Raw genomic sequence first — 57,671 nt, 5'->3', positions numbered from 1 at the left:
AATACGAAAAGCAGTTTTACACCTATGACAAAATAATGAGTTCTGCTAATTTTAAAAAAGATTTCTGGTTAAGATCTATTCGTAACAAAACATCAGATGTAAAAAGAGAACTTGGCGAAAAAGGCAATAAACAAATTATAAATGATGCTTTAGAACTTTTAAGAAATGAGCTTTCATTAGAAATTAAATTGAATAAAAAAGTTCTTCTTCCTGTTAAAGTCTCGAATTTAGTAAATGGTAAAGTCACAAATAATGTGATAGATAAATTAAATTTTTACTACGACGAATTAAATAAATACTATATTCAAAAATACAAAAAAGCAAGTGAAGCAAAAGACAGACTTTTTGCAAAACTTACAAGTACAGATAAACTGAATAAAAATTTCATACAACTAAAAAAAGATTACCATAACGAAAACCTAAAGGAATTTGTTAGAAACGAAAATGAAATGGTAAAGATTATTGAATATGATCATCGTTTATACCAAAAAGCTGACCCTATATTTTTTGATCCTCAGGGCGGAATACTTGATGCTCATTTTTATGCACCCCGCAAAAAAGTATTTGGGACATATTTTGACACTTACTGGGTAAATATTGTAATTATTTGGTTAATGTCAATCACACTTTTCATTTGCCTGTACTTTAATCTTCTTAGAAAATTATTAGAATTAGGCGAATGGACATCAGAAAGGTATAAAAAGAATAAACAGATAAGAAAACAAAAAAGCCGGATAAAATAATTACCCGGCTTTTTTTATTATTGTGAAATAAATTATTCTTCTATTTCAATCATTTTAAATGGAACTTTAATAATAGACTGATAATCTTCACCAGCTTCTAACATATCTTCATCATCTTCTTCGTAGTACCAATTAATTATAACTGCACTACCTGCTTTTGATATATTTTCTAATTTTTTAAAAATATCCAAAATACATTTTGATGAACTTGTATTAAAATATTCAAGCTGAATATTAACAACAGTATTAGCAAGAGGTGCTCCACCATAAGTCTCTAACCAATCAACAAGTGGTTTATAAAATTCAATAGAATTTTCGGGAATGGATCTTCCTTTTATTTCTATCTTTCCTGTGGTTGCATCAAAATTCACAGTTGGTGTTTTTGGTGTTCCTTCAATTATTATTGGATCCATAAGCCTTTATTTATTTTTAGAGTTTAAAGATATGCTAAATTATATTAATTTTCAAAACGTAGAATAAAACTTTTTCATTAACTGGTATAAATTCATACTCCATTTTAGTACCTGTCTTGCGAGCAATGTCAATCATACCAAGACCTCCGCCACCTTTTTCAGAAAATTCATCGTTGTTAAGAATTAATTTATAAAGTGCTTTTAATTCATCTTTCGACAAAGAATTAATCTGATTTATTCTATCACTTATCATTTGTAACTTCTCTTTCAGAATAAAATTACCTGTAATAATTTTAATAGAATTTTCGAAATAAACTAAATAACAAGCCCCAAACTTAGATTTTCCTTCTTCGGCAGGTAAAGCATGATGAAATAAATTCTGAACACATTCAACAAAAACATGTATTGTTACTTTCCTTAACGATTCATAAGAAATATTTTCAGTAAATACAGTTTCTATTTTCTCTACTAATCCTGTAATTATATCAGAAGTGATCTCACCACTAAATGACAGAAGTACATTACCTTGCTGCCCTACTTTAAGCCACTGCTCTAAATTAAAATTAGTGTTTGAAGAAATAATCACAAAATATTAAAATTTATTATTTCAAAACTATTAAAATATAATGTAAATAAAAGCATTATTACATTAAATTTTTATAAATATTCAAACTTTCTTCCAGTCATTTTATCAACCTGTATCTTAATTACGTTAATGTTATTTATTGAAGGAACTGAAAAATCAAAATTTAAATCTGAATAATTCTTCATAAAAATCTTTAGTCCTTCTACTTTTTCATTATAATCTGTTATTATCTCAGCTTTTCCCCATGCAACAACACTTCTGTAACGCATTCTCCAACTACATGCAACTTCTTTATGCCTTGCAAAAACATCGTGATCAGTATCAAACTCAACACAAACCTGATTGTTTTTTGCTAAAATATCCAATTTATAACCCTCTTTTGCACAATGCAAATAAATTGATTTCCCATCAAAACCGAAATTAAAACCCAAAACATATGGCTTATTACCATCTACAAAACCAACATGACATACATTACATTTACTAATTACTTCAAATAATTCTGTTTGCAAAGTAATATCTTTAATTGCCTTATCTCTTATATGCATATTTGTTATTTTTTGCTTAAAGATAAAAAAAGGTTGGCTATTAAATAACCAACCCTACCTAAATTAATAAAAACATATTACACTAAATCAATTTCTTTTTACTAAACCAAAGCAAATCAGATTAAATAAATTTTCAATGTTTTTTTCAAAATCAGCATTTCCATTTTGCACAAAAAATGGAATTTCAAGCCCTTTTAATGCTGTAACAATAGTATTTGCAGTTATTTCCAAATTTTCAATATCAAAATAATTCTGTTTAACTCCATCTAATAAAATTTGTTTTACTAATTGCAATTCTGCTTTATCATACATTAATCTTGTTTGATTAATAAATTGCAGATTGTCTAATAATTCATTTTTCATAGCATCATAAAATATAGACACTTTTAATAAAGTATTCATTCTTGTAAAAAAATATGCTTTTAATTTTTCTGATGGAGTTAAACTATTATTAACTGCATTATTAATTGCTAAGGCAAGTTCGTTAGCTTCCTTCTCAATAACAGCTTTAAAAACATCTTCTTTATTTTTAAAATAATAATACAATCCTGTTTTACCCTTCCCTACTACATTCCCGATATCATCTAATGTAGCTTTTTTATAACCATATTTACCAAAAACAACTATCGCAGCCTTAATTATATTATCTCTAGCCTTATCTTTATTATTTACTTCCATATTAATAAAATATTTTACCTTTTAATTAAAATTCTAGTAACATTATCTATATGAACCAGGTAAGTTCCAGATTCTAATACCAACAAATTTACAATTTCATGTGTGTAATTAATTAAATCTGATAAAATTTTTCTACCTGTCATATCAGTAATAATTAATTGTATGGGCAATTTAATATTAAGCATTTCAAATTTTACAAAATTTTCTACCGGATTTGGATTAAAAGTAAAATTTTGGTTATCTATATTTTTAATATTATTTGTAGAAGTTAAGCAATTTCTTAAATATGTAATACCTGTATTAGTTGATAATCTATTTATAAAAAGTGCTTCAGCAGATGAATTATTTTTTAGCATAAAATCTAAATATGGTAAAAGCAACGAAAAAACTTCTGCATATTGTTCGTCTCTTGTAATAGTAGGGCTTGGAGAACAGGTAGATTCACCAAAATTACAATTGAAATTTGATTCAGCAAACTGGCAATGGCTTCCGCCTGTAACACTAATAAAAGTTTTACATTGTGAGCCAAGTGCATTATATAATGGCACCTGATTATCTGCAGGAACAGCAACACAATCGTTTGCTCCTGAAAAAACAATTGCAGGAACAGTTACAGATGGAGCATAATTTAAGATAGCATCCGGAGAATTACTATTTGACATTCCAAAAGAAACAGTAGTAGTTATATTTGTATTATTTGATGAAGCAATAACTGAACATTTACCCCCCATTGAGTGACCAAGTATTGCGGATGTAGTAGCTATTTTCTGATAAAAAAATGATGAACTTAAATTACCTTCTGTTTGCATTTTTGTTACTGCAAATGCTAAATCTAGTCCAAATGTTAAGTGATTTGGAGTTGGAAAGATAGAACCTTCAGTAGTTGGAAAAACCATAATATAACCTTTAGGAACTATTGAATCCCAGTATATTTGATACGCATCAAAGCCCATTACAAATCCGTGTCCGAAAACAACTAATGGAAACTGTCCATTTGCAATTGGCGTGTTTTCACCAGCGGTATTCGAAGGATAATAAATTTCGCAGGGAACACTTCTGTTACTTCTTGCAGGATCGGTATATGTAATAGATTTATGACCTATAGAATAAACTTGTGATTTACCGACAATTGTTTGCAACAATAATAAAATAGTTGAAATGCTGAAAATAATCATGCTAGTGTTTTTCATATTAAGCGATTTATGTTTTTGAATATTTTAACATATCGGTTCAAAGTTAAAATATTTTTAATCAAAAACAATAAATATTTAAAATGTTTTTTTCACTAAATAAACTAAGTAGTTGGGGTCATTCTAGAGTTGGCAGGCACATCCTGTGTAATCCACATATTTCCGCTAATAATTGCATTTTTACCAATACAAATTCTACCTAAAATTGTAGCTTCTGCATAAATTACAACATTATCCTCTACAATAGGATGGCGAGGAATTCCCTTAATAGGATTACCATTTTCATCAAGCGGAAAACTTTTTGCCCCTAAGGTTACACCCTGATAAATTTTTACATTATTACCAATAACACAGGTTTCACCAATTACAACACCCGTTCCATGGTCGATTGCAAAATATCCTCCAATTGTTGCACCCGGATGAATATCAATTCCAGTTTCTGAATGCGCAAGTTCGGAGATTATTCTAGGTATCAAAGGAACTTCAAGTTTTAAAAGTTCGTGTGCTAACCTATAATTGGTAATAGCTCTAATAGCAGGATAACAATAAATAATTTCGCCAAAGCTCTTAGCTGCAGGATCTCCATCATACATTGCCTTAACATCAGTAGAAAGTTTTTCTCTTATTTTTGGTAATAGAGAAATAAATTTTGCCGATAATCTTTCAGCTTTATCTTCACAATCCTTACAACTATTTTTATTCTCCTGACCACAATCAAAGCATAACCCTCTTAATATTTGCTGGGAAAGTAATTTATGAACCTTATCGATATTTACACCTGTATAAAAGCTAATATTTCCAGCATTTACATTAGAGGTTCCAAAATATCCAGGAAAAATAATCTGACGAAGAGTATTTACAATTTCGACTAAGACTTCAGAATCTGGCATTGGCATGCCATGTAATGGAATTTTATAAACAGTTTCATACGACTCTGGCTGCGCTAATTTTGATGTAGTATCAAGTAAAATATCACTCACACTTGCATTTACTTCCTTCTTTTCCACAACAAACTTTAATTTAAATTTTTTTCCTTTAAAATTTTCATTGCAACTTCTAATATTGTAGTATCATCCAGAATCACTATTCCGCCATCTGGACCTTTTTCGGTATGAATACCTACAATTTCTCCTTTTTCGTAATCGGTACCACCAAAATAGTTACGAACAGTTTCCAGACTAATATCAAGAGTGTCTGCTATTATTTGCATACTTCCGTTTGGCAAACGATCTTTTATACGCCTTAATTCATTAAATGAAATAGTTTTCACTTTTGTAAGTTTAAGTTTTTAAAAGTAGTTATTTTTTTAATTCGCAATTAATCTCTCATTTATTTTAACAGACGTATTAATTTAGTAAAAGGATGTTTAAAAAGTTCCCCAACACATTAATTAATTATTTTTATCTTTATGCTCGCAGAACTAAATAACAAATGAAATATATAGAAGTATCATTTATCATAAAACCTTATTCAACAGAAAATGAGGAATTATTAATTGCTGTTTTAAATGAAAATAATTTTGACTCGTATTGGCAAACTGAAAACGAATTAAAAGCATATATTCCTGAAAGTTTATTTTCAATCGAGAACTTACAAAGTATTTGCAATTCATTTCAGAACAACCTTACTGTTGAAACAAAATTATGTTCACTTCCAGAAAAAAACTGGAACGAAGAATGGGAAAAATCATATCCCTTTACAATTATTTCAGATAAATGTCTGATAAGAGCACCATTTCATACAAATACTCCAAAAACAGATTTCGATATTGTTATTGAGCCAAAAATGTCATTTGGTACAGGTCATCATTCAACTACTTCGTTAATGGTTGAACTTATTCTTGAAATGGAAATAACAAATAAGATTATTCTTGATATGGGCTGCGGAACGGGCATTCTAGCAATTCTTTCTTCATTGAAAAATGCCAAAAAGATTACTGCAATAGATTTTGATGAATGGGCATATGAAAACTCAATTGAAAACTCTAAAAAAAATAATTGTATAAATATTGATGTAATAAAAGGTACAGCTGCTAATATTCCTTATGAAACATATGATATCATTTTTGCAAATATTAACAGGAATGTATTATTAGAAGATATTGGCACATATAATAAACATCTAAAACAAAATAGTAATTTGGTTATAAGTGGGTTTTTAGAATCAGATATAGATATTCTTTGGAAAAAAGCCGAAAAATTTCAATTATTTCCAATTAAAACAGTTAATAAAAACAATTGGGTTGCAGCAATTTTCGAAAAAAAATAAAATGAAAAATAATAATATGCAGAAACTATTATTTCTTTTTTTGTGTGCAGGTTTAGTTTTTAGTTTTAATAATACTTGTGCTCAGCAATTAAAAAATTTCAGAAGCGATTTTCCAGGCTATCTTGCAGACATGAAAGATTTTTTAGAAGCAAAAGATAAAAAAGAAGGCAAAGAATTAATTGAAATATTTACTTTAACATTTAATGGTTCTTATTTTAATGAAAACGAAAAGAAAAACATAATTCAAACTTCTAATGAATTATTAAAAAAACGTGCATTAGCATTCCCTCACTTTCAAGAATACTTACAGAGTTTGATGGCATTTAGTACTGCCAACCATAATAAATCCAGTTATGAAAACTGGGATAAAGGATTAGTATATATGTGTCAGAAAAAAAATATTACTCTAAATTCAATTGATATTTTTTTAGAAAATTCTGCAGGATTAATTAGCAAAGGCAATATTTACAAATCCTTAACAACAAAATGGAAAACAAATACAAAAGACATTAAATATTATTTCGATGGAGAAAATATTATTATTACAATAGGCCCCTCAAATTTAACTTGTTATGCAAAAAAAGATAGCTCAAATATATACAACACTCAAGGGATTTACAATGCATTAACACGTAATTGGAAAGGACAAGGTGGAAAACTAAACTGGGTAAGAACAGGTTTCAAAGAAAATGAAGTCTATGCTAATTTTCAAAATTATAGTATAGATATGACAAAATCTTCTTTTGAAGCAGACTCTGTTATTTTTATAAATACACGTTATTTTAAAGATCCACTTTTAGGAAAGCTACGTGAAAAAGTAATGGCAGATGCAGATTCAACCAATGCGAATTACCCACAGTTTATTTCATATTCTAAAAGATATAAAATAAATAATATTTATCCGGGGATGAACTATGATGGAGGTTTTACAATGAAAGGTTCTAAATTTATTGGTGAGGGTACAGATGATGATCTTGCAATGATAAAAATATTAAGAAATGATACATTATTTTTTATAGCAGCCACCAAAACATTTGTATTTAATAACGATGGTATTATTGGTCAGAATGCAGCTATAACATTTAGATTAGATACCGATTCTATTTATCATCCTGGTCTTTTATTTAAGTATAGCGAAGAACGAAAAGAAGTATCACTGATTAGAAACGATGAAGGAATGTCAAGAAGTCCTTACTTTGACACATATCATAATTTAGAACTAGACTTCCCATATTTAACATGGAAACTTGGTGACCCAAAAATAAATTTTAAACCAATTCCAAAAACAACTAACAAAATTGCAAAATTTGAATCAGTCGATTTTTTTAGCAGAAACAGATACCTTGAATTACAAGGAATGGATATAGTAAACCCACTTCAAAATTTAAGAAATCTAAGTAAAAAAATTAATTCCAGAAAATTTACAGACTCTCAATTTGCAGATTTCATAAAAGCATCGATACCTGCAACAAAACAATATCTGTTAAACCTTGCATTTAAGGGATTTATCTCATACTCAATTGTAACTGGTCAGGTTACAGTGATGGAAAAAACTTTTAACTATCTTAAATGCAGTGTTGGGCAAAGAGATTATGATGCAATAAGTTTTATGTCTACAGTTGAAGAAAATGACAATAATGCAATGTTAAGTCTTTTGGATTTTAATTTAAAAATGAAAGGAGTGCAGGAAATATATCTTTCTGATTCTCAAAATGTTGCTATTTTTCCTAAAGATCAGGAAATTACAATAAAAAGAAACAGAGATTTTGTTTTTGACGGTAAAGTAAGAGCTGGATTATTTTTATTTATAGGTTCTAATTTTTCATTTAGTTATAACAAATTTAAACTTAATCTGACAGATATTAAAACAATTAAGATGCGAGTCAGAACCGACGAATTAGATCAATATGGTGCTGTTGTTCAAAAGGATTTAATTTCTGTAATTGAAAATGCAACAGGCGAATTATTAATTGATGACATGACAAATAAATCAGGAGTTAAAAAATACCCACAATTCCCTGTTTTTAACAGTAAAAAAGATTCTTATGTTTTTTATGATGATAACTCTATTCAAACTGGTGTATATAAAAGGGATAATTTTTATTTCCAGATTTATCCTTATACAATTGACAGTATAGGTATACTTACTAAGAAAAATTTACTGTTTAAGGGGCACTTTGTTTCAGCAGGTATATTTCCACCATTTGATGAAACCATAAGTGTGCAACCTGACTATTCTCTTGGTTTTAAACGTCAAACTCCAATAGAAGGGTTTCAAACATATGGAGGAAAAGGAAATTACAAAAAAGAAATTTTCCTTAGTAACAAAGGCTTAAGAGGTGATGGTGAATTAAAATTCTTAACAGCTAAAGCTACATCAGACAATTTTCTTTTCTTCCCCGATTCAATGAACACTACAGCAAAAATATTTGAAATTGAAAAGCAGGCAAAAGGAGTTGAATATGCTTCAGTAAAAGGTGAAAATATATATGTTCATTGGATGCCAAATAACGATAGAATGTTTATTACAAATACTACTAAACCATTCAAAATGTATGATGATCAAGCAACATTTACAGGTACTATACAAATTGAACCAACTGGTCTCTCGGGTTGGGGAAAACTTGATTTTTCTACTGCAGAACTTACTTCAAAAATGTTCAATTTCAAGGAACATATAGTAGATGCTGACACATCTAATTTTAATCTTAAAACTGCAGATATGACTGATTTTGCATTTAAAACTAACAATGTAAACTCACATATTGATTTTAAAGAAAGAAAAGGAGAATTTCAATCTAATGGAGAAGCTTCATTCGTAGAATTTCCAAAAAATCAATACATCTGTTATATGGATCAATTTACATGGTTTATGGATAAAGATGAGATTGAAATGAGTGCAAGTAAAAAAGCATTAGCTACTTTACCTGAAAACAGTGCAAACATGAGCCCTACAGAACTTGAGGATGTTCAGTTAAAAGGATCACAGTTTATATCTACCCATCCAAATCAGGATTCTCTAACTTTTGTTGCACCTTCGGCTAAATATAATCTGAAAAAATATATTATAGCTGCAAACGAAGTAAAATTTATTAGAGTAGCAGATGCTACTATTTATCCTGGAGATGGTAAGGTTGTTATAGAAAAACAAGCTGCAATGCAAACTTTAAAAGAATCAAAAATTATTGCAAATAACACAAATCGTTATCATACTATTTATGGAGCTACAACAAATATATATGGACGAAAGAATTATTCTTCATCAGGATCATATGATTATGTTGATGAAACAAAGAACAAACAGGTAATTAAATTGGATGTTGTTAGCGTTGATTCTACTTATCAAACTTACGCCAAAGGTAAAATTGGAATTACAGAGGGCTTTACACTGAGTCCAAATTTTGGTTATACCGGTGATGTTATACTTCATGCAAATGAGCAATTTTTAATGTTCGAAGGATCAGTAAAAATCTCTCACGAATGTCAAAACTTATCCAGATACTGGATTAACTTTAAATCAACAATTAACCCGACTGAGATTTACATCCCTATGGGAGACTCGCTTAAAGAAATTAACAATAACAAAGTATGTAATGGCTTTTATATAACAAATGACTCAACACACATTTATCCAGCATTCTTAACAAAGCGTAAAAATTATAGTGATATAGCAGTATTTAATGCAAAAGGATTCCTAACATTTGACAAGACAGACAGTAAATATAAAATCTCAAATAAAGAAAAATTAGTTGAGTTTAATCTTCCAGGAGATTACCTGAGTATTCATCGTTCAGCTTGTAATATGTATGGCGAAGGTAAATTAAACCTTGGGGTTGATTTTGGTCAATGCACAATAAATACTGTTGGAAATGTAAACGAAGATTTGGTAAAATCTTCTATTTTTATTGACCTGTTATTAGGCATTGACTTTTTTATTGACGGAAAATGCATGGAAATATTTGCAAAAGATTTAAACACATACAGCGGTCTTGAACCAATTGATTTATCAAGAAAAGTTTTTGAGAAAGGTATTGCAGAAATTCTTGGTCGCGAAAAAGCTAACGATCTTATTTCTGAATACAGTCTGGGAAAATTCAAAAAAATGCCAAAAGAACTTGAACATACAATAATGTTTACTGATTTAAAATTAAACTGGAATACCACAACAAAATCTTATGTTGCCGACACACTTTTAGGAGTTGGAAGCATTGGTAAAGAATATGTTAACAAAATAATTCCGGGTTATATGGAAATTATAAAAAAACGAAGTGGCGATATTTTCTCTGTTTATTTTGAACTTAACGAAACCGTATGGTATTATTTCTCATATGCTCGTGGAGTAATGCAGGTTGTTTCAAGCAACGAAGAATTCAATACAGTTATTAAAACACTTAAGCCAGATCAAAGAAAAGTTGATACGGACAAGGGACAAAAACCTTATTCTTATTATCCGGCAGCCCCTACTGTTAAAAATAAATTCTTAAAAAGAATGCGTGCTTTAAAAGAAAATGAGGTGCTAAATGAACCTGATGAAACAGAAAATGATAAAGAGAACGAAAATAAAAATAAGGAAGAAGGACAATAAATTTAAATTTGATTTTTACTTTTGTAAAAAAAATTGATACATTCATTATGAGAAACTTTATTTTATTTATCATTGCTTCCGTATTAATATTTGGATGCGGAAAAAAAGAAGAAAAAGGAAACGAAATATTTAGTACATCAAATAATTTAGATGCGAATAATCTTTGGTTAAATACCAATACTATATTTAAAGGAAATGCACATTCAGGTTTGTATTCCAGTAAACTTGATACTGCTGCTGAATATGGAATAGGAATTAATCCAATACTTAAAAATATTTCAGATAAGTTACCTAAAAAAATCACAATAAAATGTTGGGTGTATTCAACTGTTCCAAACCTTGACGCATCAATAGTTTGTAATCCTTTACTAAATTCTCAGGTTGTTGATTGGAAAAACTACGATTTTAAAACCATAGTAACTAAAGCAAATGAATGGACAGAAATAACTGCTTCATTTGACTTACCTAAGAATATTACACTTGATACTGAATTAAGGGCTTTCGTATGGAATCCTAATAAATTAACCTTTTTTGTTGACGACTTTGAATTTTCAATTGAGTAAACCAAATTTCTCTTGATAACAATTTTCTAAATATTCAGCAATTTCATTTGCTGTAATACTTCTTATACATTCACAGTTAAATGACTTGCGACACTTTTCACAAGTTTTATTTAACACAAAATATTTTGCCTTTTTACCAATTGGTGCCCATCTCTGAGGAAAAATGGGTTTCATTGGTGCATATAATCCTATAGCAAATTTTCCTGCTGCAGAAGCAATATGTAAAGGACCTGTACTGCATGCTACTAATCCATCAGCATGGTTAATCAAACTAATATATTGGCTTAATGTTAACTTTCCAGTAATATCTATAATATTATTTCTATAAACTTTTAACAATTGCTCCATCTGGTTGGCTTCATCATCAGTACCGGCAACTATTATATTAAATTTTTCAGGAGATAATAATCTTATCAATTCTGAATATCTGTCTAATCCCCACTCTCTCGCACTTCCTTTTGATTTAGGATGAAGAATGATATTAAATTTCTTATTGTTAATTACAAAATGTAAATCATTCTCTAACATTTCAAAATTAGAGAAACCATAGAGTCCAATAATTTCCTTTAAATCTGGAACTACAAAATTACCAAACAATGGTTCTGTTAAAATCAAATTTAATTGAGCCTCATGTAAATCAGATTTTTTTCTACTGAGTTTTACTTGTTTATTGGCATAAAACCAATGAAAAATTCTTCTGTTTGTGCCTATTCTAATTGGGATTTTCGCTAAAAATGCAAGCCTTGCAACTTTGGCATTTGGATATACATGAATTATAATATCTGCTTTAAACTTACAAAAAATCCTTTTTTGATTAGAAAATGACATGTCACAAATATTATCCCAATCGGCAAACTCATCAATATTTGTACATGCATTTATAATTGGTTTAGTGTATTTTCTTCCAAGAAAAATAATATAACAATCAGGAAAAATCGATTTTAAATATCCAGCTAAAGGTAAAGTAAGAACAACATCTCCGATTTTATCAATACGGCTTATTAGAATACGTTTCAAAACTAGAATTATTTAACAAGAAGTAAAACTCCGGATTTTTTATATCCACTTGCTTCAGATGAGGTAATATTATAAAAATATGTTCCACATGGTAATTGAACTCCTGCAGATGAACGCCCATCCCACTGTAATCTTTTTGCAGTTTGAGAATATACTATGGCACCCCATCTATTAAAAACATCTAATACGAAATTATTAACACCATTTGATTTCACTATAAAAACATCATTTATTCCATCACCATTTGGTGAAAAAATATTTGGCGCTTCAAGTAAATCATTTACCATAACTGTATCTGTAATTGTATCAGTACATCCTAAGCCTGCTTCTACAATAAAATTTACAACGTAACTTCCAGCAGCTGGAAATGTGTATATAGCAATACTATCACCTAAATCAAAAGAAGTCTGATTAAAATTCCAGTAATAATTATATGGTAATGTGTCTCTATTTAATACTGTTCCTTGAAAATAAAAAATATATGAAGGAAGATACATTGTATCTGTAAAACTAAAATTTGCCTCAGGAAATTTTCTTACAAAAATAAAATTTGTTTTTGTTTTTGTTTGAGTTGCATTTGAGCTTGAAGCTGTTAAAGAGACAGAATAAACTCCTGAATTTAAGTATGTATGTATTGGGTTTTGTATTGAATCAATACCTCCATCACCAAAACTCCAATGCCAGTTTTTAACTGTATCTCCTACAGATAAATCGGTAAATACAATTGAGCCACCTTCACATATAACCGTAGTGTCAGATTTAAAATTTACCTCAATTTGTGCAAATAGAGAATTTGAAATCGTAAAAAATGAAAACACTAATATGATTATATACTTATTCATTTTACTTATAATATGCAAAAATATAAATTATGCACTTGCTAATTTCTTTTATTTTAAATGTTTTTAGTTAATTTTTTAACAATTTTAAAGTTATAAAAAAACTCTTTAGCAATAACTCTAAGTACTGTATATGACGGTATTGCCAATATCATCCCAGGTATACCTGCTAATGTTCCTGCTGATAATATCACAAGAAAAACCTCAAGTGGATGTGCTTTTACGCTGTTAGAAAAGATAAATGGCTGCACTAAAGTTGCATCAAGAATATTAATAATAACATATACAATAAACATCCATTGTAGCAAAGGAAGTGTTTCAGTATAAAAATTAGCATCAACATTTGTTAATATTCCAATTAACATTCCAAAAATTATTGAAATAATTGGACCCACATATGGGATAATGTTAAATAATCCTCCTACTAAACCTAAAACTAAGGCATGTTCAAACCCTAATCCTAGAATAGTCATTCCAATAGTAGTAAGTACAAAAACAACAAACATATCGAAAATAATTCCTAAGAAATACCGTAATAAAAGTTTCTTAATAGATAAAATTGCGTGCTTTACTTCTGATTCATATTCAACAGTAGCAAATGCAAGAAAAAGTTTAATAAATAACCTGTCGTCCAATAAAAAAAAGAAAGTAATAAAAGTAATTGCAAAAAAAGCTACCAAAATGCTTCCCAAAGTATTTGCTATAGAACTAAAGAAAACAGAAAAATCAGAGAAGTTCACAATTCCCATTATCTTATTTACTACCTCATCTGTTAAACTTTTCTCTGTATTAGTATATATATTTAAATCCGATAACACTTTGGTTACCTGCTGAATTGGCTGATCGAGATTTGCAACAATTTTATTCGGATCTATAGAGGAAATTTGTTGAGCTTCTGAAGCAATAAGCGGAACCATTAATCTGAAAAACAGAATTACAACAGCCCAGAAAAGAATCAATGTAATTATGGCACTAACAAATTTTGGTAAAACAAATTTCTTTATTCTAATCTTATTCAGCAATCTTGTTATAGGCTGTAAAATTAATGACAATACAAGGCCAACTAATATATAAGCTATAATGTTACCAAGAAACCACACGCATAATCCAACAATTAAAACAATTGCTGCTATTAAAATATATTTAGTTTTCTTATTCATTGCAAGGTAAAAGTAGCCATTTTACTAAAATAAAAAAAAGTTTAAATACTAAAATGTAATTCCAGCAACCAAATGAATGTTCTCTTTTTGAGGGTTAAATATTATTTTACAATATACAGGAAGCGAATAATCATCTGAGATTTTACATTCTTTTTTCATTGAAAATCCAAGATTTACAAAACCAGGTCCATTACCATACCAACCCTCAGAAGGTGTAAATCCAGCAAGAATTTCAAGAGGAATTTTCTTTTTTAATGAATAAGACAATTCGAAATATGAAGTATGTAATGTATCTGCACCATAGAAATTATATGACAACAAAAGCTTTAATGGAATTTTTTCAGATAATTTAAATTCTGTATCAAAACTAAAATCATGTCCCGTTTCCTTTTCTGAATATTTAAAGTAACTATTGCCTACAGTATCCATATTCATATAAAAATAGTCCCAACACGAAAATTTAAATTTCCAAAACTCAAAACTTACAAATAAATCGGTTTCCTGTAAACTAAAAGAAGAAAAAGTTGCAGATCCCCATGTTCCTAATGTAAAATTCCCATACGATATTTCTAAATCAGGTTGTATTGCAGGCGAATTACCAAAATCACTCCCACGCCAAACATAACGACTAACAATATCAGCAGAAACATTAAAACTCCATTTTGATTTTGACGAATCTGCCTCCTGTGTAAAAGCAGGAATAACAGAACATAAGCAAATAAATAAAATAAGTATTCTACTAACCATAAATTTTCATTTAACTTAGATTTATACTTGTAAAATGGGGTTTTCGTTACGTTTACAATAAAAAATTAGCAACAATATACTATAATAAAATAAAAACTAGTTTCAGAAAAAAGGATTTGTTCTTTTCTCTTTTCCAATAGTTGTAGTATAACCATGACCAGAATAAACCTTTGTTTCATCATCAAGACAAAAAAGTTTCTTTTGAATACCTCCTACTAAAAGACCTGTATCACCCATATACAAATCTGTCCTCCCTATACTACCTTCAAATAGTATATCACCAACAATAACAAACTTATCGGCTTCTGAATACAATGCAATACCACAAGGACTATGACCAGGTACATGAATAATTTTAATAACATTATTACCTAATAATATTTCATCATCATGTTTTAATTCATTTTTCGGCAAAGGAGGCATTTCAAAATCAAAATTAAATAACTGTGCTTGCATCTTAACATCCATATGCTTAAACAATAACTTATAATCAGCATGACCTGATATTGAAAGGCTATATTTCCTAACAACTCCAGCACAGCCCATTACATGATCAAAATGAAAATGTGTAATAATTATTCCTTTAGGTTTAAGTTCATTTTCATCAATAAAGCTAAATAATTTTTGAAATTCTGACTCAGAATTACATCCCGGATCAACAATTAAACAATCTTTATTTTCAGCGTAAATCACGTAAGAATTTACTTGTATTGGGTTAAATACAAAATCTTTAACTTTTATCATTTGTTTTGCGATTTTCCTTGAAGTAACGGCACAAATTGAAAAACACCATGTTCTGTTACCTCAAAATTATTTTCATCTTTCTTAATTAGTAATATCATCTTTTGAGCTTTATCGCCAACAGGAACAACCATTCTTCCGCCAATTTTTAACTGTTGTTTTAATGGTTCGGGAATATAAGGTGCACCTGCAGTAATAATAATTTTATCAAAAGGACTATATGTTGGCTGTCCTAAGTAACCATCACCATAAAATAACTGAGGACGGTAATTTAATTTTGCTAATAGAACCTGAGTTACATCAAATAATTCTTTTTGCCTTTCAATTGAAAAAACCTTTGCACCCATTTCAAGCAAAATAGCAGTCTGATATCCGCTTCCAGTGCCAATTTCAAGTATCTTATCACCTTGCTTTATTTCTAATAAATGAGTTTGAAATGCTACTGTAAAAGGTTGAGAAATTGTTTGACCTGAAGCAATAGGCAAAGCTTGATCTTTATATGCCATTTTTTCGAGCCCCTTTGCCATAAATAAATGTCGTGGTACACGCATAAAAGCATCCATTAATTCACTAGAAAACAGATTTCGAGCTGTTAATTCCTGAACTAATTTTCTTCTTAAACCTTTATGTACGTATGAATCTTCCATCAATAAAAATATGTAATTGCAAAAATAGCTTTATCAAACTTAAAATGTTAATAAAATGAAAACAAAAATAAAATGACAGCTCTAAATTGCTATAATTTTGCACAAACACAAGTAAATGCGAAGAATTGGTATAGTTGGGGTTGGGCATTTTGGCAAATTTCATGTAAAAGAATTAATAAAAATACATGAGTTTGATCTTATTGGTTTTTATGATATTAATCCCGAAACATCTAAAACAATACAGACAGAATTTGGCATTAAACCTTTCACATCATACGAAGCACTTTTAGACGAAATAGATATAATAGATATTGCCGTACCCACAAACATGCATTTTAATTGTGCAACCGAAGCAATAAAAAAACAAAAACATGTTTTTATTGAAAAACCAGTAACAATTACTGTTGAAGATGCACAAAATCTTATAAAACTTGCTGAAGAAGCTTCAGTAAAGGTTCAAGTTGGACATATCGAAAGGTTTAACCCCGCTTTTAAAGCTGCTCTCCCATTAATTTTTAATCCCAGCTATATTGAAATTCATAGATTACAAACTATGAATGATCATGCTTATGATGAGTCTATTATTTTAAAGCTGATGATTCACGACATAGATATTGTAATTAGTACCATTAATTCTAACATAAAAAAAATTAATGCTACTGGAGTTAAATTGATTAATGGAATTACCAGTATTGCAAATGCCAGATTAGAATTTGATAATGGATGTGTTGCAAATATTACATCAAGTATAGTCTCTCCTAAAAATATTATTGAATATAAAATTTTTCAAAAAGAAAAATATATTTTTATTGATTTCCTTAACAGAAAAGCCGAAGTTTCTATTTTTAAAGAAGATAAAACCAATAAAGAACAAGTATTAAAAGATATTCATATTGAAAGCTCAGAGAAATTAAACTCAAATTCTTTAAAAGAAGAATTTATTTCATTTTTTAATTGCATAAATAATAATTTCAAACCATCTGTTACACTTGACGATGGCTTTAAAGCATTAAAAGTTGCAAATGAAATTATTGAAAAAATTAAACTTTCTAACGATTTTTAACTTTTGATACAATAAATTTGCGTCCTTTTCGTTTAACGAACGTTTATTGTATCATGACAAAAATTAAAATTCTAATATACTTACTATCAGCGACTTCAATTTTATGTTCAAGTTGCAAGAAATTTAATGAAGAAGAGCCAATTCCTTCTTATATTAGAATCCCTAAATGTACGCTCTCTTGTGACAGTATATTACAGGGAAGTACTAGAAGTAATATTTCAGACGTTTGGGTTAATATTAACGAAAACAGACAGGGTACTTATGAAGTTCCTGTAAATTTTCCAGTTGTTGAAAACGGAAATAAAAGAATAACTTTAAGAGCTGGAATTAAAGCAAATGGAATAGCATCGAGTAGAATTATTTACCCTTTTTACAATGCTATAAATATTGACACCGTTTTAACCCCTGAAAATCAACTTGTATTTAATCCTGTATTCACATACCTCTCCTCATCAGTTTTTGCTTGGCTTGAAAATTTTCAGGGAAATGGATTTTCACTTGACAGAGGTACTTTAAGTGACACATTGTTAAACTTAGAGAGTGACAGCATTAACACTAATCAAAAGTATGGTGTTTTTTACATTGACGCAATAAGACAGAAATTTGAATATAAATCAACAGAAAAATTTGTTTTACCTTCAAACGGATCAAATATTTTCCTTGAACTTGATTACCAATGTACCCATCCTTTTCTGGTTGGTGTATATATTAACAAATTACAACAAAGTGTTAAAACTCCAATAATATATATTAACCCACATGCAAATTCATTTAACCACATATATATTGATCTGACTTATATTGTCTCACAAAACTCTGACGCAATTAACTATAATATATTTTTCGGCTCATCCCTTTACACAGATGAATATACTAAAGGCGAGATTAAAATTGATAATATTAAGCTAATTCACTTTTAATGAATAAACGTTTACAAACTACAACATATATTATTTCCGATTTTATTGCAGGCAGCATAAGTTGGGCTCTATTCTATATTCTTAGAAAGGTATTTATAGAATCGGCATTCTTTGGCTACCAGATTGAGATAGTATACGACAAACAATTTTATTTAGGGTTAATTTTTATACCATTTTTCTGGGTTTTACTAAATTATCTTTCAGGTTATTATAAAGATATATACAGAAGATCACGATTAAAAGAATTGGGACAGACTATTACCATTTCTATTGTTGGAGTCGTAATAATTTTCTTTGTTGTAATACTAGACGATTATATTTTTTCATATAAAAATTATTACCGATCAATATTAATGTTGTTTGGTCTTCAATTCACAATTACATATTTGCCCCGCCTTTTTTTAACAACAAGAATAGTTCATAGAATTCAAAACAGAAAATTTGGTTTTAATACCTTATTAATTGGAAGTAATAGAAAAGCATTGGATTTGTATGAAGAAATGGAAGCCGAGAAAAAGTCAGCAGGAAATAGATTTATAGGCTTCGTTAGCGTTACAGAAAAATCAAAATATTTACTCGATAAAAATTTAAAATGCCTTGGTAATATTAATAATCTTCCGAAAATAATTGATGAATATAAAATTGAAGAAGTAATAATTGCAATTGAAACATCTGAACACGATCAGATTAATTTCATCATTAATAAAATTGACAATAAAAATTTGGTAGTTAAAGTAATTCCTACTCTTTATGATATTCTTACTGGAAGTGTAAGGATGACTTCACTTTACTCGGCACCATTAATACAAATTTCACGAGATCTAATGCCCGAGTGGCAGCTTAATATCAAAAGATTATTAGATATTTTATTTTCAATTATTGCTATTATTATTTTAATTCCGGTTTATATTTTTCTTGTTATAGGAGTAAAATTATCTTCATCAGGACCAATTTTATATACTCACGAAAGAATAGGTCGTTACGGCAAGCCCTTTAAGATTTACAAATTCAGGTCAATGTATGTAAATGCCGAAAAAAACGGGCCTGCATTATCAAGTGATAATGATAGCCGAATTACAAAATTCGGTAAATTCATGAGAAAAATTCGATTAGACGAAGTGCCACAATTCTTTAATGTTATTTTTGGTGATATGTCATTAGTCGGACCACGACCAGAAAGACAGTATTTTATTGACCAGATAATTAAAGAAGCTCCTCACTATTCACATTTACAAAAAGTAAGACCGGGTATTACATCATGGGGACAAGTAAAATTTGGTTATGCAGAAAATGTTGAAGAAATGATTGAGAGATTAAAATACGATTTAATTTACATAGAAAATATGTCTCTTTATATTGACTTCAAAATTATGATTTATACTGTAAAAATTATTTTACAGCGCAGCGGAAAATAAAATTCTAATCAAACCCAACTTCTTTTTATTTTCAGATATTTACAGCTCAAAAAATTGATTTGTATATTATATAAGATTTTTTTTATACTTTCGTATACTTAACTATACAATTTAATTACATGACTCATCCAAAGAAAATTGCCGTAATTCTGTCCGGATGCGGAGTTTATGATGGTGCTGAAATACATGAAGCCACACTTACTTTATTAGCAATAAAAAAACAAGGTGCAGAATATGAGATTTTCGCCCCGGACATCGATCAGCATCATGTAATTAATCATCTTACCGGCAAAGAGATGAACGAAACAAGAAATGTATTGGTTGAGTCTGCACGCATTGCACGTGGTAAAATAAAACCACTTCAGAATTTTAAAGCCTCAGATTTTGATGGACTTGTTTTCCCTGGTGGATTTGGCGCTGCAAAAAATTTATCTGACTATGCTTTTAAGGGATCAGACACAAAAGTAAATGTCGAAGTAAAAAAAGCGATTACCGATATGGCTTCAGCAAACAAACCAATTGGCGCATTATGCATTGCTCCTACCCTTCTGGCAAAAGTTCTTGGTGATATTTCGCTTACTATCGGAAATGACGAAAGTTCTGTGGCTAACATAAAAAAAATGGGTGCTACACATATTCAAACAAAACAATGCGAAGTTGTTGTTGACAGCAAAAATAAAATTGTCACAAATCCTTGTTACATGTTAGATTCAAGCATAGTACAAATTGCAGAAGGTGCCGAGAATGTTATAAAAGAAATGATAAGAATAATGTAATTCTTTTACCCATAAAGCACACATATACAAAATCTCACGAAAACATCATTTTATTTAACTTTAAGTACTTTAAACTTTAAGTACTTTAGGCACTTTTTTATATATTTACAACTCCAAAAAAGAAAATATTTATAATGGCAGCCAACGAGAATACTCCTTTAATGAAGCAATATAATAGCATCAAAGCAAAATATCCGGATGCTATTCTTCTTTTCAGAGTTGGCGATTTTTACGAAACATTTGGTGACGATGCTATTAAAGCCTCAGGCATTTTAGGAATAACCCTAACAAGTCGCAATAGTGGTTACGCTTCAGAATCGCCATTGGCTGGTTTTCCTTATCATGCATTAGATACATACTTACCTAAATTAGTAAGAGCAGGACAAAGAGTTGCAATTTGCGACCAACTCGAAGATCCAAAACTTACAAAAAATATTGTAAAGAGAGGCGTTACAGAACTCGTAACACCAGGTGTAACAACACACGATAATGTTTTAACACATCGTGAGAATAATTTTCTTGCCTGCATACATATTGAAAAAAAGATAGCAGGAGTTGCCTTTCTTGATATCTCTACAGGTGAGTTTATGGCTTCTGAAGGAACAATAGAACAAGCTGAAAAACTTTTACAAAGCATACAACCAAAAGAAGTTCTATACGAACGATCTAAACATCAAGAGATAAATGAGCTTTTTGGTAATAAATTTTACATTTACAAACTTGACGAATGGATGTTTCATAAAGAAACAGCTAGCGAACGTTTAATGAAACATTTTGGAACCGCTTCCTTAAAAGGCTTTGGGGTTCACGATTTAAATGCAGGAATTGTTGCAGCAGGTGCTATAATGCAATATCTTGACGTAACACAACACGATAAACTACAGCACATAACAAGCCTTTCACGAATAGATCATGAAGAATTTGTATGGCTTGATAAATTTACTGTTCGAAACCTAGAGCTTTTCCGCTCTGCCAACGAGAATGCAAAAACTCTGATGGATGTTATTGATCATACACTAACACCCATGGGAACACGTATGCTTCGCAGATGGATCGCCTTTCCGTTAAAAGATCTTGATGCTATTCATCACCGCCAGAATTCTGTTGAACATTTAACAAATTTCCCTGATACAACTTCAGAATTAATTACCCTTGTAAAGCAGGTTGGAGATCTTGAGAGACTAGTATCAAAGGTTGCTGTAGCTAAAGTAACACCAAGAGAAGTTGTTCAGCTTAAAGTTGCTCTTGATGTAATAATACCAATTAAAGAAATTTGTAACAAAAGCAATGAAACTAACCTAAAACATATTGCAGAACAATTAAACCCATGTTTATCAATCCTTGAAAGAATCTCAAATGAGATAAAACCTGACCCTCCGGTACAGGTATCAAAAGGTGGTGTTATTTCAAGCGGTATTTCAAAAGAACTTGACGACTTAAGAAATATTGCTCATTCAGGGAAAGATTACCTACTCCAATTACAACAACGTGAAGCAGAAAGAACACAAATTCCTTCATTGAAGATAAGTTTTAACAACGTGTTCGGATATTATATTGAAGTAAGAAATACTCACAAAGATAAAGTTCCTACTGACTGGATTAGAAAACAAACACTTGTCAGCGCAGAAAGATATATTACAGCTGAATTAAAAGAGTACGAAGAAAAAATATTTGGTGCCGAAGATAAAATTCTACTTTTAGAAACTACTCTTTTTAATAATCTGGTTGCTGCAATTGCTGAATTTATTCAAACACTTCAATTAAATGCCGCATTAATTGCACGATTGGATTGTTTTCTTTCGTTTACGAAGCTTGCTACCGAAAACAGTTATTGCAAACCCGAACTTAACAACTCAAATATTATTGACATAAAAGCAGGAAGACATCCTGTAATTGAAAAACAATTACCACCTGATCAGCCTTATATTGCAAATGATGTTTTATTAGATTCCGACAACCAGCAAATAATGATAATTACCGGACCAAATATGTCTGGTAAATCAGCATTGCTAAGACAAACTGCACTTATTGTTTTACTTGCACAAATTGGAAGTTATGTTCCTGCATCTAATGCTAAAATAGGATTAGTTGACAAAATATTTACACGTGTTGGTGCATCTGATAACATTTCGCAGGGAGAATCTACCTTTATGGTTGAAATGATTGAAACTGCAAGTATTTTAAATAATATTTCAGCAAAAAGTTTAATCCTTCTCGATGAAATTGGTCGCGGAACAAGTACCTACGATGGAATTTCCATTGCATGGGCAATCTCAGAATACATACATGAACATTCGCTAACAAAAGCTAAAACACTTTTCGCAACACATTACCATGAACTTAACGAAATGGCAAATTCTTTTAAAAGAATTAAAAATTTTCATGTAAGTGTAAAAGAAGTTGGCAATAAAGTAATTTTTATGCGCACACTTCAACCAGGTGGTACCGAGCATAGCTTTGGTATTCATGTGGCTGAAATGGCAGGTATGCCAAAATCTGTAGTAAAAAGAAGTGCTGAAATATTAAAAGATTTAGAAAAATCACATAAGAAAAATTCACTTTCAAAACCCATTAACGAAATTGCCGATCATAGAGAAGGATTACAGCTTTCATTTTTCCAACTAGATGATCCTGTATTAAAACAAATTCGTGACGAAATAAAAAATCTTGACATAAATAACTTAACTCCGGTTGATGCACTTAACAAATTAAATGAGATTAAAAGGATAACAGGGATATGAAAAAATTAATGTTTTCAATATCATTATTTCTTGGATTTATTTTATTCTCCTGTGAAGGCCCGAAATATTTTGCTGTAACTGTTGTTGACAAACAAACAAAAAAACCAATAGATAGCGTATTAGTAAAGGTTATTGTTAAAGCCGGGAAAAAAGAAAAATCTGCTTATAACTTGCAAGGTTATACAGATTCTGCAGGAAAGTTTATTAGAGATGAAATGATTGGATATGGCTTAAGTATGAGAAAATGGGATTTTTATATGGAATACGATAAAAGCGGATATCAACACAAATCAGAAGTTAACAAAACTGAAGGAACTGTTGAATTAGAGCATTAAAATATTAAATTTTATCAAGTTCAGAAACTATACTTTCGCTACGCCGCGGCGTAGGACGCTAAAGGTAACAGATTAATTTAGTTTCATTTATACATAAACAATCTTTGCTGCATCTAACTGCATTTCTCCATCCCACTTATAAGCCGACAAATACCCACCTTTAGCTGCACCAAAGTCCAAACAACATGCATTATTTTTCAATAAATATGGTAATGACTGAAACCAGTAATGTCCGAAAAATATAGGTTTTTCTGTTTCCTCATAAGGCTTAAAGTCAGGAAATAATTCAGGAGTTACAGTCACACTGGGGTATTTCACAGGCTTATTTGTCATTATACTTTGTGGCAAAGGCTTATTATAAATATTTTGCCACCATTTTACTCTTAGCTTAACTGGCTTTTCAGTTTTACCATTAATATATAATGACAACTTTCTTCCTTCAACAATTTCATTTATAGCTCTTTTTATTTTCTTTTCCTTTTTAGGTTTTTCGCCATTAAATGAAGCAAATATTTCGTTCAGGTTTTTATATTTTGCAAGTTGTTCAATTAATTCTTCTGACCAGTAAGCATGCACAGCTCTAAATTTAGTATTTTTGATATATAGCGGCAAACACATTAACCATTCAGCGTATACACATAATTCATCAATATTTTTTGAAAACTCCACAAGTAAAGTTTCATAATCGGGCAATAATGGAGATTTTGGAGAAGTAAATGCACTACTTCCATGTTTAAAAAAGTACCACGCTAAAAAATATTCATGATTACCCAAAATAATAAATGCAGATTTGTTCATCCACATTTTATATAAAATTTCTAAAGTCTGGCGATTATCTGACCCAACATTAATAAAATCACCAAGCACTACAAGCTGCCTGTTATCAGGATGTTTCCAGCCTGTTTCAGTATTTTCGTACCCAAGTTTTTCTAATAAAATCAGCAACTTTCTACTATTGGCGTGAATATCACCCACAAAATCCAGTTTTTCTCTTCCGCTTAACTCCATCTCAAATTTTAATATTTTAAACTATTTCTTTATTGTCATTCTGAGTATAACGAAGAATCTGGTCTCAACATAATTAGATACTTCACTCTGTTCAGTATGACAAAACTGTCTATAATTCACAAAAATAATTTACTCAGTAGCAAATATAAAAAACATCATTTTAATTAATCGTACCAAAACAAAAAGGTTATAAACCGTTATGTAAACAACTGCATATTGATAGAAATCATATTGTTTGATCAAGGCAAAAAGTTATATTTGTAAAAAAATAAATACTTACAAAAATGAACATTCAAGATTTAAAAGCTTCGCATAAACTACTGAAAGAGTTCAAGTATACTATTACTCCTGTACAAAAAGGTTATGCCGACAAAATCTTATATTTAAATTTATCCAATAACGACATAAAAATAAAAGACGTTCCTCAGGAAATGAAAGAAAAATTTACCGGCGGAAGAGGTTACGGTCTTAAATTATTATGGGATGCTACAAAGCCAGACACAAAATGGAATGATCCTGAAAACGAAATAATTATTAACACTGGTCCAATTTGCGGAGTTACTCAATATTCAGGAACTGGAAAATCATTGGTTGTAAGCCTTTCTCCTCAAACCGATATTCCTATAGACAGTAATGTTGGAGGATATTTTGGTCCGTTTCTTAAAATCGCAGGTTTCGATTCTTTTGAAATTCAAGGGAAGGCTGAAAAAGACGTAATTATTTTCATTGATGCAGTAAATGGAAAAGTTGAAGTTTTAGATGCACCACTAGAAGCAATTGACAGTCATGTTTTAGGTGAACAACTTCACGAAATGTACGCCAATGATGAAAGAGACATGAAAAACGTTGCAGTTGTTTCAGCAGGTACTGCAGCCGATCATTCACTTATAGGTATGCTAAACTTTACGTTTTTTGACATGAAACGTAAAAAAGTAAGATTGAAACAAGCGGGTCGTGGTGGTATTGGTACTGTTTTCAGAGATAAAAGAATTAAAGCTATAGTGTGTAAAGTTGCTGGTGTTACTGGAAATCTGAATAATGTTGTTGACCTTGCTCCTATTATGGAACGTGGTAAACGTTTCAATAAAGAGATGCGCGAACTCGACGATTCACAATGCCAGATGCGTAAAATAGGAACTGCACATCTTACTCATATTATGAATGACTATGATTTGTTCCCAACAAATAACTTTAAATACGGAAGTCATAAAGATGCTATAAATGTTCATGCTGATGTTTATAAAGCCCGTTTTACACAAAATGTTCCTGACGGTTGTTGGATAGGTTGTAATATGTCATGTGCAAAAGGTGTAGATAACTATAAACTACGCACCGGACCATACAAAGATGATTTGGTAATTGTTGACGGACCAGAATATGAAACAGCTGCATCACTAGGTTCATGTGCTGGAATATTTGATCCTGATTTTACTATTGAAGCTAACTTCTATTGCGACACATACGGTATTTGTACTATCAGTTGGGGAACAATTTTGGGATTTGTTATGGAATGCTACGAAAATGGAATTCTTAACGACGAACGTACCGGTGGATTAAAATTAAACTTCGGAAACTCAGATGGAGCAATGGAACTATTACACCAATGTTCAAGAGGCGAAGGTTTTGGTAAGATAGCTGGAATGGGTGTTCGCTGGATGAAAAATTATTTTATCGAAAAAGGCTGGGGCGATCCTCAGTTCATTTTTGATATTGCAATGGAAAATAAAGGTCTTGAATATTCACAATATGTTTCTAAAGAATCTTTGGCTCAACAAGGTGGATATGCAATGACTAACAAAGGACCACAACATGATGAAGCATGGCTTATTTTTATGGATATGGTAAATAACCAGATTCCTACATTCGAAAAGAAAGCCGAAGCTTTGTATTATTTCCCTATGTTCCGTACATGGTTTGGATTAAACGGATTATGTAAACTTCCATGGAACGATGTTGAGCCTGCAGATAACCACGAACAAAAAGAACCTGCAAAAGTTCCTGAGCATGTTGATAATTATGTAACAATATTCAAAGCTGTTACAGGAATTGAAGTTGATAAAGATTCTATCATAGTTCAATCTGAAAGAGTATATCAATTCCAGAGAATTTTTAATATTCGTAGAGGATATGGTTTACGTAAACATGATGCACAACCATACCGTGCTGCTGGTCCGGTTACCGAAGAAGAATACGAATCACGTGCAGAGCGTTATGACAAACAGATGAAAGAAAAAATTGGTATTGATCCAACCGGAAAATCTACAAAAGAAAAAGTAGCTATCACCAGAAAATTCCGTGAAGAACAATATGAAAAACTTTTAGATGCTGTTTATTTCCGCCGTGGATGGACACCAAACGGAATTCCAACAATTGAACGTTTAAAATCTATTGGAATGGATTTACCGGAACTTTTGGAAATTGTTACACCATTGCAGTAACCTAAATTAATCAATATAACAAATAGCCATACAAATTTTGTATGGCTATTTTATTTTAACACTTTCATATTGTTTCGTTTCCCCATAAAACAACATGAAATAAAAAAGGTTCGTGAGACACGAACCTTGGAAGAGGTGTTATTCAGCATTTTACTATTATTTTTTTGTTAATAATAATAATAATAATCAACAAATATAATTTCATTTGCATTGTTTATTATGAAATTAAAGCTTTTAGAATGCATAGATTCTTCATCAGGATGAAGAGTCAACGCAATACCATTAAATTTATTCATATTTTTGCATTCTTTAAGCAACTCCTCCGCAAAATTTTTGAAAAATACAGTATCTTCTTCCGATATTGAATCAAATGCAAGTCTACCTTCACACTCATAAATCTCAATTGGAATATCTGGTTTATTAGATGAATTATTATCAATAACAGTAGCAAAATTAACCCTCCAACAATGATACTTTTCTTCGAATTTTTCCATTACTTTCATGCCAGTTTCAGTAAAATCAGGGCTTGTACAAGCATTTAATATAATTATTATTAAAGAAAATATAACAAAGTATTTCATGTTTTTGTAATTATTAAATAATATTTCATAGTATAAAAATAACTATTAATATTTCATTACAAAATTTAATTTAATAAATAATGTTTGTAAGACACTAACTATGAAATAGGGATTTGTCATACTTTTAAGGAGATGTTGAATCAATTCGCCACGGCGAACAGCATGACAAAATGCTAATGCGCATCCATCCAGTTAACCCCTGTGCCAACCTCAACAAGTAAAGGAACTGAGAGGTTAATTGCATTCTCCATTTCGTATTTTACAATCGTTGTTACGGCTTCAATTTCATTTGGGGCAACTTCAAAATCCAACTCATCATGAACCTGTAACAACATTCTTGAACAAAGTTGTTTTTCCTGAAATGCTTTATAAACCTTAATCATAGCAATTTTGATAATATCAGCAGCAGAGCCTTGTATTGGTGCATTTATAGCATTACGTTCTGCCATTCCACGCTCCATTCCGTTTTTAGAATTTATATCTGTCAACATTCTGCGTCGACCATACAATGTTTCAACATAACCATTATTTCTGGCAAGTAAAATACATTCTTCCATATATGCTTTTACGCGCGGATAGGTCTCAAAATACTGATCAATTAATTGCTTTGCATCAGTGCGGGAAATATTTAATCGTTGCGAAAGTCCGAATGCAGAAATACCATAAATAATTCCAAAGTTTGCAGTCTTTGCACGTGAACGTTGTTCGCGGGTTACCTCAGCATTTGATATTTTATAAATTTTCGCAGCAGTTGCGGTGTGGATATCCTCATTCTGCACAAAAGCTTCCATCATTGCAGCATCCTGACTAAGATGTGCCATTAACCTCAATTCAATCTGCGAATAATCGGCAGATAGAAAAACAAAATCTTTTTGTCCCGGAATAAATGCTTTGCGAATTTCTCTACCTCTAATTTCTTTAATTGGAATATTTTGCAAATTTGGGTTATTAGAACTTAGTCTCCCTGTTGCAGTCACAGCCTGATTAAAAGAAGTATGCAAACGACGCGTTTTGTGATTAATTAATAATGGCAAAGCATCAACATAAGTACTTAATAATTTCTGCACAGAACGATATTCGAGTATTTTGTTAATTATTTCATGTTTGCCTGCATATTTAACTAACTCCTCCTCGCCTGTTGAATATTGTTTTGTCTTTGTTAGCTTGGCATCATCTGAAATTTTCATTTTATCGAAAAGTATTTCGCCAAGTTGCTTAGGAGAATTAATATTAAACTGCGAACCAGCCATTGCATATATCTCACTTTCGAACTTCTGCAATTCACCTTTTAATATTACCGAATAATCTTTAAGAACTTTTTCATCAACTTTAACACCGGTTTTTTCAATAGCAGCAAGCACATGAATTAACGGCATTTCCATATCTGTAAACAAAGTATACAAACCAAGTTCTTTTAATTTAGGTTCAAATATTTCTTTTAGTTGCAATGTTATATCTGCATCTTCGCCTGAATATTCTTTAATTTTTTCGACATCAACCAAACGCATATTTAACTGATTTACTCCTTTTTTCCCAATCAAATCTTCAATCGGAACCGGTAAATAATTTAAATATGTTCTGGCTAAAAAATCCATATTGTGACGTAAATCTGGCTGCATAAGGTAATGCGCAATCATTGTATCAAACAGTTTACCTTTTACAACAATATTATAAGTACTTAAAACAAGAATATCGTACTTAATGTTCTGACCAATTTTCTCTTTATTTGAATTCTCTAAAATATTTCTAAATTTTTCTAATCGTAAAATTGCCTCATCACGATTATGTGAAAAAGGGACGTAAAATGCTTCATGAGGTTTTATAGAAATTGCCAGACCAACTATATCGCTCTGCAAAGGATCTAAACCGGTTGTTTCAGTATCAAAACAAAACGATTCAGATTTTTCGAGCATTGAAATTAGTTCATCAATCTTTTCATTAGTGTTTACCAATTGATAATTATGCTCAATATCTTTAATTGTTTTATAATCTTTCTGAGGAATCTGATCTGGCACTGGCAAATCCCAAAGCGAAGGCTGCATTTTGTTATGAACTTTTGCAGGTTCTACATTTACAACATCACCAGAGGCTGGTCTCATTCTCAAAATTCGCGGTGCGATTGTTTTAAATTCAAGCTCATCAAGCAAAGCAGTAAGTTTAGGGATATCTGGATCGCTCAATTTCATTTCCTCATCATGAACTTTAATTGGTACTTCAGTACATATTGTTGCTAGTTCTTTTGATAATAAAACCTGTTCAGTATTATTCTGAAGTGTTTCCTTTACCTTTCCCTGAAGTTTACTAACATTATGCAGTATTGCCTCAATGCTTCCGTATTCTTTAATAAGTTTTTTTGCAGTTTTTTCACCAATACCAGGTGCTCCGGGTATATTATCTGATGCATCTCCCCACAATCCAAGAATATCAATAACCTGACTAGGATAATCAACTTCGAAATTCTTTTTAACTTCGGGTATTCCCCATATTTCAACACCATTACCGGAACGGCTTGGTTTGTACATAAAAACATTTTGAGAAACTAACTGACAAAAATCCTTATCAGGAGTCATCATATAAGTTATAAAATCTTGCTCTGATGCTTGCTTTGCAAGAGTACCAATCACATCATCAGCCTCAAAACCCGGCACCTCATAAATTGGAATATTAAATGCATCTAATAAACTTTTAATATACGGAACTGATAATTTAATATCCTCAGGAGTGGCATCACGATTAGCTTTATATGCAGGGAATTTATCATGTCGAAAAGTTTTTGCTCCTGAATCAAAAGCAACAGCAAGGTGCGTAGGTTTTTCTTTTTGTAAAATATCCACTAAAGCATTTAGAAAACCAAATATTGCGGAAGTATTTAAGCCTTTCGAAGTTATTCTTGGATTTTTAATAAAAGCATAATGTGCTCTAAAAATAAGGGCATAAGCATCGAGAAGAAAAAGTTTTTTCGACATAAAAGGATTTTTTGTAAATATAGAAAATAAAAAAGTGCCTAAAGTACTTAAAGTTTAAAGTGCCTAAAATTTATTAATTATATAGCCTACAAAGTAATTTAATTAAAAATTTAAAATGGTTTAAACAAACGCCTTCTCGTCATTTTGTTCGCCACAGCAAATTGTTTCAAAATATGCTTTAAAATTAAACAGTTCCTGTTTTGTGTTTTTTGCAAAAGAATTTACAAACTATTGCATTTATTATACTTAATATAACATAAAGTACAATTATTAATGGCATTGCAACTATCTTGAATGCAATAATTAATACAATAACAAGTATTATGAAAATATAACGTACAAGATTTTCTTTTAATGCAAAATTTTTAAATTTAAGTGCAAACATTGGAATTGGACTAACCAAAAGAAAACATTGAATAAAAATTAGTGGTATTAAGAATTTTAAATTTAAAAAAATGAAAAAATATTTCATACTTCCTGTATAAGCCATTACCATCGGCAAAGATGCTATTAATATTGCATTTGCAGGAGTTGGCAATCCAATAAACGACGAAGTCTGACGAGTATCAACATTAAATTTTGCAAGTCGCAATGCTGAAAAAATCACTAATAAAAATGGAGAAATAAGCAAAAGACCATCTTCAATTGAAACTGTTTCAAATGATATCTCATTAATAATTAATACCGACTTAAGTAAATTATAAATAATAAATGCAGGTGCAACACCAAAACTTATTACATCTGCTAACGAATCAAGTTCTTTACCAATATCAGAATATGCTTTTAAAAGCCGTGCAAAAAAGCCATCAAAAAAATCAAGAACTGCAGCTGCTAAAATAAAAAAAGCAGCAAGTACCGGAAAGCCTTCAACAGATGCCACAATAGAAAGGCAACCAGCTAACACATTAAGTGAAGTGATAAAATTTGGTATATGCTTAAGAGGATTCATTATTTTAAAATTTTATAAAAAATAGTAATTCAGAATTTTAACTTAGTTTCAATTTTTATTTTATTTATGCAATAATCCGAACAAAAATAAGTTAATTTACAATGCTTTTACAATAGCTTAAAAATTATTATTTTTACAATTATAGGAAAAATCAAATTATGCCAAAGAATATTCTGATAGTTATTGCATTACTTGTTTTTGTATCCGGCAGTTTTGCTCAGGCTCCAAAATATAGTAACGAATTTTTATCTGTAGGCGTTGGAGCACGTTCATTAGCAATGGCTAATTCATCTGTTGCTTCAGTTAATGATGTAACAGCAGGTTACTGGAATCCTTCTGGTCTTTTAAATTTAGAACACAACCTTAATATGGGTGTTATGCATGCTGAATATTTTGCAGGTATTGCAAAACTTGATTATGGTGCTGTTGCATTTAAAAACTCAGATTCATCAGCAATAGGCTTTACATTAGTTCGTTTTGGTGTTGATGATATCCCAAACACTTTGGATTTAGTTGACAATAATGGAAATATAAACTACGATAAAATTTCAAGTTTTTCTATTGCCGATTATGCATTTATGTTTAGCTATGCACGTAAATCTACTATTCCGGGATTACGCTATGGAGCAAATGCAAAAGTAATAAGAAGAATTGCTGGAAAATTTGCATCAGCATGGGGGTTTGGGCTAGATGCTAGTGCACAATACGATAAAGGCAAATGGTCTTTTGGCGCAATGGCAAGGGATATTACCACAACATTTAATGCTTGGAAATTTAATACTTCAACATTTGAAGAGGCATTTAATAAAACCGGAAACGAAATTCCAAAAAACGGTTTGGAGATTACTATGCCTAAATTAATATTAGGTACTGCATATCATTTCAATATTTATAAAAAATTTGATGGATTAGCTGAACTTAATGCTGACATGACATTTGACGGTAAACGTGATGTGCTGGTTAAATCAGATCCAATAAGTATCGATCCACATATTGGTTTTGAATTTTCTTATAATAAAATTGTTTATCTCAGAATGGGTTTGGGAAATATTCAAAAGGTTCCCAGCATTGATGGCAAAGATGAAACTACTTTCCAACCAAATATCGGTATTGGTATTCGTTATAAACGATTTGGCTTAGATTACGCATTAACAGATATTGGTGATCAATCTATTGCACTTTACTCAAATGTATTCTCGGTTTATTATAGTCTGGATAAGAAATAACAATAATTTTCAGATTACTTTATCAGTTTCTTTTTTCGAATTTAATCGTTACTAATATTATTCCGGTTACAGTAAGCACACCTCCTACAACCTGTATCCATAATGGCCATAATCCTAAAAGCATAAAAGCCATAAACAAAATCAAAAAACTTTTTGATGATTGAATTATCATTGCTTTTGAAGCAGGTATATATTTTAAAGCAAAATATTGTGCATAGGCACCTAAAAACGGACCTACAAGTGCGCCATACATAGCAAACAAAACAGCTTCTTTAGGAAAACTGAAACTGTCGTTTGAAAAAGATAATGCGACTAATGAAAACAACAGTAAACCTATAACCCTTGTTATTGCTAATAATTCAGGCTTCAATTGACTTATATATCTTTTTGCTATAATAACATTCAATGACAAACATAGTACAGATATTAAAACAAGTTCACTTCCATCAACAAAAAGAGAATTTAACTTAAGACTCCATTTAAAACTTATTAAGAATGCTCCTGTAATTGCCAATATTATTCCTAACCCTTCTTTTAAACTAAATCGTTCTTTAAGTAATAACATTCCTAACAACGTGACCAAAGCAGGCGATAAATTCACAAGAAATGAAACTATAGCGGGATTATCGACTAGTTTAATAGCCGAAAAAAAGCAAGTAGTTGAAATAACTTCTAAAACAGCAAAAACCAGTAGCATTAAAAATGCATTAAAAGAAAACGTAAATGTTTCCCTAACTTTTCCGGTAACAGTTAAATATACAGAGTTGTAAAAAAGTCCGAAACCATACCATAAAATGCCAAACTGAAAAACTGTAACAAAGCTTAAAATATGCTTACTTGAAAAATAAGTATTTGTAGCAGTAAATGCCGCAATCATTGCAAATAAATAACCTTTGGTTTGCGGACTTTTAATCATACACCATTTTCCTAGGTTTGTGTCTCACAAACCTTTCTAAATCAAATAATATTTTGTTTCGTGATGTCACGAAACAAGGAGAAAAAAATGTTGCAAAAAAACTATTTAAACATTTTATTAATTCTGTTCCTTATTTTTTCCGATTCTTCTTCGCAACCAGGTTTGCCTAGCAATGCAAACATATTACGTTTGTATTCCTCAACTCCGGGCTGATCAAAAGGATTAACATCGAGCAAATAACCACTTATTCCACATGCCATTTCAAACATATAAATAAGCTGTCCGATGTAATTCTCATTTAATTTTGGAATTTCGATAAGTATATTTGGAACACCACCATCAACATGTGCTAACAAAGTACCCAATTGAGCCATTTTATTAACATAACTTAAAGGCTTATAGCTAATAAAATTCAGGCCATCAGAATCGTCATTTTCATGAGGAATTGCTAAACTGTTTCTGGGTTCGGAAACTGATAATACTGTTTCAAAAAGGTTTCTTTGACCATCCTGAATATATTGTCCCATTGAATGTAAATCGGTAGTAAAATCAACACTTGCAGGAAAAATACCTTTACCTTGTTTTCCTTCACTTTCGCCATAAAGTTGTTTCCACCATTCAGAAAAGTTATGCATTCGTGGTGTAAAATTTACCATTATCTCTACATTCTTTCCTTTGTTAGACAAGCAATAACGGGCGGCAGCATATAAAGCTGCGGGATTTTCTTCAAATGGCACCTTCGAGTTAGTAAGCTCCATCATATGTTTTGCACCCTTTATAATTGCAAAAATATCGCCACCGGCAACAGCTATCGGAAACAAACCTACAGGAGTTAAAACTGAATATCTTCCACCAACATCATCAGGAATTACAAATGTCTTATAACCCTCTTTTCTTGCTAAATCTAGTAATGCGCCTTTTCTCTCATCTGTAATTGCTACAATACGTGTTTTAGCTTCTTCTTTTCCGTATTTTGTTTCAAGATGATGACGTAACAACCTGAAAGCAATTGCCGGTTCTGTAGTTGTACCAGATTTTGAAATTACAGTAATACCGTATTCATAATTTCCAAGAACTTCAAGAAGTTCATACAAATAATCTTCGCCAATATTCTGACCAGCATATAAAACTATTGGTCTTTTTCTATCAGGTAACAAAGCATTAAAATTATGAGACAAAATATCTATAACTGATTTTGCACCCAGATACGAACCACCAATACCAACAACAACTAGCACTTCAATTTTTTCGCGTAAAGCATTCGCAGCTTCCTGAATTTCTTTTAACAAATGATCAGAAGTTCTTGTAGGTAAATCTACCCATCCAAGAAAGTCATTCCCCTTTCCGGTTTTCTGATAAAGTGCATTAATGTGTTTTTTTACATCTTCTTTTAAGCTTAAAATTTCGCTTTCTGGAGCTGTTTCAAAAACCTGATCGATACTAAGAATTATTGGTTCCATTTATTTTAGTTTGTCGGTTAAAAGTTTCATTTCTACTGAAGGTGAATATTTTTCATATAATATTCTGTATAAAGCCTGCACTATTGGCATTTCAATTTTTTTCTCGATACAAATTTCATTAATACTGTTTGCTGCATAATACCCTTCGGCAACCATACTCATTTCCAACTGAGCAGATTTAACAGTATATCCTTTCCCTAACATTGCACCAAATGTTCTGTTTCTACTAAATTGCGAGTAACTTGTTACCATTAGGTCACCTAAATAAACATAATTCAGAAGATTTCGGTTTGACGGAGCAACTATTGATAAGAAATGCTCAATTTCCCGAATCGCATTTGAAACCAGAACAGAAATATAATTATCACCATAGCCCAGTCCATGGCATACACCGGTTGCAATTGCCATAACATTTTTCAGAACAGTTACATATTCTGCACCCAGTACATCATCAGAAACAATTGTTTTAATAAAGCGACAGTTAAACATATCGCCAATATATTTTGCCATTTCAGCATTTGAAGAAAGTACTGTTAAGAATGTCAATCTCTCTAATGCTACTTCTTCTGCATGAGACGGACCTGAAATAAAACCTAAACGACTAAAAGGAATGTTAAAATTTTCATGAAAATAATTACATACTGTTTTATGGCATGAAGGTATCATACCCTTTGTTGCAGAAAAGATATACTTGTTTTTTAAATCACTTTCCGAAATACCTTCAAGACTTGATTCAATAAAAGCGGCAGGAAGAACCATAAATAATATATCCGACTTTTGAATTGCTTCCTTTACTGTTGGCACAATGCTAATAACCTTATTGTCTATTTCTACATCAGATAAATATAAAGGATTATGACCAGTTTCTTTTATCTGAGATGCCATCTCCTCTTCGCGAATAACCCAAAATAAACCATTAATGTTATGCTGAAGTATTTTAACAATTGCAGTAGCCCAACTACCCTCTCCTATAACTCCAATTTTAAGATTTTCAAACATATAAAAATTATTTAAACAAACGTTAAACCTACATATTTTTAATTTATTGAATAAAATAAGTTTTAAAAAGAAATTAACCTTGCTAATATTTTTATAAGCAGAAAAAAAAATCAACTATATAGCCTTATATATTAAGTGATTTAAATAATTACCAATACGCTATTTATATTTAGAATTTGTATAAATAGAAAATTTTAATTAATTTAGCAGTAATAAATCAAGTATTAAAATGACCAATACAAAAAATATTAAATCTACAGTTGTACAGCTATTTACCAGCTACCTTGAAAAAAAGGGTCACCGCAAAACACCTGAACGTTACGCTATTTTAGAAGAGATTTATTCACAAAGCGGACATTTCGATATTGAAACACTTTATATTTTTATGAAAAATAAAAATTATCGTGTTAGTCGTGCAACTTTATATAATACTATCGAACTTTTATTAGACTCTAACTTAGTAATTAAACACCAATTTGGAAAAAACATTGCACAATTCGAAAAGGCTTATGCATGCCGGCAACATGACCATTTAATTTGTATTAAATGTTCAAAAGTTACTGAATTCTGCGACCCAAGATTACACGAAATTATTAAGTCAGTTCAGGAAAACACTAATTTTGAACCAGTGTTTCACTCACTTTATATATACGGAACTTGTGTTGATTGTAAAAAAGAAATTAAGTAAACTTTTCAAAAATTCCTTTTAAAAACTTTTCTTCATTTTCCCAATTTAATTCAGTTGCTGCTTTTTTCAGATTTTCTTTCCAAACAGCTATTGCCTTATCGTCAAAAAGCATAGTATTAATTATTAATGCAAGCATTTTAGGATCTTTTTCTAAAGTGCATTTTCCCACATTATAATTCTCAACTATTCTTTTCATTTCTGGAAAATCGGAGGCAAGAACAGGAATACCCGCCTGTATATAATCAAATATTTTATTAGGCAATGAATAATAATAATTTAGTCCCATATTTTCTTCTAACGAAATACCAAGGTTTGCAGACATAGTATATTCACGTAGTTCTTCAAGAGGAATTTTTCCTGTAAAAAAAACTTTCTCACTTACATCTTCACTTAAAACTAATTCCTTTAAATGTTCGCGAATATCACCATCTCCGATTATAACAAAATAAACATTTTCTATAAATTTTACTGCTTTAATAACCGTTTCTATTCCCCGCCCAATATTTAATGCGCCTTGGTAAATAATTATTTTTTTTCCTTCAGGAAATATTTTTTTATTTAATTTTATACTATTAGTATATTTTGTTGGAACATTTCTTACAACAGAGAATCTGACTTTATATCTGTTAAAATATTCGTCAGACAATGACTGACAAACAGTATAACAATACTTTAATTTAGGAACTATTCTTTTTTCTATTCTTAACAAGAAATTTCTTGCAAAATTTCTTCCAATAAGTTCAGGCACCTCAGTAAAATATTCATGACTATCATAAACCAATATTTTTTTTCTGATTTTTGAAGCTAAATAATTTGCATAGAGACTATCTAAATCATTAGCTAAAAAAATATTTGCTTTTGAAAACAACAGAAAATGAAAAAGTCTGAAATTATACTCTGCATAAAAAAGTGGACCTTTATTAAATAATAACCTAAATCGTTTTGTTTTATAATTTCTATTTACAGAAAGAGAATTAAATTGCCTTCTACCCACTAGCAAAACATGGTAACCCATTGACTCAAGGCTTGTACAAACCTTATGAACACGGTTATCTGACACTAAATCGTTAGTAACTGAAACTATTACCTTTTTCAACAGAGTAAATTTTGTGTAAAAATAAATATATTATTCGAGCAACTAAGAAACGCTTAATATTTAGAAAAATTTAACTTTGCCATAAATTTATATGAATATATCACCTAATATATCATTAAAGCATTTAAACACATTTGGAATTGAAGCATTTGCGAAGCTTTATATTAAAATTTCCGATATCGACGACCTAACAAAGCTTTATAAATCTGACATATTAAAGTCAAACATATTTTTTATTCTTGGTGGAGGGTCCAATATTTTATTTACAAAAAATTTTGAGGGAGTTATTATTCATCCCACTTTTAAAGGGATAGAAATTATTGAGAAAAATAAAGATTTCGCTTTTGTTAAAGTATTTGCAGGTGAAATATGGGACGATTTTGTTAATTTTTGCGTAACAAATAATTTAGGAGGGATAGAAAATCTCTCATTAATTCCAGGCAATTGCGGTGCTGCACCAGTTCAAAATATTGGAGCATTTGGTGTTGAAATTAAAGACTGCCTGTATTCTCTTGAAATAACAAATATAGAAACAGGAGAAGAAAGAATTTTATACAATAATGAATGTGATTTTGGTTACAGAACCAGTATTTTCAAAAATAAACTCAAACACAACTGGCTTATTATATCAACAACTTATAAATTAAAAACTAGTGATTATAATTTCCAAATAAATTATGGCACTCTAAACGATGAATTAAAAAAATATACAGAAGTTAACCTAAAAAGTATTAGAGAATCTATAATTAATATCAGAACCTCTAAATTACCTGATCCAAAAGAATTTGGAAATGCAGGCAGTTTTTTTAAAAACCCTATCGTTAATATTGCTAAAGCTCAAGAATTAAAAACATTATATCCCGACATTCCTGTATATAAATTTAATGAATCAGAATCTAAATTAGCAGCAGGATGGTTAATTGAAAGATGCGGTTGGAAAGGTAAACAAATTGGAAATGTTGGGGCACATAAAAACCAGGCTCTTGTACTTGTTAACTACGGGCATGCAAAAGGTGAAGAAATTATTAGTCTTTCCGAAAACATAAAAGCATCAGTTTTTGACACATTTGGGGTATCATTAGAAACTGAAGTTAACTTCCTGTAATTCTGAGCTAAATAATTATCATAATTCCAAAAGCAGCCTTTTACAACAAAATAACGTCAATCATTTCGAAATTACATCAGATTATTTAGCTTTGTATTATCTCAAAAATAAACTTATGCATAAAATAAAATACTATTTTCTGCTTATTTGCATGATTACCAGCTCCTCAATTATTAGAGCTCAGAATCAGGAGGCAAATTGCGAACTAATAGCGGGTATACAATCAGGAGGAAAATATTTTACTGAAAATAAAGGTCAGATTGCAAGTCTAGAAAATAACTCACCTGTTCCATCTGTTCTATTCTATTCTTCAGGAAAATCATCAAATGTATATTTAAGAAATGATGGTATTTCATATGTTTTCTACAAAATATTTTTACCAGAAATCGACCCTAACGATCCATACTCTTCTTATAAAACCTCTTATAATGGAGAATGGGAAAGAATCGATATGCAATTTATTGATTGCAATACCACCCCAGAAATAGAAAAATCAGAAACTATAGATTATTATGAAAATTTCTACTTAGCACATTGTCCAGATGGTATAACAAAAGTTAGAAGCAATAAAAAAATTACTTATAAAAATCTTTATCCAAACATTGATTGGGTCATTTATTATACAGAAAAAAATGAACTCAAATATGATTTTATAATTCACCCAGGTGGAAATCCTGACGACATTAAAATTAAATATAACTGGGCAAATACACCTATTTTAAATACAGATGGAAGTGTTTTAATAAATGGACCTTTAGGAAACATTACTGAAAAAGCTCCATTCGTAACACAAGGCACCAATGAAATAAATTCAGCCTGGTTAATTAATCAGAATGGAACATTAAAAATAAAAACTGACAATTATGATTTATCAAAAGATTTAACAATAGACCCAATAATTATCTGGGCTACATATTATGGTGGAAGTGCAAACGATTTTGGCTATAGTATAAAAAGTGATGGTACTTCATTATTTGTTTCTGGCGCTATGGCATCAAATAATTTTCCAACACAAGATCCTGGTAGCGGTGCATTTTTTCAGGGCACATATACCGGCGGTGCCGGAAACGATGCATTTGTTATGAGATTTAATACTTTAGGAGTAAGAGAGTGGGCTACTTATTACGGAGGAACCGGTGATGATGGACGCGAAACAATTGCAATAAACACCAATTCAATTTACCTGACCGGACAAACTTCATCTAACGATTTTCCAACATTAAACCCTGGGGGCGGAACTTACTATCAACCTACCAATAGTTTTGCGACTGCTTCTGAGGCATTTATTGTAAGATTTGATAAATCAGGAAGTCGTATCTGGTCAACATACTTAGGTGGCAGTTTCTGGGATGCAGGATATTCAATATTTTGTAATGATAATTTTGTTTATGTTGCAATTACATCAGGTTCAACTGACATGCCAATATTTAATCCTGGAGGAGGAGCTTATATTCAAAATACAATGAACGGTGTTAACGATAATTACATTTTACAATTTAACACTTCAGGCGTACCAATATGGGGAACATATTTTGGTGGTTCTGATGACGAAGAAGCATTCCCTTCAATAGGTGAGTTTAATGGAAGTGTTTATTTAGTAGGTGGAACAAAATCAACTAATTTTCCATTATTAAACCCTGGAGGTACTGCTTTTTTTCAACCGACAAATGCTGGAGCAAAAGATATTACTATTTCCAGATTCTCAACCGGGGGTGTATTAAACTGGTCAACATATATTGGTGGCACAGGTGACGAAGCTGTTAGATCTGTTTGGGGAATTAATAACAATGTATGGATAGGAGGATTCTCAAGTTCCACAAACATTCCATTAGTTAACCCCAATAATGGTGCATTTTATCAATCAGTAAATGCCGGCGGTTTTGATGCGTATATTGCAGCATTTAATAATACCAATGAGTATAATTGGGGAACAATATATGGCGGAAATGGTAACGACTGGGTTAGTGCTTTACATTCCGATAATAATAGTCTCTGGGTATCTGGGAAAACTTTTTCAACAAATTTACCTGTTTTGAATCCTTTAATGGGATCATTCTTTCAGGCTACCAGAGGCGGTGGTCAAGATGCATTTATCCTTAAATTTAGGCAGAATGGTATCAGACAATGGGCAACCTATTACGGAGGAATTTTAAATGAAGATGGAACTCATATTTTCTCTGATAATACTAATGTTTGGGTTGCTGGTTATAGTAATTCAACAGTTATTACTACAGTTGACCATGGAAGCGGAGCATATTGGCAACCCGCAAATAATGGTGGTGCAGAAGCTTTGATCTTAAAGTTTGATGCTTGTATAAAACCAGATGTTACAATTAATAATTTAACCCCTGTTATTTGTTTTGGCGACACTGCTACACTAGTAGCTGGTGGCGCATTAACCTACCAGTGGTTGTTACCATCTTTATTAAATGATACGCTTTCACTTACCCCGCCATTAACAGCAAATTATATTGTTACAGGTACTGATGACATGAACTGTATTAATACAGCAAATACAACTGTTACAGTAAACCCATTACCAAATGTGAGTATAACAGGAGCACATCCAATTTGTTTTTTAGATACAATAACCATTTTTGCAAATGGAGCTAACACATATCAATGGCTTCCACTTTTAACAACAGACACATTTCTGACAATTACACCTCCCGTTACAGCAGATTACATTGTTATTGGAACTGACACTAATAATTGCAAAAACATTGATACAACTACTGTTATTGTTTACCCACTACCAAATGTTACAATTTCTGGAACTCACCCTATTTGCTTTGGAGACACAATATCACTTTTTGGTAATGGTGCTTTAACATATGTTTGGTTTCCTGGATTTGCAGCCGACACTGCTATTGCCGTTCACCCTGATACAACTTCTATGTATATTGTTTTAGGTACCGATACTAATGGATGTAAATTTATTGACACTACTACAGTTATTGTTAATCCACTTCCTTCAATTTATATTTCAGGGAATCATGATCTTTGTTTTGGTGACAGCTTAACATTTCACGTAACAAGTGATTTACCTGCATATTATTTATGGACACCAGTAAACAGCATTGACTCTACATTACTTATTCATCCTGATACTGCAAGTCACTTGTTTACATACTCAGTTCTTGTTACCGACACTTTAAACGGTTGTAAAAGTTCAATATCAACTTCAATATACATAAACCCTTTGCCACAACTACAGATTTCGCCGCCAGATTCAACATGCTACGGCACCCCTTTTGCTCTTCTTGTTACAAGCGATTTACCATCTTCATATCAATGGAGTCCAGGCTTAGGTACCGATTCATTATATATTGTTAGTCCAGACACAGTTGGAAATACATTTAATTATTCTGTAATTGTTACTGATACAATATATGGGTGTAAAGATACTGCCTCAACTTCAATCTTTGTAAATGGAAAGCCTGATATATACATTACAGGAGCAGGATCATTCTGTCCCGATACAATTATTAACATTCAGGTTCATGATATTTACCATTTACCATTAACATACGATTGGCATCCAACAAATGTGCCTGATTCAATAATCACATTTGTACTTAACACTCCAAACATGACATATTTTGACACCGTATATGTTGTTACACCACAAGGTTGTAAAGACACCGCAACAACTACAATTACCACATTTCCAATCCCTGATGTAAATATCACACCTAATGATACTGCAATTTGTTTTGGTCAACCTGTAAATATTAACATTACATCTAACATGCCATCAAATTTATTCTGGACAATACCTGATACAATTCAAAATGCTGGTGCCATATTATACCCTGATTCGGTTGGATATACATATAATTACATTGCCCATGCTATAGATAGTATTCACGGTTGTAAAAATCTGGATTCAGTCTCAGTATTTGTAAATGACAAACCTGTATTAAATTTGAATGGTTTAAATTTAATCTGCCCTTATGAAACAATAACACTAACCGGTTCAAGTTCAATACCTGTTTCATATTTATGGACACCAACAAATAGCACCGATTCATTTATAGTTTTCCATCCTGGCACTTCTGATACAACTTATGCTTTTACACTTTATGGAACAACTCCCAATAATTGTAAAGATACTGCATCCACTTTTGTTGTTGTGTATCCTTCAATTAATGTTTCTATAACACCAACAGATACTGCAATTTGTTTATTAGATAGTATAACATTAAATGCTCATGGAGGAAACACATACGAATGGCTTATAGGATCAGATACAGTTGCTACAACTCAAAACCTTATTATTTCACCTAATGGAAATACAACATATACATTAATTGGAACATCTACTGAATTTTGTAAGGATACTTCAAGTGTTGACATTACTGTATACTCTTTACCAAAATTCAATGTAATAGGCATTGATACAATTTGTAAAGGAAATAGTACAGTTTTTAGCATTGATAGTGCTTTTAATAATTCTAATACATACTTATGGATGCCTGGTAATCTAACCGGAAATTCAGTCACCTTATCTCCACAAGACACTACAAGATATTTTGTTACAGGTACCGATACTAATACTTGTCATTTTACTGTAAGTTTTGAAATAATTGTTGACACTTTACCAATAGCTAACATTACAGGAATTACTCCTATTTGTTATGGCGCAACAATCGACTTACAGGCGTCAGGAGGTTCAAGTTTCTTATGGCAACCAGGTAATAGCACAAATCCAACACATACTGTTACTCCGGATTCTGCTGGAACTTTCATTTATACATTGATTGCAAATTCTACAATATGTTATGACACCACAACATTTCAACTTACAGTTGACCCGAAACCTGTTTTAACTTTAACACATGACACTACATTGATTATCGGTCAAGATGTTCCGTTACATGTAACCGGAGCTGATTTTTATGACTGGAGTCCGATTAATGACCTGACGTGCATTAACTGCCCCAATCCTGTAGCAAGACCATTCTCAACAATTGAGTATTGTGTTATTGGAAGTAATGCTTATGAATGCAGCGACACAGCCTGTATTAACATAACAGTCGACACAGAATGCGGTGAAGTTTTTGTGCCTTCTGGCTTTAGCCCGAATGGTGACGGACAAAATGACATTTTTTATGTTTATGGAAAATGTATAAAATCTATGGAGTTCAGAGTGTTTAACAGATGGGGAGAAAAAGTATTTGAGACAACAGATCCTTCCATTGGATGGGATGGAATTTACAGAGGAAAAGAAGCAGATACTGACGTTTTCGTTTATTATCTGAAAGCAGAGTACTTCATTGGCTCAAAAGTAGAAACAAAAGGAAATATAACTTTAATGCGATAGGAGGATCACAACATGAAAAAAACAACAATTATCGCAATAATTACCTTATTAATTCCTGCATCAATGTTTGGACAGGATATTTTATTCTCTCAACCAAACGAAGCACCATTATTACTAAATCCTGCAAATGCCGGCGCACAATATAATTTAAGAGCTACTGCAAACTACAGATTACAATGGAGGTCAGTAACATCTCCATTCAGAACAATTGCAGCCGGAGTTGATGGAAGAGTCTTTTCTCAGGGAAAAAACGGATCTTCAATTGGTGCCGGCCTAAGCCTGTTTAATGATGTAGCCGGAAGTGGGCACCTTAACACTAACCAGGTAATTGCATCAGTATCAGGAAAGGTAACTCTTGCAAAAAATCAAACTTTATCTTTAGGTATTTCAGGTGGTATAGTTCAACGAAAAATTGGGATAAATGATTTAACATGGGGGAATCAATATAATGGATTGATTTACGATTCATCATTACCATCTAACGAAACTTTCTCCGGAGAAAGTTTTTTAAACGGTGACTTTGGTACAGGAATACAATGGAGCTATGGAAAAGGACAAAGAACACTTTCATCAAATGACATGTTTGGTGCACAAGCCGGGCTTTCAGTATTTCATGTTAATAGTCCCAAATCAGGTTTTTATGAGGTAGTTGACAAAAGAGCTTTAAGATATATGTTTCATTTTACTGGCTCATACGGATTTAAAAACACCAACATGCAGATTTCACCACTTTTTATATATGAAATGCAGGGACCTGCCAGAATGTTATATGTAGGTTCTTTTTTAAGATATAAGCTGCAGGAATCCTCAAAATATACTGATTATGTATTAAGCAGAACAGTAAGTTTAGGAGGTTTTTTCAGAGGAAAAGATGCTGTTGTTATTGCAGCACAATGTGAGCTCGGACAAATTGCATTTGGAATAAGCTATGACATTAATATTTCATCTTTAGCAAAAGTCAGTTCCGGAAGAGGTGGTTTTGAAATATCATTAAAGTATCTTCCCATAAGGTCTTCAAACCCTAGCCGACTTTTGTAATCTGCTTTTTATTTTATCAACATTGCTAATGTGAATAATTTGATTCTTCTTTTAGCAAATAGATAGCTATTTTTGCGTTCTCCTTCCATTAAAAATATTTAGTGAAAAATTTTTTAAAAGAACTTAACCCATCTCAACACGCTGCTGTTGTTAATTACAAAGGACCAAACCTTATAATTGCAGGAGCAGGATCCGGAAAAACCCGTGTATTAACCTATCGCATTGCATATCTTCTTAGTCAGGGTGTGTTTGCCGGTAACATCATGTCTTTAACTTTTACAAACAAAGCTGCCAAAGAAATGAAAGAAAGAATCACTTCATTGGTAGGTTTTGAAACTTCGCGGTATTTATGGATGGGAACCTTTCATAGTCTGTTTAATAAAATTCTAAGAATTGAATGTGGTCGCTTAGGATTTACTTCAAAATTTACAATTTACGATTCCGATGATTCAAAAAGCTTAATTAAATCTATCATTAAAGATTTACATCTGGATGATAAACAATACAAAGCATCAGAAGTTCAGAATCGAATCAGTATGGCAAAAAATAACCTGATAACTGTTTCTACATATTTAAATAGTCCGGTAATTCAGGAACAAGATTTACAATCAAGAAAACCCGAAATCGGAAAAATATATACTATTTATCAAAACAGATTAAAAACATCAGACTCGATGGATTTTGATGATCTGTTAATGAATACAAATATTTTGTTCCGCGATAATCCTGACATTACAGAAAAATACCAGAAACATTTCCAATATATTCTGGTTGATGAATATCAGGACACAAATTATGCTCAATATTTAATTATTAAAAAATTAAGTACTGCAACCCAAAATATATCTGTTGTTGGTGATGATTCTCAAAGTATTTATTCTTTCAGAGGTGCTAAAATTGAGAATATTTTAAATTTCAAAAAAGATTATCCAGACTATAAACTTTTTAAACTTGAGCAAAATTACCGCTCAACAAAAACTATAGTAGAAGCAGCAAATAGCTTAATAAGCAGGAATCGAGACAGAATTCCGAAAACAATCTGGAGTGACAATGAAGATGGCGAAAGAATAAAAGTTCAAAAAGCTTTGACTGATGCTGAAGAAGGTTATCTGGTTGCAAGTATTTTAAAAGACTATAAACAAAAACATAATTTCAACTACAATGACTTTGTTGTACTTTACAGAATAAATTCACAATCAAGAATATTTGAAGAAGCTTTTCGTAGAAGTGCTATACCTTACAAAGTATTTGGCGGATTGTCTTTCTACCAACGCAAAGAGATTAAGGATGTTATAGCATACTTTAGATTAATCATTAATCATAACGACGACGAAGCTTTAAAGCGAATAATAAATTTTCCAGCACGTGGTATAGGAAAAACCACATTTGAAAAACTCGAACTTATTGCAATGAATAACGAAGCCAGTTTGTGGAAAGTTATTTCAAATTCTGCAATGCTGACTCAAGTTCTTAATCAAAGTACTATTTCAAAATTATTAAATTTTAAATCTATAATAGAACATTTTGAAGAGAAAGCAATTGAAATTGATGCTTTTGAATTAGCCAGCTACATTGTTAGCAATACAGGAATATTGCGCGAGCTGGAAGCTGAAAAATCTCAGGAAGGTATTACTCGCAAACAAAATGTTGAAGAACTTTTAAACGGAATTAAGGATTTTTGCGATTTTACTTTATCTGAAAATCCTGACGCACCTGTATTTTTAGAAAATTTTATCGAAAATGTATCGTTACTTACTGACCTAGAAAGTGATGATGATAAAGAGAATAACGATAAAGTAGCACTCATGACAGTTCACTCTGCAAAAGGATTAGAATATAATTGTGTGTTTATTGTTGGAGCCGAGCATGAACTTTTTCCATTGCATTTTAACGGAGTTTCTCCCGAAAATATTGAAGAAGAAAGACGTTTGTTTTATGTAGCATTAACACGTGCTAAAAAAATTGCAAACATATCTTTTGCAGAACATCGTTATAAATGGGGAAATCTTGTATCATGTCAGCCAAGTCGTTTTCTGGATGAAATTGACAGTATTTATCTGGATTTGCCACTAGAAACTCAAAGACAGTCAGAGCCTGCAACATATCAAAATAAATTCACCCCAAAGGTGAAACCATTACAAAGCGAAATGTTTAAACCTGCTATTAATTTAAATTTAAAAGAAAAAAAATTAGTACATTTGAACATTGCCGAAAAGAACATAAACTCCTCAAGTAATAATTTTGATTTAATGAATGTTGAGGAAGGAATGACTGTAATTCATGACAGATTTGGCAAAGGAATAGTTATAAAAATTGAAGGCGACAAACCAAATACAAAAGCGCTGATTCAATTTGACATAAGTGGCGAAAAACAATTATTATTAAAATTTGCCAAATTAAAAGTTCTACAATCAAACTAATTAAATAATTGTATTAATGGATCTTAACGAATATTACAACTCTCAAAGAAAGAAGTTGATTTTACCTGAATATGGACGCCATGTGCAGGAAATGGTAGATCATCTGTTAACAGTAGAATCTCGTGATGAAAGAAACAGAATGTCAAAAGGACTAATTAATGTAATGTCTAACTTCACTCCTGGAATGCGTGAAAATGCTGAGTTCAAACTAAAACTATGGAATCACTTAGCCCAAATGGCAGGTTATAAACTCGATATTGATTATCCTTGCGAGATTACAAAGGAAGAAGAATTGCTTAAAAGGCCACATGCCCTTCCCTACCCTACAAACAATATCAGACATAAGCATTACGGAGGAATTGCAAAAGCTTTCGTAAAGAAATTTATTGAAATGCCTGATTCCGAATCAAAAACAGTTTTAATAGAAATGCTTGCAAACCATATGAAAAAACTTTATCTGGTTTGGAATAAAGAAGCTGTTAGCGATGAACAGATTTTTGCAGATATAAATGAAATGGCAGGTGACACTCCACTTATAAACGGACACATAAGACTTAATGAAACACGTGACATTTTGTACAGAAATCAAAAACCAAAGCCAGTAAAACCCTTTAAAAGAACAAATCGCAAACAAAGATAATTTTTATGGCAACTTTTGAAGTTACTGGTGGCTTTCGTCTTTCCGGTGAAATACATCCACAAGGCGCAAAAAATGAAGCATTACAGGTTCTTTGTGCCGTTCTTTTAACTTCCGAAGAAATATTAATAGATAATATTCCGGAAATAAGAGACGTTACAAAACTTATTGAGCTTCTTGCTGATCTTGGTGTTGAAGTAAAAAGAATCGGAACAGGAAAATACACCTTCTGTGCAAAAAATATTAATATTGAATATTTAAAAACCGAAAAATTTGCCCAACAAGCAACAACACTCAGAGGTTCAATAATGATTGTTGGTCCACTACTTGGCAGATTTGGCAAAGGCTATATCCCTAAACCAGGTGGGGATAAAATTGGTCGCCGTAAACTCGATACCCACTTTATTGGTTTTGAAAAACTAGGTGCAAAATTTAATTACGACGCATCAACAAACTTCTTTACTGTAGAAGGAAAAAACCTTAAAGGGAGTTATATGCTTCTTGACGAAGCATCTGTTACCGGTACTGCAAATATTATAATGGCTGCTGTCTTAGCAAAAGGAACAACAACAATTTTTAATGCAGCCTGCGAACCATATTTACAACAGCTTTGTATTATGCTAAATAATATGGGAGCAAAAATCTCAGGAGTAGGTTCAAATTTATTAAACATAGAAGGAGTAACGTCATTAAAAGGGACTAAACACAAAATTCTTCCTGATATGATTGAGATTGGAAGTTTTATTGGTATGGCAGCAATGACACAAAGCGAGATTACTATTAAAAACGTATCTTATCATAATCTTGGATTAATTCCAGACGCCTTTAGAAGACTTGGCATAAAACTTGAAAAGCGAGATGACGATATTTTTATTCCGGCTCAAAAACGTTATGAGATTGATACATTTATTGACGGATCTATTTTGACAATTGCAGATGCTATATGGCCTGGACTAACACCCGATTTACTATCGGTTTTTTTGGTTGTTGCAACACAGGCAAAAGGAAGCGTATTAATTCACCAGAAAATGTTTGAAAGCCGTTTGTTTTTTGTAGATAAGTTAATAGAAATGGGAGCCCAGATAATTCTATGTGATCCACATAGAGCTACAGTAATAGGAATGGACAGAAGGTTCCCATTGCACGGCACTACAATGTCTTCGCCAGACATCAGGGCAGGAGTTGCACTTCTTATAGCTGCAATGTCAGCAAAAGGAAAAAGTACAATTCATAACATCGAGCAAATTGACAGAGGATATCAAAATATTGATGAGCGCTTAAATATGATGGGAGCTCAAATTAAAAGATTAAATTAAAATTGTAATTTTACAAAAACCAAAAAATCATGAAAACAATAAGATTAATTTCAATTATAGCACTAGTAAGCATACTGGCTTATGGTTTTATTTCGCATAATAAAAAAACAGTAACCTACGGAGGTGAAAAAACAGATGTGGGATTAGCAATTGGTAACAAAGCTCCCGAACTAAAATTTAAAAACCCAGAAGGTAAAGAAATAGCACTTAGTTCATTAAAAGGTAAAATGGTATTAATAGATTTCTGGGCTTCATGGTGCGGTCCTTGTCGTAGAGAAAACCCCAGTGTTGTTGCAGCATATAATAAATACAAAGACAAAAAATATAAAAACGGAAAAGGTTTTACAATTTACAGTGTATCTTTAGACCAGAGTGCTGAAAGCTGGAAAGCAGCAATAACAAAAGATGGATTAATATGGGACAATCATGTTAGCGATCTTAAATACTGGAGCTCAGAAGCCGCAAGAACTTATAAAGTACAAGGAATTCCAACAAACTGGTTAATTGACGGTGATGGAATAATAGTTGCGTCAAATCTTAGAGGTGCTGCACTTGAACAAGCACTGGACTCTCAGTTAAAAGAATAAATATATGCCTTATACATATGAATATCCACGTCCTTCAGTGTGCGTGGATATTATTGTTTTATACAAACAGCAAGATCAAATTCACATTCTTTTAATTGAACGAAAGCATCCTCCATTTGAAAACACATGGGCATTGCCAGGTGGATTTATAGAAATGGAAGAAACATTAGAAAAATCTGCTTTAAGAGAATTACAAGAAGAAACAGGACTTCTACTAGAAAATGTAGAACAATTTGCAACATACGGAAATCCGGGAAGAGACCCTCGTGGAAGAACAATATCTGTTGTTTACTTTGCTGAAATAAAAAAGATGGATACACCAACAGCAGGTGATGATGCATCAAAAGCAAAATGGTTCGATATTAAAGAACTGCCTGAATTAGCATTTGATCACAAAAAGATAATTATGGATTTTTATACAGAATTTAAAACAGATAATTTGTTCTAAAATTATTATGCATTTTATTTTTTATTAAATTTCTTACAATTAATATAAAACTATCCTTTTTAACTATTAATTATTAAAGGTACTTTATTTTCTAAAATTCCTAATAATTAATATGATTCAAACAAGATGCTATTAAAATTATGTTCTTTAATATTGATAAGAATCATAATTTTTTGTGTTTTACCTAGTTAGTTATATTGTAAATTTACAAAGATTATTTGTGTATACTCAAATAAAATTTTTATTAAAATATATTTTATTAAAATAATATTTAAAAACCAATATGAATATTAAAGTTTTAGGAGCTGGATGTCATAATTGCAGAGTATTTGAAAATGCCGTTAAGGAAACCTTATCAGAAATGAAAATTGATGCAAATGTTGAGGAAGTTGAAGACATTAACGAAATTATGGCATATGGAATTATCCGTACACCTGGATTAGTAATTGATAATAGAGTAGTATTAAGTGGAAAAATACCTACTAACAAAGAAATTAAGGATATTATCAAACAATCTATTAAAAACGCTGAACCAAAAGTAAAATATACAAGTAATCAGGAACAAATTGCACGTATCGGACTGGCATTATCACACCCTGCAAGAATTTTTATATTAGAAACTTTAAATTCCATGCACACATGCTGCACCAGTTGCGACAGCATTGGCGACACACCTATTGACCATGATACACTTGCAGAACATTTAAAAATATTAAAAAGCGCAGGTTTAATTCAAGGCGACATTGTTCCACCAAAAATTAATTTTTGCCTTAACAGAATTAATGTAGAGATTGCTAAAATACTTATAACAAATTTCTTAAAATAAAACTACAATTATTATAATTTTCTGGTCCGGTTCTAATTAAAGAGCCGGACTTTTTTTTAATATTAAAAACTAAATTACCATTTTATGTAGTTATTAGATTAACTATTGTATTTTTGAATAAGAAATTAATGTTTTTAAATTTTCTAACATGAAAAATCAAGTTTATATAATTCTTGGCATTTCTTTAATCTTTCTATGGGGATGCACCAATAATAGTAATGATATTAGTAAATCTTTAATCAATTCTGACTTCAATAGTAAAATAATTGATTCTATTTCTATCAACTCTGAAAATACTATCTCTCAGGAAACTTTTGATGAAATAGGAAATAATCTGATGAAAAATGAATCTATATGGGGAATTAAAAAAGACATGCAATCAAATAATGTTATTGAAATAATTGGATATCCTGATGAAAAGTCAACTGCAGAAGAATGGGGTTCCGATGGTCAGATTCATCAGAAGTGGACATACGCAAACCAAAATGTAGAACTTGATATGATAGGTGCAGAAAATTCTAATCAGGTAGTAAACTCCATTTATGTAAAGTCCCCAAGTGATGCAAAAACTTCAAGAAATATTGGAATAGGAAGCAATATCACAGATGTAACAAATAAATATTCAAATGAGATAGACAAATCTCAGACTACAGAGTTTCAAATTGTAGCAGGAACAATATACGGAGGCATAGTTTTTACATTTGAAAACAAAAAAGTAACTAGCATTTTTATTGGAGCCAGCGCTGAATAAATTTTATACTTTACAAAAATAACACAATGGAAAACACTATTACAAGAATTGCAATATTAGTCGATGGAGATAATGCTCAAGCTAAATTATTAAAACCAATTTTAGAAGAAGTTTCAAAATATGGAAAAGTAACAATTCGCAGAATATATGGCGATTGGACGAAACCACAAATGGGTAGCTGGAAAGAATCATTGAATGATTTATCATTTACTCCGATACAGAAATTCTCATATACTACAGGAAAAAACTCAACAGACAGCTCGCTTATTATAGATGCTATGGATATTTTACACGACAACATAGTTGATGGTTTTTGCATTGTCTCAAGCGATAGTGACTATACCGGATTAGCAAAAAGAATAAGAGAAGAAGGCATTTTTGTTATGGGTATTGGAGAAAAGAAAACTCCTAATGCATTTGTTCAATCATGCGAAATATTTACATATAGTGAAAATATTGTACCAACTGTTACAGAAATTATTCTTAAAACCTCAAGTCATTCTAAAACCAAAAAGCCTCAAAATCCTAAAGTAGATATTAAACTTGTTAATAAAGCATACGACATGTCGGTTAGCGAAGGCTCCGAAACACATATCTCACAAGTAGGATTAAATATCAGAAAAATAAATCCAAGTTTTGATCCACGTGCTTATGGGTTTAAAACCCTAACCCAGCTTTTTGAAAGTTTAGCAGAATATGAAGTAATAAGAAATAAGGTTGGAAGTTTAAATCACCCAATGGTTAAGAGAAAATAAATTTTTTATTTCCAATATTCATAATCCATATACTTTGCTGTTTCATCAGCTACCTCTTTGCCAAAGTATTTTGAAACTACAAACAGCGAACCATCAATACCTGCCGAAACACCAGCAGTAGTAACCACTTTACCGTTATCAGTATAACGAACACCTTTCATAACATTCGCAGTTGGAACTAGTTTCTTTAAATTCTCTAATGCTCCATGCCACGTTGTTATATTAAGATTATCAAGCAAACCAGCATCAGCTAAAATAAATGCACCTGTGCAAACAGAAATTAATGTTTTTGATTCTTTAGCTGTATTAACAAGCCAATCTTTAAGTTTTGGCTGATCTTTTAACAATCCCAAATCACCTCCTGGAACAATAAAAATATCTGGTTTAGGACAATTATTAATACTATAATCTGGAGTAATTTTTAATCCGCTATGTGCTTTTAATTCTTCCTTTGCAGAAACCGTATACACATTAAACAAATGTTTACCATCTTGTGAATATGAATCGTAAAATACTTCTAATGGCCCTGTAAAATCTAATACATATACCCCATCATAAATAAGAATTGCAACATTAAGGATTTGTTGTTTTTCATCTTTAGCTTGTGCTTTAATACAAAAAGGAATAATTATACATAAACATAACAACAGCAAATGATGCTTTCCACTATTTATAATTTTCATAATTAAGATTTTGTAATAACTGTTTAATTAAAATTAATTTCAAAATTAAAAATAATTTTTTGTAAATCATTTCGTATATTTGCGAAATATAAAAATAAAAGTTTATCAATAATGGAAATAAAAGTTTTAGGCACAGGTTGTGCTAATTGTAAAACCTTAGAAAAAACAGTTATTAACACTTTAGCCGAAATGAATATAAATGCTACTGTTGTTAAAGAAGAAGACATTCAGAAAATAATGTCATACGGAATAATGAAAACCCCTGGCCTAGTTATTAACGGAAAAGTTGTAGTTAGCGGACGGGTACCAAATTCAAAGGAATTAAAAGAAATTATTGAAAAAAGTATTTAAGTAATGGCAACTAAACCAAAATTTACAGCACAGCAAGAACAAATAGCGCGTATTGCAAAAGCACTGAGTCACCCAGCCAGAGTATACATTATGGAAAAGCTTATTGGCTTAAATGCATGCTGTACAAGCGGAGAAATGATAGGCGATATTCCAATTGCCAGATCAACACTTTCTCAACATTTAAAAGAGTTAAAATACGCAGGATTGATACAAGGGAATATTGAACCACCTCAAATTAAATACTGTGTAAATAAAGCTAATTGGGAAATTGCCAAAATTCTTTTAAAGAATTTTATGAAATAATTTAATTATTTAGATGTTTCGTTATTACGCGAAATAAAAAACATTTTAAAATATATAGAATATGAAAATTATTAAAAAAATAAAATTTGCTACTTTAATAACGATTGTAGCCATTTGTTTGACTTCATGCAATTCAAACTCTAACAGTTCAGAAAACATCACACAATCCGATTCGATAACATCAATAATAACCGATACCTTAACTGAATCATTACCAATTGCAGATTCTGCAAGTATTGAAAATAAAGAAAATACTGAGGTAACAATAAAAAAAGAGGAAAAACCAAAAATACTTATTTATAACTTTCATGTAACAAATCGTTGCGCTTCATGTATTGCAATTGAAAATGCAACAAAGAAAACACTTGACGCATATTTTAAAACTGAAGTTCAAAAAGGGATTATAAAACTTTCTATTCTTTCAGTTGACGATGAAGCAAATTCTAAAATTGCAGAAAAATATCAGGCTTTTGGATCAGCATTATTCGTAACCAGAGTCTTTAAAGGCAAAGAAACAACCTCTGACTTCACCGGAGATGGCTTTAAATACGCCAAAAACAAAGAAGAAAAATTTATTGAAATATTAAAAAATAAAATTACTGAATATCTAAAATAACAAATCATGAGAAAAATATTATTAACATTATTCATATTGTCAACAACGTTCACAATTTTTGCGCAAACCCAAAATATAAATAAAAAGACAAAGCTTTTTGTTTATTATTTTCATATAACAGACAGATGCAATACATGCAGAAATATTGAAGCAGTTACAACTAAAGTATTATACGAAAACTATAAAAATGAACTCGACAGTGAAATTATAGTGTTCAAAACATTTAATGTTGAATACCCTGAAAACAAATATATCTGCGAAAAATATCAGGCTTATGGAGCTACATTAGCACTTACTAAAATAGAATTTGGAGCAGAAGTAAAAATTGATGATTTGACCAATTTTGCTTTTTCAAAAATTCACACAGAAGATATATTTACTAATGGGTTGAAAGATAAAATCAATGAGTATATTAAATAATCATGTATGGAATTTTTACAGAATTTAATTGACAATACTAATATTCCTATTCTATCTGCTTTCCTTCTTGGGATAATGACAGCTATTAGTCCTTGTCCGCTTGCTACTAACATTACTGCAATTGGTTTTATAAGTAAAGACATTGAAAATAAAAAAAGAATTTTCTTTAATGGAATATGGTACACTTTAGGAAGGGCTTTTAGTTACACAACTATAGGTTTAATTCTATATTTTGGTGCAAGTACTTTTAAAGTTGCAAAACTATTCCAATCAAACGGAGAAAAATTTCTTGGCCCATTACTTATTATTGTTGGAATATTGATGTTTGATTTTATAAAAATTAAATTCCCCGGGTTTAGTAAGCTTTCGGAGAAAATCGAAAATAATAATAAAAATAATTGGTGGTCGGCATTTTTATTGGGAGTTGTGTTTGCTTTAGCTTTCTGTCCATATAGTGGTGTTTTATATTTTGGAATGTTAATTCCAATGACAGTTTCAAGCGTATCAGGATTATATTTACCTTTTGTTTTTGCAATTGCAACAGGATTGCCTGTAATAATTGTTGCCTATCTTTTGGCATTTAGTATCTCAAGTATTGGTAGCTTTTACAGTAAAGTCAAAACATTTGAAAAATGGTTCCGCAGAGTAGTAGCTATTATATTTATTCTCGTAGGATTATATTATATCTACATTTTCTATTTTAAAATTTAGCAAAATGAAAACGAGTTTTATTAATAGTTCAAAGGGTAAAATTATTTTGCCTTTATTACTTATTCCTATTTGGTACACTATCTACCACTATTTACAACCTTTTACAGATTGGTTGGTTTTTTCAGTTTTTGGAATGACTAAGGGAGACCATTTAGCAGAAACTATTTGGTTTTTTATTTTCGAATTCCCAAAAGTATTGTTATTACTAACTTTAATAATATTTTTTGTAGGAATAATCAGGACTTTTTTCACTCCCGAGCGTACACGAAAAGCTCTCGAAGGAAAAAAAACATTTACAGGAAATGTAATGGCTTCTTTATTGGGCATTGTTACACCATTCTGTTCCTGTTCTGCAATCCCTTTATTTCTTGGTTTTGTTGAAACCGGTGTTCCATTGGGAGTAACTTTTTCATTTCTTATAGCTGCTCCAATGATTAACGAAGTTGCAGTTGTTCTTTTGTATGGTATGTTTGGGTGGAAAGTAGCTTTAATTTATATCGGAACAGGCTTATTTATTGCAATTTTTGCTGGATGGGTAATAGGTAAACTTAAACTCGAAAAATGGATTGAACCCTGGGTTTTTGAAACAAAAATAGGACAAAACAATCTTGAAGAAAAACTAAATTTTAGTGATAGAATTAAATTCGGATACGATGCAGTAAAAGAAATTGTTGGAAAAGTCTGGTTATATGTTGCTCTTGGAATTGTTGTTGGTGCTGGTGCCCATGGTTATGTTCCAGCAGAATTCATGGCTTCACTTATGGGTAAAGACGTGTGGTATGCTGTTCCTCTTTCTGTTTTAATTGGAATTCCATTGTATTCAAACGCTGCTGGAATAATTCCTATTGTATCTGTACTTATAGAAAAGGGCGCTTCATTAGGAACTGCACTTGCATTTATGATGTCAGTAATTGCTTTATCTTTGCCCGAAATGATTATACTTAAAAAAGTTCTTAAACTCCCATTAATATTTACTTTTATAGGTATCGTAGGAGTTGGAATAATGATAGTAGGTTATTTATTTAATTATATTTTCTAAACAAATTATTATGTTTAAGAATAAAGGATTTAAAATT

52 protein-coding genes and 1 pseudogene (1 of these 53 running past the window's edge) are annotated in these 57,671 nt (G+C 31.0%); 31 read left to right on the top strand and 22 right to left on the bottom strand.

Annotated elements, in window-relative coordinates:
* Positions 1-743, top strand: partial view of an ATP-binding cassette domain-containing protein gene (locus tag HY951_01580; GenBank protein ID MBI5538721.1) — the 3' portion only. It extends 2,377 nt beyond the left edge of the window; only the last 743 of its 3,120 coding nucleotides appear in the window; its start codon lies off the left edge, out of view; the stop codon is at positions 741-743.
* Between the two features lie 32 nt (positions 744-775).
* Here HY951_01580 and HY951_01575 read toward each other — a convergent pair whose 3' ends face one another.
* The 7 genes from HY951_01575 to HY951_01545 all read right to left on the bottom strand — a co-directional run bounded on the left by HY951_01575 (position 776) and on the right by HY951_01545 (position 5,428).
* Positions 776-1,156 carry a DUF1987 domain-containing protein gene (locus tag HY951_01575; protein ID MBI5538720.1) on the bottom strand — a complete coding sequence of 127 codons (381 nt, stop codon included), beginning with the start codon at positions 1,154-1,156 and terminating at the stop codon, positions 776-778.
* A 34-nt stretch (positions 1,157-1,190) separates the two neighbouring features.
* Positions 1,191-1,742: a hypothetical protein gene (locus tag HY951_01570; protein MBI5538719.1), complete on the bottom strand. Its 552-nt coding sequence runs from the start codon at positions 1,740-1,742 to the stop codon at positions 1,191-1,193.
* 71 nt (positions 1,743-1,813) lie between these two features.
* Positions 1,814-2,290, bottom strand: coding sequence for a pyridoxamine 5'-phosphate oxidase family protein (locus HY951_01565; GenBank protein MBI5538718.1), 477 nt, complete (start codon positions 2,288-2,290; stop codon positions 1,814-1,816).
* 87 nt (positions 2,291-2,377) lie between these two features.
* Positions 2,378-2,968, bottom strand: coding sequence for a TetR/AcrR family transcriptional regulator (locus tag HY951_01560; protein MBI5538717.1), 591 nt, complete (start codon positions 2,966-2,968; stop codon positions 2,378-2,380).
* 14 nt (positions 2,969-2,982) lie between these two features.
* Positions 2,983-4,158 (bottom strand): T9SS type A sorting domain-containing protein, encoded by a 1,176-nt coding sequence (locus tag HY951_01555; GenBank protein ID MBI5538716.1) that lies wholly within the window; start codon positions 4,156-4,158, stop codon positions 2,983-2,985.
* Positions 4,159-4,262: 104 nt separating this feature from the next.
* Positions 4,263-5,054, bottom strand: coding sequence for a serine acetyltransferase (locus HY951_01550; GenBank protein ID MBI5538715.1), 792 nt, complete (start codon positions 5,052-5,054; stop codon positions 4,263-4,265).
* A 119-nt stretch (positions 5,055-5,173) separates the two neighbouring features.
* Positions 5,174-5,428, bottom strand: a complete 255-nt coding sequence (locus HY951_01545) for a DNA-binding protein (protein ID MBI5538714.1) — start codon at positions 5,426-5,428, stop codon at positions 5,174-5,176.
* A gap of 161 nt (positions 5,429-5,589) precedes the next feature.
* On the opposite strand from HY951_01545, the gene prmA reads away from it, so the two are divergent.
* The 3 genes from prmA to HY951_01530 are packed head-to-tail and all read left to right on the top strand — an operon-like array spanning position 5,590 to position 11,574.
* Entirely contained in the window at positions 5,590-6,426 is an 837-nt protein-coding gene (gene prmA, locus HY951_01540) for a 50S ribosomal protein L11 methyltransferase (GenBank protein MBI5538713.1), read from the top strand.
* Between the two features lies 1 nt (position 6,427).
* Positions 6,428-11,011 carry a hypothetical protein gene (locus tag HY951_01535; protein MBI5538712.1) on the top strand — a complete coding sequence of 1,528 codons (4,584 nt, stop codon included), beginning with the start codon at positions 6,428-6,430 and terminating at the stop codon, positions 11,009-11,011.
* A 47-nt stretch (positions 11,012-11,058) separates the two neighbouring features.
* A complete protein-coding gene (locus HY951_01530) occupies positions 11,059-11,574 on the top strand; it encodes a hypothetical protein (protein ID MBI5538711.1) in 516 nt (171 codons plus the stop codon).
* Here HY951_01530 and HY951_01525 read toward each other — a convergent pair.
* From HY951_01525 to HY951_01500, 6 genes are all read right to left on the bottom strand, one after another.
* Positions 11,563-12,591 carry a glycosyltransferase family 9 protein gene (locus HY951_01525; protein ID MBI5538710.1) on the bottom strand — a complete coding sequence of 343 codons (1,029 nt, stop codon included), beginning with the start codon at positions 12,589-12,591 and terminating at the stop codon, positions 11,563-11,565. The two genes, HY951_01530 and HY951_01525, sit on opposite strands and share 12 nt — an antisense overlap.
* A gap of 8 nt (positions 12,592-12,599) precedes the next feature.
* On the bottom strand, positions 12,600-13,433 hold the full coding sequence (locus HY951_01520) for a gliding motility-associated C-terminal domain-containing protein (protein ID MBI5538709.1): 834 nt from the start codon (positions 13,431-13,433) through the stop codon (positions 12,600-12,602).
* Positions 13,434-13,486: 53 nt separating this feature from the next.
* On the bottom strand, positions 13,487-14,590 hold the full coding sequence (locus HY951_01515; GenBank protein ID MBI5538708.1) for an AI-2E family transporter: 1,104 nt from the start codon (positions 14,588-14,590) through the stop codon (positions 13,487-13,489).
* 48 nt (positions 14,591-14,638) lie between these two features.
* The gene (locus HY951_01510) at positions 14,639-15,337 is read right to left on the bottom strand and encodes a hypothetical protein (GenBank protein ID MBI5538707.1); all 699 of its coding nucleotides are present in this window, start codon (positions 15,335-15,337) and stop codon (positions 14,639-14,641) included.
* A gap of 102 nt (positions 15,338-15,439) precedes the next feature.
* Positions 15,440-16,081, bottom strand: a complete 642-nt coding sequence (locus HY951_01505) for an MBL fold metallo-hydrolase (GenBank protein MBI5538706.1) — start codon at positions 16,079-16,081, stop codon at positions 15,440-15,442.
* On the bottom strand, positions 16,078-16,725 hold the full coding sequence (locus HY951_01500) for a protein-L-isoaspartate(D-aspartate) O-methyltransferase (protein ID MBI5538705.1): 648 nt from the start codon (positions 16,723-16,725) through the stop codon (positions 16,078-16,080). Before HY951_01500 ends, HY951_01505 begins: the two co-directional genes overlap by 4 nt.
* Positions 16,726-16,840: 115 nt before the next feature.
* On the opposite strand from HY951_01500, the gene HY951_01495 reads away from it, so the two are divergent.
* The 6 genes from HY951_01495 (at position 16,841) to HY951_01470 (ending at position 23,975) form a co-directional block, all read left to right on the top strand.
* Complete coding sequence (locus tag HY951_01495; protein MBI5538704.1) at positions 16,841-17,788, top strand: Gfo/Idh/MocA family oxidoreductase; 948 nt, start codon at positions 16,841-16,843, stop codon at positions 17,786-17,788.
* 53 nt (positions 17,789-17,841) lie between these two features.
* Positions 17,842-18,708, top strand: coding sequence for a hypothetical protein (locus HY951_01490; GenBank protein MBI5538703.1), 867 nt, complete (start codon positions 17,842-17,844; stop codon positions 18,706-18,708).
* Positions 18,708-20,123, top strand: a complete 1,416-nt coding sequence (locus tag HY951_01485) for a sugar transferase (GenBank protein MBI5538702.1) — start codon at positions 18,708-18,710, stop codon at positions 20,121-20,123. The genes HY951_01490 and HY951_01485 overlap by 1 nt, the downstream gene beginning before the upstream one ends.
* A 119-nt stretch (positions 20,124-20,242) precedes the next feature.
* Positions 20,243-20,899: an isoprenoid biosynthesis glyoxalase ElbB gene (elbB, locus tag HY951_01480; protein ID MBI5538701.1), complete on the top strand. Its 657-nt coding sequence runs from the start codon at positions 20,243-20,245 to the stop codon at positions 20,897-20,899.
* A gap of 134 nt (positions 20,900-21,033) precedes the next feature.
* Entirely contained in the window at positions 21,034-23,640 is a 2,607-nt protein-coding gene (gene mutS / locus HY951_01475) for a DNA mismatch repair protein MutS (GenBank protein ID MBI5538700.1), read from the top strand.
* Positions 23,637-23,975, top strand: a complete 339-nt coding sequence (locus HY951_01470; GenBank protein MBI5538699.1) for a hypothetical protein — start codon at positions 23,637-23,639, stop codon at positions 23,973-23,975. Before mutS ends, HY951_01470 begins: the two co-directional genes overlap by 4 nt.
* Positions 23,976-24,062: 87 nt before the next feature.
* On the opposite strand, the gene HY951_01465 is transcribed toward HY951_01470, so the two are convergent.
* Positions 24,063-24,983, bottom strand: coding sequence for a metallophosphoesterase (locus HY951_01465; protein MBI5538698.1), 921 nt, complete (start codon positions 24,981-24,983; stop codon positions 24,063-24,065).
* Between the two features lie 284 nt (positions 24,984-25,267).
* Between HY951_01465 and HY951_01460 the strand changes: the two genes are divergently transcribed.
* Positions 25,268-27,421 (top strand): aldehyde:ferredoxin oxidoreductase, encoded by a 2,154-nt coding sequence (locus HY951_01460; GenBank protein ID MBI5538697.1) that lies wholly within the window; start codon positions 25,268-25,270, stop codon positions 27,419-27,421.
* A gap of 167 nt (positions 27,422-27,588) precedes the next feature.
* Here the strand turns inward: HY951_01460 and HY951_01455 are convergent, their stop codons facing one another.
* The 3 genes from HY951_01455 to pssA all read right to left on the bottom strand — a co-directional run bounded on the left by HY951_01455 (position 27,589) and on the right by pssA (position 31,917).
* Positions 27,589-28,002, bottom strand: coding sequence for a hypothetical protein (locus HY951_01455; protein ID MBI5538696.1), 414 nt, complete (start codon positions 28,000-28,002; stop codon positions 27,589-27,591).
* 173 nt (positions 28,003-28,175) lie between these two features.
* A complete protein-coding gene (gene polA / locus HY951_01450; protein ID MBI5538695.1) occupies positions 28,176-30,968 on the bottom strand; it encodes a DNA polymerase I in 2,793 nt (930 codons plus the stop codon).
* Positions 30,969-31,152: 184 nt separating this feature from the next.
* Positions 31,153-31,917, bottom strand: coding sequence for a CDP-diacylglycerol--serine O-phosphatidyltransferase (pssA, locus tag HY951_01445; GenBank protein MBI5538694.1), 765 nt, complete (start codon positions 31,915-31,917; stop codon positions 31,153-31,155).
* A gap of 158 nt (positions 31,918-32,075) precedes the next feature.
* On the opposite strand from pssA, the gene HY951_01440 reads away from it, so the two are divergent.
* Positions 32,076-33,143: a PorV/PorQ family protein gene (locus HY951_01440; protein ID MBI5538693.1), complete on the top strand. Its 1,068-nt coding sequence runs from the start codon at positions 32,076-32,078 to the stop codon at positions 33,141-33,143.
* A 22-nt stretch (positions 33,144-33,165) separates the two neighbouring features.
* On the opposite strand, the gene HY951_01435 is transcribed toward HY951_01440, so the two are convergent.
* The 3 genes from HY951_01435 to HY951_01425 all read right to left on the bottom strand — a co-directional run bounded on the left by HY951_01435 (position 33,166) and on the right by HY951_01425 (position 36,518).
* A complete protein-coding gene (locus tag HY951_01435; protein ID MBI5538692.1) occupies positions 33,166-34,059 on the bottom strand; it encodes a DMT family transporter in 894 nt (297 codons plus the stop codon).
* Positions 34,060-34,160: 101 nt separating this feature from the next.
* The gene (locus tag HY951_01430; GenBank protein ID MBI5538691.1) at positions 34,161-35,519 is read right to left on the bottom strand and encodes a glucose-6-phosphate isomerase; all 1,359 of its coding nucleotides are present in this window, start codon (positions 35,517-35,519) and stop codon (positions 34,161-34,163) included.
* Positions 35,520-36,518, bottom strand: coding sequence for an NAD(P)-binding domain-containing protein (locus tag HY951_01425; GenBank protein MBI5538690.1), 999 nt, complete (start codon positions 36,516-36,518; stop codon positions 35,520-35,522). It abuts the gene before it with no gap.
* Between the two features lie 229 nt (positions 36,519-36,747).
* On the opposite strand from HY951_01425, the gene HY951_01420 reads away from it, so the two are divergent.
* A complete protein-coding gene (locus tag HY951_01420; GenBank protein MBI5538689.1) occupies positions 36,748-37,206 on the top strand; it encodes a transcriptional repressor in 459 nt (152 codons plus the stop codon).
* Here HY951_01420 and HY951_01415 read toward each other — a convergent pair.
* On the bottom strand, positions 37,199-38,302 hold the full coding sequence (locus HY951_01415) for a glycosyltransferase (GenBank protein ID MBI5538688.1): 1,104 nt from the start codon (positions 38,300-38,302) through the stop codon (positions 37,199-37,201). The two genes, HY951_01420 and HY951_01415, sit on opposite strands and share 8 nt — an antisense overlap.
* A gap of 91 nt (positions 38,303-38,393) precedes the next feature.
* Here HY951_01415 and murB point away from each other — a divergent pair, with 91 nt between their 5' ends.
* The 12 genes and pseudogenes from murB (at position 38,394) to HY951_01355 (ending at position 53,511) form a co-directional block, all read left to right on the top strand.
* Positions 38,394-39,407 (top strand): UDP-N-acetylmuramate dehydrogenase, encoded by a 1,014-nt coding sequence (gene murB / locus HY951_01410; protein ID MBI5538687.1) that lies wholly within the window; start codon positions 38,394-38,396, stop codon positions 39,405-39,407.
* Positions 39,408-39,522: 115 nt separating this feature from the next.
* On the top strand, positions 39,523-44,733 hold the full coding sequence (locus HY951_01405; protein ID MBI5538686.1) for a gliding motility-associated C-terminal domain-containing protein: 5,211 nt from the start codon (positions 39,523-39,525) through the stop codon (positions 44,731-44,733).
* A gap of 12 nt (positions 44,734-44,745) precedes the next feature.
* Entirely contained in the window at positions 44,746-45,771 is a 1,026-nt protein-coding gene (locus HY951_01400) for a PorP/SprF family type IX secretion system membrane protein (protein ID MBI5538685.1), read from the top strand.
* A 101-nt stretch (positions 45,772-45,872) separates the two neighbouring features.
* Positions 45,873-48,191, top strand: a complete 2,319-nt coding sequence (locus HY951_01395) for a UvrD-helicase domain-containing protein (GenBank protein MBI5538684.1) — start codon at positions 45,873-45,875, stop codon at positions 48,189-48,191.
* A 16-nt stretch (positions 48,192-48,207) separates the two neighbouring features.
* Positions 48,208-48,831, top strand: coding sequence for a DUF4290 domain-containing protein (locus HY951_01390; protein ID MBI5538683.1), 624 nt, complete (start codon positions 48,208-48,210; stop codon positions 48,829-48,831).
* Between the two features lie 5 nt (positions 48,832-48,836).
* Positions 48,837-50,144, top strand: coding sequence for a UDP-N-acetylglucosamine 1-carboxyvinyltransferase (gene murA / locus HY951_01385; GenBank protein ID MBI5538682.1), 1,308 nt, complete (start codon positions 48,837-48,839; stop codon positions 50,142-50,144).
* A 29-nt stretch (positions 50,145-50,173) separates the two neighbouring features.
* The gene (locus HY951_01380) at positions 50,174-50,731 is read left to right on the top strand and encodes a TlpA family protein disulfide reductase (protein ID MBI5538681.1); all 558 of its coding nucleotides are present in this window, start codon (positions 50,174-50,176) and stop codon (positions 50,729-50,731) included.
* Between the two features lie 4 nt (positions 50,732-50,735).
* On the top strand, positions 50,736-51,179 hold the full coding sequence (locus tag HY951_01375; GenBank protein MBI5538680.1) for an NUDIX hydrolase: 444 nt from the start codon (positions 50,736-50,738) through the stop codon (positions 51,177-51,179).
* A gap of 283 nt (positions 51,180-51,462) precedes the next feature.
* Positions 51,463-51,690 (top strand): annotated as a pseudogene (locus HY951_01370) (TM0996/MTH895 family glutaredoxin-like protein).
* Positions 51,691-51,696: 6 nt separating this feature from the next.
* Entirely contained in the window at positions 51,697-52,005 is a 309-nt protein-coding gene (locus HY951_01365) for a winged helix-turn-helix transcriptional regulator (GenBank protein ID MBI5538679.1), read from the top strand.
* A 148-nt stretch (positions 52,006-52,153) separates the two neighbouring features.
* Positions 52,154-52,756, top strand: coding sequence for a hypothetical protein (locus HY951_01360; protein ID MBI5538678.1), 603 nt, complete (start codon positions 52,154-52,156; stop codon positions 52,754-52,756).
* A gap of 26 nt (positions 52,757-52,782) precedes the next feature.
* On the top strand, positions 52,783-53,511 hold the full coding sequence (locus HY951_01355) for an NYN domain-containing protein (protein MBI5538677.1): 729 nt from the start codon (positions 52,783-52,785) through the stop codon (positions 53,509-53,511).
* 5 nt (positions 53,512-53,516) lie between these two features.
* On the opposite strand, the gene HY951_01350 is transcribed toward HY951_01355, so the two are convergent.
* Positions 53,517-54,092, bottom strand: a complete 576-nt coding sequence (locus tag HY951_01350; GenBank protein MBI5538676.1) for a DJ-1/PfpI family protein — start codon at positions 54,090-54,092, stop codon at positions 53,517-53,519.
* Between the two features lie 213 nt (positions 54,093-54,305).
* Here HY951_01350 and HY951_01345 point away from each other — a divergent pair, with 213 nt between their 5' ends.
* From HY951_01345 to HY951_01320, 6 genes are all read left to right on the top strand, one after another.
* Complete coding sequence (locus HY951_01345; protein ID MBI5538675.1) at positions 54,306-54,545, top strand: thioredoxin family protein; 240 nt, start codon at positions 54,306-54,308, stop codon at positions 54,543-54,545.
* 3 nt (positions 54,546-54,548) lie between these two features.
* Complete coding sequence (locus tag HY951_01340; GenBank protein MBI5538674.1) at positions 54,549-54,848, top strand: helix-turn-helix transcriptional regulator; 300 nt, start codon at positions 54,549-54,551, stop codon at positions 54,846-54,848.
* A 61-nt stretch (positions 54,849-54,909) separates the two neighbouring features.
* On the top strand, positions 54,910-55,464 hold the full coding sequence (locus HY951_01335; protein MBI5538673.1) for a hypothetical protein: 555 nt from the start codon (positions 54,910-54,912) through the stop codon (positions 55,462-55,464).
* Positions 55,465-55,470: 6 nt separating this feature from the next.
* Positions 55,471-55,884, top strand: a complete 414-nt coding sequence (locus tag HY951_01330; GenBank protein MBI5538672.1) for a hypothetical protein — start codon at positions 55,471-55,473, stop codon at positions 55,882-55,884.
* 6 nt (positions 55,885-55,890) lie between these two features.
* Positions 55,891-56,595 (top strand): sulfite exporter TauE/SafE family protein, encoded by a 705-nt coding sequence (locus HY951_01325; protein ID MBI5538671.1) that lies wholly within the window; start codon positions 55,891-55,893, stop codon positions 56,593-56,595.
* Between the two features lie 4 nt (positions 56,596-56,599).
* Positions 56,600-57,634: a permease gene (locus HY951_01320; protein MBI5538670.1), complete on the top strand. Its 1,035-nt coding sequence runs from the start codon at positions 56,600-56,602 to the stop codon at positions 57,632-57,634.
* Positions 57,635-57,671: the final 37 nt, after the last annotated feature.

This window comes from Bacteroidia bacterium, assembly GCA_016218155.1.
In the GTDB taxonomy this organism is placed as follows: Bacteria; Bacteroidota; Bacteroidia; order Bacteroidales; family GWA2-32-17; genus GWA2-32-17.
The sequence above is the reverse complement of the archived record's forward strand: the minus strand, read 5'-3'. Positions and strand labels throughout refer to the sequence as shown.

Excerpts from the sequence above, each read along its gene's own strand:
- HY951_01575 (MBI5538720.1), bottom strand. The coding sequence starts at position 1,156 with ATGGATCCAATAATAATTGAAGGAACACCAAAAACACCAACTGTGAAT.
- HY951_01565 (MBI5538718.1), bottom strand. The coding sequence starts at position 2,290 with ATGCATATAAGAGATAAGGCAATTAAAGATATTACTTTGCAAACAGAA.
- HY951_01560 (MBI5538717.1), bottom strand. The coding sequence starts at position 2,968 with ATGGAAGTAAATAATAAAGATAAGGCTAGAGATAATATAATTAAGGCT.
- HY951_01555 (MBI5538716.1), bottom strand. The coding sequence starts at position 4,158 with ATGAAAAACACTAGCATGATTATTTTCAGCATTTCAACTATTTTATTA.
- HY951_01550 (MBI5538715.1), bottom strand. The coding sequence starts at position 5,054 with ATGCCAATGCCAGATTCTGAAGTCTTAGTCGAAATTGTAAATACTCTT.
- prmA (MBI5538713.1), top strand. The coding sequence starts at position 5,590 with ATGAAATATATAGAAGTATCATTTATCATAAAACCTTATTCAACAGAA.
- HY951_01535 (MBI5538712.1), top strand. The coding sequence starts at position 6,428 with ATGAAAAATAATAATATGCAGAAACTATTATTTCTTTTTTTGTGTGCA.
- HY951_01530 (MBI5538711.1), top strand. The coding sequence starts at position 11,059 with ATGAGAAACTTTATTTTATTTATCATTGCTTCCGTATTAATATTTGGA.
- HY951_01520 (MBI5538709.1), bottom strand. The coding sequence starts at position 13,433 with ATGAATAAGTATATAATCATATTAGTGTTTTCATTTTTTACGATTTCA.
- HY951_01515 (MBI5538708.1), bottom strand. The coding sequence starts at position 14,590 with ATGAATAAGAAAACTAAATATATTTTAATAGCAGCAATTGTTTTAATT.
- HY951_01510 (MBI5538707.1), bottom strand. The coding sequence starts at position 15,337 with ATGGTTAGTAGAATACTTATTTTATTTATTTGCTTATGTTCTGTTATT.
- HY951_01505 (MBI5538706.1), bottom strand. The coding sequence starts at position 16,081 with ATGATAAAAGTTAAAGATTTTGTATTTAACCCAATACAAGTAAATTCT.
- HY951_01500 (MBI5538705.1), bottom strand. The coding sequence starts at position 16,725 with ATGGAAGATTCATACGTACATAAAGGTTTAAGAAGAAAATTAGTTCAG.
- HY951_01495 (MBI5538704.1), top strand. The coding sequence starts at position 16,841 with ATGCGAAGAATTGGTATAGTTGGGGTTGGGCATTTTGGCAAATTTCAT.
- HY951_01490 (MBI5538703.1), top strand. The coding sequence starts at position 17,842 with ATGACAAAAATTAAAATTCTAATATACTTACTATCAGCGACTTCAATT.
- HY951_01485 (MBI5538702.1), top strand. The coding sequence starts at position 18,708 with ATGAATAAACGTTTACAAACTACAACATATATTATTTCCGATTTTATT.
- elbB (MBI5538701.1), top strand. The coding sequence starts at position 20,243 with ATGACTCATCCAAAGAAAATTGCCGTAATTCTGTCCGGATGCGGAGTT.
- mutS (MBI5538700.1), top strand. The coding sequence starts at position 21,034 with ATGGCAGCCAACGAGAATACTCCTTTAATGAAGCAATATAATAGCATC.
- HY951_01470 (MBI5538699.1), top strand. The coding sequence starts at position 23,637 with ATGAAAAAATTAATGTTTTCAATATCATTATTTCTTGGATTTATTTTA.
- HY951_01465 (MBI5538698.1), bottom strand. The coding sequence starts at position 24,983 with ATGGAGTTAAGCGGAAGAGAAAAACTGGATTTTGTGGGTGATATTCAC.
- HY951_01460 (MBI5538697.1), top strand. The coding sequence starts at position 25,268 with ATGAACATTCAAGATTTAAAAGCTTCGCATAAACTACTGAAAGAGTTC.
- HY951_01455 (MBI5538696.1), bottom strand. The coding sequence starts at position 28,002 with ATGAAATACTTTGTTATATTTTCTTTAATAATAATTATATTAAATGCT.
- polA (MBI5538695.1), bottom strand. The coding sequence starts at position 30,968 with ATGTCGAAAAAACTTTTTCTTCTCGATGCTTATGCCCTTATTTTTAGA.
- pssA (MBI5538694.1), bottom strand. The coding sequence starts at position 31,917 with ATGAATCCTCTTAAGCATATACCAAATTTTATCACTTCACTTAATGTG.
- HY951_01440 (MBI5538693.1), top strand. The coding sequence starts at position 32,076 with ATGCCAAAGAATATTCTGATAGTTATTGCATTACTTGTTTTTGTATCC.
- HY951_01435 (MBI5538692.1), bottom strand. The coding sequence starts at position 34,059 with ATGATTAAAAGTCCGCAAACCAAAGGTTATTTATTTGCAATGATTGCG.
- HY951_01430 (MBI5538691.1), bottom strand. The coding sequence starts at position 35,519 with ATGGAACCAATAATTCTTAGTATCGATCAGGTTTTTGAAACAGCTCCA.
- HY951_01425 (MBI5538690.1), bottom strand. The coding sequence starts at position 36,518 with ATGTTTGAAAATCTTAAAATTGGAGTTATAGGAGAGGGTAGTTGGGCT.
- HY951_01420 (MBI5538689.1), top strand. The coding sequence starts at position 36,748 with ATGACCAATACAAAAAATATTAAATCTACAGTTGTACAGCTATTTACC.
- murB (MBI5538687.1), top strand. The coding sequence starts at position 38,394 with ATGAATATATCACCTAATATATCATTAAAGCATTTAAACACATTTGGA.
- HY951_01405 (MBI5538686.1), top strand. The coding sequence starts at position 39,523 with ATGCATAAAATAAAATACTATTTTCTGCTTATTTGCATGATTACCAGC.
- HY951_01400 (MBI5538685.1), top strand. The coding sequence starts at position 44,746 with ATGAAAAAAACAACAATTATCGCAATAATTACCTTATTAATTCCTGCA.
- HY951_01390 (MBI5538683.1), top strand. The coding sequence starts at position 48,208 with ATGGATCTTAACGAATATTACAACTCTCAAAGAAAGAAGTTGATTTTA.
- murA (MBI5538682.1), top strand. The coding sequence starts at position 48,837 with ATGGCAACTTTTGAAGTTACTGGTGGCTTTCGTCTTTCCGGTGAAATA.
- HY951_01380 (MBI5538681.1), top strand. The coding sequence starts at position 50,174 with ATGAAAACAATAAGATTAATTTCAATTATAGCACTAGTAAGCATACTG.
- HY951_01375 (MBI5538680.1), top strand. The coding sequence starts at position 50,736 with ATGCCTTATACATATGAATATCCACGTCCTTCAGTGTGCGTGGATATT.
- HY951_01360 (MBI5538678.1), top strand. The coding sequence starts at position 52,154 with ATGAAAAATCAAGTTTATATAATTCTTGGCATTTCTTTAATCTTTCTA.
- HY951_01355 (MBI5538677.1), top strand. The coding sequence starts at position 52,783 with ATGGAAAACACTATTACAAGAATTGCAATATTAGTCGATGGAGATAAT.
- HY951_01345 (MBI5538675.1), top strand. The coding sequence starts at position 54,306 with ATGGAAATAAAAGTTTTAGGCACAGGTTGTGCTAATTGTAAAACCTTA.
- HY951_01340 (MBI5538674.1), top strand. The coding sequence starts at position 54,549 with ATGGCAACTAAACCAAAATTTACAGCACAGCAAGAACAAATAGCGCGT.
- HY951_01335 (MBI5538673.1), top strand. The coding sequence starts at position 54,910 with ATGAAAATTATTAAAAAAATAAAATTTGCTACTTTAATAACGATTGTA.
- HY951_01330 (MBI5538672.1), top strand. The coding sequence starts at position 55,471 with ATGAGAAAAATATTATTAACATTATTCATATTGTCAACAACGTTCACA.
- HY951_01325 (MBI5538671.1), top strand. The coding sequence starts at position 55,891 with ATGGAATTTTTACAGAATTTAATTGACAATACTAATATTCCTATTCTA.
- HY951_01320 (MBI5538670.1), top strand. The coding sequence starts at position 56,600 with ATGAAAACGAGTTTTATTAATAGTTCAAAGGGTAAAATTATTTTGCCT.